This window comes from Pseudoalteromonas sp. AS71 (assembly GCF_038900275.1).
Lineage (GTDB): Bacteria > Pseudomonadota > Gammaproteobacteria > Enterobacterales > Alteromonadaceae > Pseudoalteromonas.
The window spans coordinates 115,343-171,296 of the sequence record NZ_JBBMQZ010000006.1 but is presented as its reverse complement, the minus strand read 5'-3'; the positions used below and the strand labels follow the sequence as shown (position 1 = coordinate 171,296).

Genomic DNA, 55,954 nt, shown 5'->3' with positions numbered 1-55,954 from the left:
CGAGCCTCAGCTAAAACGTCCATACCTAATGCTTCTAGGCGTTGTTGTTTTAAAATCTCTTCTTGCTCTTTTGCAAGTTCCGCTTTTACAGCAACACGTTGCTGTGCAGAAATAATGGCATTTGCCTTAATTCGCTCAGCATCAATTTGCTCTTTAATTTTCAGTTTTTCAGATTCAGCACGTTGCTTAGCAATTGCTTGTTCACCTAAAGCCACTTCAGTTCGTGCTTGTTGCTCAGCTTTTTTAAGATTTTGACGCGCTAGCGCTTCATCTGCAGCTGCTTGCTTTTGCGCCTCAAGGCGAGCGTTTACTTTGCTTTCGTAGTCAATATCAATAATGCTGGCATCAACTACTGTAATACCATAAGCGCCTAAAATAGGTGCATTGCGCAGTGTATTACCTTCATCGTCCATTTTAATATTAATAGTGACGCGCTGCTGTTTACTTAAATTACCTAAATCGTCAGATTTATCGCGCTCACCCGTACTAATAATTTGTTCAGTAACAAAAATACCGTTGGTTAATTGATCAGCAAAATCTTGGCTCAATTGACCATTACCACCAGAGTAATGTTGCTCTACCGACATCATACGCGCCGATGCTTTTACATTTTCAGTGGTAGCACGCATTAATAAATTAGATATTAGCGTTTCTTGTGAGCCAAACTCTTCGTGTATTTTAAGTAAACCACGTAAAGCACCCGATTCTGCTGCTGGTACATTGCCTGGCAATCTAAAACGAGAAACACCGCGTGCGCCACCCGTTGTCGTATCTAAAAATCGAATGGGTATTAGCGGTACAATTGCGCTTGCTGTTGCGCCTGCGTCACCCGTAAAATTAATCGAAATTACTTTTTTATAAGCCGATGTAGTACCAAACGCTTTTAAATAAGGGCCGGCTTGATTTATTACGGTTAAGTTACCTGTAAAAGCCGATTGATGGACTAAACGCTCATCAGCTTCATTCCATGAAACAACTTGCGATGTCAGCGTTGCAATTACCGCTAATACAACAACAATTGATGAAACAACAATTACATTACGACGACCAAATCGACTCATAAATGAGCCACTTTTTACTGCTGGGACTGCTTTTTCGCTATCCATTTTTACTACTCTCCATGTTTAATTTCTTTTTAACAAAGTAAATAATTTCCTGTTCACTCAAATGTGCGCAAAAGCTACCAGAGCGATGTAACTCAACAAATGTTGCAAGGATTTCTTCTTTACCTTTTGCTGTTTTATCTTGGTTTTCTTGTGTTTGATTTTTTTCTGTTAGTTGAGTGATTAAATCATCCACTATCGTGTCTTTATCAAACAGTACGTTGTATTCCTTGGATTTTCTTACCCGGCTTTTATGTACGTTGCTGTAAATTACATAAAGTGCAACGCATAAAATAATAACCAGTAAACTTAACCCAATAATATAAAAAATCATAAGCTCTACTTAAATTAGTTTAAATACTTAACGAGCAATAACAATTGTAAGCACTGCTTAACAAATGTTAACCCAGTAATTTTACAGTAAACCCGAGTAAAAAACAGATTAAAAATAAAGTTCAGCAGGTATATAATAAAACTGCACGTAAAAGTAAGCTTTTTTGAACAAAAAAATGCATGTCAGTTATTAACTGACAGGCATTAAACTAATATTTATTAAAGTGCTTTTTAAATTATTCGCATTGCACCCAATCAACACCATTTTCACCGCACTCATGCAGCATTGTTCCATCTTCTTGGCGGGTATCTCTAAACCATTTCCCTTCAATTGTTTTCGTAATACGTACGTTATCTGTGGTTTTGTATTTACGCCAAAAGCTAGCATCAATAGATGTTTCGTCATCAAACTTATAGGGCATAGCAGCGAGTACAGTAACTAAATCTTGAGTTTCTAAATCAGCAGCTTTGTCTTTAACATTTACCCAATTAGATAATGTTTGAAAATCGGCATTTTCTTCTCTAAAGGCAAAGTCAGTTTGATAAAACGATCCTGACTCAGTATAGCTAATGCTAAAACCTCGCTCGAACGGTGTATCTAAATTAGCACTAACGCATTCATCTGCTGTAGGAAAGTTAACCGATGGGCTTGTATTATCAACGCCATAAAGCACATTGCTTTGCTCAAAACTAACGTTCTCAATGCTAGAGCATCGGTAAGTACGATCGGCGTTAATGTAAACATCGTCCCTAACTGTTAATTTTCCATTTAATGATTCTTCGCCCCAAGGCGTATCTGTTGAATCCAATCGAGACAAAATAACGTCAATTTTGTCGAGTTCGTCTGTATTTTGAAGCTTTACTTGCTCATAAATAAGCTCAGCGCCTCCAAAAATAACTTTGTCGCGGTACCATGCATTTTCAAACCCATACTCTGCATCTTTTGCTGTGTCTTGGTAAATCACTGCTCTTACTTCTTCTGCATCAGGAAACTGAGCATCTAGCTCTTGCTTGAATTTATAGGCAGCTTTTAGTCCTTTAACAATCGCCTGTGCTCTGTCGTAAGCATCACTGTCACTATTGGCAATAAAATCTGAGTACATTTGTTCAGTCGACAAATTATAATGCGCTACCAAGTTTTGCATAACATTTGTTATTTCGCTTTGAAGATTTGCAAGTAACTCAGTATTTTCTTTGAGTGCATCACAACTTAAATTATTGCTACCAACTTTTTGTAATTGAAGGCTCAATTGCTCCCAAATAACGGTTGTTAAAGGTGATATATTTCGAATGTCTTCATCAGTTAAAGCCTCAATTGAGGGCGGAAATGACATTTGATACGCTTGTGTTACCTCTCCTAAATCCTCGTCAATTGCGCCAACAGGTACATCAACATACATAGTTGAATACGGCACACACAGCGCCTGCTCTTCTGTAAAATTAAAACTATAATTACCCGATTCTTCAGAGACTACAGAAGGTTCTGATTGCTCGTCAAAAGTACCATCGCCATCAATATCCAGCCATACTATTGCACCAGATACATAACCATCAATAACCTTTCCTGTAAGAGAGATAGTGTTAACTTCTACGTGATCTACTTTTATAGGATCTGGCTTAGCTACAACTGGCTCTACAACGGCCGCTTTATCACCGCCACCACATCCAACAAGGCCTAGCGTAAACGCTAATGAAATAGCTAACTGACTTTTTTTAAAAAACATACAAAGACTTCCTTTTTTGCACTTTAATTATTATTAAAAATCATATTGTTATAAATTACTTTAATACAAAATAAGTAATGCCAATCTGCTTATATATGGGATCTAGTTAACGTTAAGAAAATTATGCTAGAACGAGGCAAAAATTTTTGTATCTAGTTGTTCTAAATAAAATTTTAACGACGTTATAGTGCAATTTAATTTGTTAAATTACTCAAAGATTTATGCAGGTTGGTATAAATTTAAACAACAGAAATTTATTGAATTTTTATGGGGGGATGGCAATAAGTTAACATGCCCTGTACCTATATAGTGACACAGCATGTTATATTTAGCTCTTACATTTGTTAATTAAATATAACAAATGCCAGCTATTATTAACCAATATGGACTACAGGCACCCAATCTAAAGGGCTTGAGTGATAGGCAGTATTTTGTAAATGAATGTGTATTATACATGGGTTGGTTTAGAGCCCTTCGAAAACTCTAAACCAATTATATAAGCAAACCATTAGCATTTTTGATTTGCTCTTAAAATTGAAAAGCCATCTAACTAAGGTGGCTTATGTTTATTGCATTATGTTTTTTAAAGTGCCTGAGTATCGTTTTCTTCGCGTTTATAAATATATGTTTGTTGGGTTTTAAAGCCAAAACCAATTGGTTCAGCGCCATTTACTAGCTTAACTTTTCCACCTTCAACATTTAAATTTGGCCCAAGTATTTCAATAGCTTTTATCGGCTTATCAGAACCTTTAACCCCAGGGCCTATTAAATAAAACTGACTAACTTGCGTTACATCCGTTGCATCATCCCAATCGCACTTACCATCCGTATCATTATCTGCACACGACGGGCCTTCCCCAAAAAATAGTTTCGGTGTATCTGGTACATCATTACTTGTTGCAAATTTCACATCGTCATAAACCTTCGTTCCATAATGCAAATGAAAGGCATAAAGCGAACCACCGCCACCCGTTAACGAACATTGGTTTTGCGTTGATGATGAAGATGCAGGCGTAAAGGAAGTAAAGTACGCAACCCCACCAACGACTGTTGCTGCAGCAAGAGACTTTTCACCCGTCCCTAATTCGTATCGCCACCCTTTAAATTCGGCTAACTTAACTTCAAGATTAACAAATTTATCAACGTCATCAAGTGCGTTACCAAATGGGTCTTCATTCATTTTCATTAAATCATCTGGCACTATTGGGGCTGGAAATTCAGTAAATATTTTTGTTAGGGTGTTTTCATCACGGATCATATACAACTGATCTTGCTCATTAGTAGCAAGTGGGTTTGAACGATTTCCGCTACCTATAACTATTGCGTCGTACGGGGTATCTAAACGGGTGGTGATCATTTCACCACCATAATTGGTTTTAGTAACTTTACTAAACAGCGTTCTAGCAACTAATGGTTTGTAAAAAAAACGTCTGTCTTGCGACGCTAATGTACTGCCAAGCTCTGCAAGTTTAAAATGAGTAATATCACCTTCATCTTCACTAGGAATATCTACTCGCCAAATATTACCGCCAGTATCTGTTGCATAAATTCGGTCGATATACCCGTCGTAATCTGAGTCAAGCGTAGTTACATCCGCTGCAATACTGTGCTCTCCGGTAAAACCATGTTCATCTGGAGTCAGCGCCCATACCTTTTCGCCAGTTTTAGCATTAACAATGTAGATACCTAGTCCGGTTTCATCTGTTGTTCTAATCGCATTATCTTTGTTTGTATCGTAGCCTGCGCCAAATATTAGCAATGGATCCTCACCAAAGGCTTTAATGTATGCAATTTGAGGCTTAGACCATGTTTGCGCTAAATATTTAAATTCTTCTGAGCCACCAACAATAGGCTTATTCCATAATTTTTTAGGTTCGTTAGGATCACTTATATCAAGCGCGTAGTAATTTTGACCGCCTCTGCGCATACCTGCAAATGCCCACACTTCATCACCATCACTTGCTCTAATAACACCATCGTTTAACCCTTCGCTATTTGAGCCTTTATTATTAAAGAACACACTTATAGGCCCATCCATGCCATACACTTTTGTATTTGCAAGATTACTACGCAAAGCAGGAATGTTTTTTAATAAGGCTGCAGGTGTAAAAGCCCACTTTTCTTCAACAGTATCACCTTTGTCTTCAAACATATGTAAAAAGCCGGCATTAGTACCAACAAGTATGTGAATACTTCCATCGCCGTAATCTATAGATACCGGCTTTGAATGCAAAGGGTCGCCAAAAATATTGATTCGCTGATCTACTGATGAGTTATCACCATCTTCATTGTCAACATCAACCCCTCGTGCCCAGCTAATATCACTCTCCTGTAAAGTTAGCCCGATATTAGGAATCAAATCAGGGGCAAGATCGGTAACTGTACCTGTCGCTAAATTTAAAATGGTTTGTACTTTATCAAAAGTAAAATCAATAATACTGCCCGTTTTATCTATGTAGATTTTACGGCTATCAGGGTCTAAAGTTGATAAAAGTAAATTTACGCCACCCTGGGCTACTAAATTCCCATCTGCAGGCTTATTAGTTGGCAGCCAAAATGTTCGCGCCTTCTCATCAATTAACCCATTTTCATCAAGGGCTATTTGATCAGTTGAATCGACTATATTTGCGCCTGACACTTTTAGCTTTTTTAAATTCCCGCTCCAACGTGCGCCTGTTTCTGGGTAAAACATCGCAAAGTAAATTGACTCTCGGCTACGTGTTTGGTCAACATTATTACTTGCTACCGTAGGTGATGAAAAACTATCGTTAACTTCGCGTATTTTCGATATTGTATTATTAAGCGCTTCAGAAAGTTCAGTTGATGTATCTGCATGTAAGTACTCGCCGCCGCCCAATAAAGCGGTTTTTTCTAATAACTTTTTACCATTTGTACTCATGCCACTACCAAAACCGATAGTAAAAACGCGTCCGGTATCAGCAACCTCTGGCGTAGTATCGTACAAGTCAACTTCAACATCTCTTGTACCATGTATTATCTGAGCTAAAGCGGCTAGATAACTATTACTTGTTTTAGAAGGATTTGAGCCAAAAGTAGATTTGTATAATGATTTGATATCATCGTTTCGGTTAGTATCACTTTGAGGATCACCGTCAGTCATCAAAATTAAATTGATTGAATTATCACAACGTACATCGGCACCAACTGCTTGGGTAAATGGTGATATGTATCGAGAGTTATTGTCGTAATATAGCGAACCAGTTTCAGCAGAAAAATCCCGCTCATTTGAGTTTTGTCCGTAGTACACTTTCTGACCTGTTAGATACAAGTAGGCTTCCCATAGGGTTTCTGTAACTGGGGTACTACCAGCCGCTGGTAAACTGTGAATTTGGCTTAAAATTGTAGAATGGGGAGATCCAAGACCTGCCATAATATAGCCGCCATTATCATTTTTAAAACGCATCAAACCAAAATCGATAGAGCTATTATCAGTAACCAACTGACTCATTGCACTGATGCCGGCATCTACTTTTCTAATACCGTTGGGTAAAAAGTTTTTCATACTTCCAGATGTATCAAAAACAATGATTACACGTGGTTTTTCGTCGGTTTCAACATTATGGTTTACGTATAGCTCTATATCTTCGGCAAATACAGAAAGGCTAATACCCACCCCGAATAACAAGGCAGCTATTTTTTTTAGTTTAAATTGCATTTTTAAATCCCTTTATTTGCGCTTTTTATTTTTATTGCGCAAGTTAATAACTACTCTATTCCCTGTTTAATTTTTAGTAATATTGAGGTGGGACTAAAAATAAAACAAAAGTCATATCTAGCTATTCATCACAAAACAGTGATTAGCATCCACGTGGCGTCAATGCTATAAAATATATATTACTTCGATTTTTAAATAAAAACAGACTAAAGTCAAAGACATTAGGTTTTATTATCATTTAAAAACAACAGTTTAAATAAAACAATCCCGTTTTACTGCACAGTTAAATCATGCTAAAAAACTATATTTTTACCTATGTTTCTATATTTATAGATCTATGTTTTAGGTAACAAGTACTTACCAATATAAATTAGTAACGTAAGGCTCTAAAAATCACCTTTAAAAACACTATTATTCAGTAAAACTGTTTTATTAAAAGAAGTGTGTTTATAGGTAACTACGGTTATTCAAACATACAAAAAAGCCCATATTAGGTGCTACCTAATATGGGCTTTTATACTCTCGCTAAATTATAAGCGCTTTATACAAGCATTCTTATAAAGATAACTCTTTCTTAGCGCGAGTTAAGTTATGTGTTACAAGTGAGTTTTTAGAAATTTGAACCGCTTCATATAAATCAGAAATACCAGCAGTGTCTTTTTGAGCCTTAATACGTGCTACACCACGGTTACTTAATGCAAACGATGTAAGTTCACGTACTTTTAAACGCGGACCATGGCTTTGCTTAAGCAATGCAATAGCTTGTGTACAAATAGCTTCTGCTTCTTCGTAGTTTCTTGCTTCAACATTTAAAGCACAGCTATTAAATGATTTTTCAAATGCGGGTGCTGCAGTTACAGAGTCTTCAATAACCATTAATTTATAATCACCTTGATTAGCCATTGCAGCAGCTGAGCAAGTTAATAATGAGCCAAGAGCGATGGTTTTTAAAAGTGTAAATTTCATGATTATATTCCTAATTAATTAAGTCGTACTTGTTGCCGACAACTAAACTTTAGAGTGTTAGCTCAATTACCACAAACGATAAAAACAAACCTAATAAGTGAATAAATCTAACCTATAGACTTTAGTCTAACACCTGTAAAAATACTTAGTAATTACAATTAGTTAAAAACCATGAAAATCACTAAACAATAAATAGCAAAATACATTTTTTTATTTTTTAATAATACCAATTCGCTTAATTAAGTGATCTATTTTGAGGATGGAAAAACGTGTTGATAGCTAGGCAAAAAATTCGCTATTTGGTTGTTCTAAATGAGAATTTTTTAACGCAGGTAGCGACACGTTTAGCCCCGCAAAATGATTATGTATTATTGCGAATTGGTATAACACAATACAAAGTTAATAAACACAAAAAAGCCGATGTTGGGGTTTAACCCAATATCGGCTTTTTTACTCTCGCTATTTTATATTATGCTTTAGTAAGCACTTTATAAAAAGACCTTATAGAGATAATTCTTCTTTAGCGCGAGATAAGTTGTGCGATACCATTGAGCTGTTAGACAATTTTGATGCTTCGTATAAATCAGCAAGTGCAGCTGTATCGTTATGCGCTTTTAAGCGTGCAACACCACGGTTGCTTAATGCGAATGACGTAAGTTGGCGTACTTTAAATTTAGGGCCATCTGCGTCTTTTAAAAGTGCGATTGCTTTAGTACAAATTGCTTCAGCCTCAGCGTAATTTTTTGACTTAACATTTAGTGCGCAGCTATTAAATGATTGCTCAAGTGGCTGTGGCGCTGTTGCAGTTTCAATAACCATTAATTTGTAATCACTTTGATCAGCCATTGCAGCAGCTGAACATGTTAATAGTGAGCTAAGAGCGATAGTTTTGATAAGTGTAAATTTCATGATTAATTTCCTGTAAGTTAAGTCGTACTTGTTGCCGACAACTGAACTTTAGAGAATTAACACAACTCCGACAAACGATTAAAACAAACCTAATAAGTGAAGAAAATTAACCTATAGACCTTAGTCTAATACGTTTAAACTTTTTCTATATATTTAAACAACTTACGCACCAACAGTCGTGCCTAAAATCGCTACTTTACGTTTTAAAATGTATATAATTATTTATGCTTTTTTTTAGTTGGTTTTATTTTAAACACCTTACTTTGGCATAGCTGAGTAACTATCAAACAAATTTATACATTTAATTACATGCAATACTAAGTCATGTATTTATAATTACAGCTCTGGTAACTTTTCATCATTAATGGGTTAACTTTTTTGAAACACATACTTTCTCTTTTTGTTTTATTAAGCACGCTTTTATCATTTAGCCAAAATGTTAACGCAAGGCTTTTGCTCGGTAATGACATGCCTAACACCGGTATGTTTATAAAATCAGAATTTAATGGCGATAGCAGCATTACATCTGCGGGTGTAGAAATGATGGTCAAACAAAATTACAGTAACTTTGGTGTTGTTTTTACCAGCGCAATTGGCGCGGCAGTAATCGATAATAAACAAGGCGAGCAAGAAGAATTTATAACGTGGGACAATGGCATGAAGCTTGGTTATTTTAATGACTTTTTTATATACGCCGAGCTTGGCTTAGATCTGTTCGAACTCGCCTTTAAAAACGATAGAGGCGATAACACCTACCAAATAGAAAAATCGAACAACGACATAGATGGCTACGCAGGTATAGGTGCGGGTTATCACTTTAAGCCATTTAAAATAGAAGTATTTACCCGTGCGCGCCAAATAGATGGCGACTACTGGGAAGCACAAGAACATATTTACAGCGGTGTGCAGCTCAGCTTTACGTTTTAATTACCCTTTTCTTATAAGAAAAATAAAAAGCGTGTGAAATACAGCTATTTCACACGCTTTTTAAAAAATTATATTTAACGGATAGTTTTGGCTACTTTACCAATACTCAAACCCTGAATTAAAATAGAAAACACCACAACCGCATAAGTAAGAGCCAACAAAATATCGCGCTCGTTCCCATCAGGTAGTTGCAATACCAGTGCAACCGAAATACCACCACGCAAGCCACCCCAGGTTAAAACTTTCCACGCACCAGATGGCAACTCTAATTGCTTATTAAATGTAGTGGTTGTTATACCCACAACAATTAAACGTGCCATTAACGCTATTAAAATTGTTAAGCCACCAGCAATAAACAAATTACTCGAAAATGCAATCATGACGACTTCAAGCCCTATGAGTACAAATAAAATGGCATTTAAAATTTCGTCAATCAGCTCCCAAAATAAATCAACGTAATGGCGTGTTTTGTCGCTCATAGCCATACTGCGACCATGATTACCCACCATTAGCCCCATCATTACCATTGCGAGTGGGCCCGACAAATGCCAATGGCTAGCCAGTGCATAACCACCAATAACGCCCGCTAAAGTAAGTAGTACTTCTTCTTGGTAACTATCAATACTTTTAAGTAAGTAATATAAAATACCACCTAATACCAAACCAAAAACAATACCGCCACCAGCTTCAACCGCCAGCGTGTGCGCTACATAATAAGTTGTAGGAATATCACCACTTGATAAAACACCCAATAAAAGCACAAAAATAACTACGCCAATACCGTCGTTAAACAACGATTCACCCGCAATCACGGTTTCAATACTTTTAGGCGCACCCGCAGATTGTAAAATTCCCATTACCGCAATCGGATCGGTTGGCGAAATTAATGCGCCAAACAGTAAACACCAAATAAACGCTAAATCAAAACCAAGCAAAGGAAGAACTAAATAAAGTGCACCAGCAATAATAACCGTAGATAGCAACGTACCAACACAGGCCAAAATACCTATTGGTAATTTATAGCGCCTTAAATCGCTAACATTTACATGCAGCGCCCCAGCAAACAGCAGCATAGAGAGCATGCCATCGAGCAAAACTTCAGTAAAATCTAACTGATCTAGCAAGCTCACTTCGTAATCTATAAGATCATCAAACCCTAAAAAGCCCAAAAATATAGCGCCGATAGATAAAAGCATCGAAATAACCATAACGCCAATGGTTGTTGGCAAGCCAATAAAGCGATGGTTTACATAGGTGAGTAACGCGGTAATTGATAAAAATATCGCACTTATTTCAAGTACGCTTAGGCTGGTTCCTGGTGCCATGGTTTAAATCTCAATATTTATTTAATGATGCCTTGCTCAAAATAAGCAAAGCAGAAGGGTTATTATTTTTATACGGTTATCTCGCATTATATTCGTGTAGCCTAAACAAGCATACCCAAAATATTAATTATAAATACACACCCTACTCTGTTAACGTATTTAAAGTATTAACTCACGCGTTAAATAAAACAAAAAAACCCATGTTAGGAATTAACCTAACATGGGTTTTTTTACTCTCGCTATTTTATAACATGCTTTTGGTAAGCACTTTATAAAAGCGTTTATAAAGTGCTTATAAAGAAAGCTCTTCTTTAGCGCGAGTTAAGTTGTGCGATACCATTGTACTTGTAGACATTTGGTTTGCTTCGTATAAATCAGCAAGGCCAGCAGTGTCGTTGTTCGCTTTTAAACGTGCAACACCACGGTTGCTTAATGCGAATGACGTAAGTTGGCGTACTTTAAATTTAGGGCCATCTGCGTCTTTTAAAAGCGCAATTGCTTTAGTACAAATTGCTTCAGCCTCAGCGTAATTTTTTGACTTAACATTCAGTGCGCAGCTATTAAATGATTGCTCAAGTGGCTGTGGCGCTGTTGCAGTTTCAATAACCATTAATTTGTAATCACTTTGCTCAGCCATTGCAGCAGCTGAACATGTAAGTAGTGAGCTAAGAGCGATAGTTTTGATAAGAGTAAGTTTCATGGTCGTAGTCCTGTTGGTTAAGCCGTGCTTGTTGCCGACAACTGAACTTTAGAGAATTAACACAAAATCGACAAACGATTAAAACAAACCTAATAAGTGAAGAAAATTAACTTATAGACTTTAGTCTAATGCCAAATTACTAATTTACAAAAGTTTAAGAACCTTATTTTTAGTTGGGTTATCAGTGATGCTGAAAACCATACAAGTACCTTTAATGACATGGACCAAATAGGTTAATGGATTAGTTTACTTAAGAAGTAAACTAATCAGCAATCATAACAGCCCGCTAGTTTTGGGATAGCGTATTTACATTGCATTAACTTCTGTAAATTTTAGGCCTTTTAAATTATGGCTTTTAACCAAGTCATATAAGCCCCCTTCTTCATCCGTACAAAAGGTAAATATTCCAGCTCCTTTCACTTTAAACAACCCACCGTGTTTTATAGCATTTTTGCTTAAAGCGAGTTTTTTAAAGCGCCTGATTCTATTTACACGACCATTCTTCATGTTCAACTCTGTGTGCTCTTGGTTAATTGCGTCTTGTTGCTCTAGAATATTTAACGCGAACCATTCTTCACCATTAAGATTTAGTGGTAAAAATTCACAGCATTCTCTAAGTGTTGGCTCAAACATACCTTTTAAAGGTGCTGGAATTACGAAAGCCATTGCTCCCCAGCCTGCTACATCGGGTTTATTAGTAGGAGTTTCACCTTCGACTATTAACCAATCAACATCTACAACACGCCAGTCATCACCTTTTGAGTTGCCGTTAAAAGTATAAATATCGTTGCTTGTTAACTGTATTGACTGCTCGAACATTGTTTCTTGTAACAGCAAATATTCACCAGCATCAACGCTAACAGCATAAACTTTATTAAATTCTTTCATTTAATTACCTTGGTATCATATTTGATAATTCTTCATGTAGTGGGAAATCACCGCTTTGTAATTCGTCGCCAATATCTCTAAGTAACTCTATTACACCTGTGCGCCCTAAACCTTCAGCTATAGTATCGGTAAGTAAAGCTTATACGTTTAAGAAATATTCGCTTGTGTGGGTTTTTGTATGTGCTTCAGCCTTAGGCATTGCATCCATTGGAGTATGTTTAGCAAATCTAGGAAAAAATACTCCATTTGCTTCATGGTCAATATCGATTCCAAAGCCTGCGAGTCTAAGCCTAGCCTTTGAAGCTCGGGGATCGTCCCAAGCGACTATATGGTGAGCCGCCATATTTTCACCTCTTTCCCTACCTGCTGCAATCATATTTCTACTTAGTTTAATACTGTGCCGCTTATTATGCTCCCACCGTACATGCCTACTAAGTATTAAGTCATCTTTACTTATAAGCCCTTTTTTATAACGTGCTGAATCAATAATTTCGCCTCGATAGTAAATAGCATATTGAGTAGCTTGGTTTTTAGCAATTGAGGGATTACCAGTCACGGTGAGAAGGTCTTGCTCTAACTATTGAACGGTTACGTACTCTTTTGTATTAGAAGGCATGCTAAATTTATTCCTTTAAAATGATTTTAATACTCCTGCTTAAATAGTGTCATTTTGGTAACTAAATGCAATATGGGAACAAAACTCAAGCTTGACGTATTATTCCAAAGTTCCGTGAACATCATTTCTCACCCAAACCTATAAACTCCCTCGCCCATATGCCATAATCTAAATAATTCATTATTTTAGTAACTTGGCGCGTATTTAGGCGCTTTTAAGTTAACTACTCAGGGTTTTCAGCATGGCATATCAAGAGCAAAATCAAGCAACAATCTATTGGCACGACTATGAGATAATGACATCAAGCATCTGATTTAAAACAAATAAAATAAACATTCAAAATATTTTATACACATATATATACACAACTCTTATTCTCCGCTCTAATATGAGATTGCACGATTATGGATCTAATTCTAAAGTTCGCCTTACCCTTAATTTCAACACTTATAGCGATAGTTGCGATCTACTTTACTTGGCAGCAATCAAAGTCAAATAAACGGCACAATGAGCTATCTGTCAGACCTGCAATATGCAGTAATATTAACCTTCATGTAGAAACCTTTACATTTTCAATAACCAACAAAGGTTTAGGTCCAGCAAAAGTAGATGAATTTAAGTTTTTTTATGATGATGAACTCATCGAATACGAAGACTTCGAAACAATAATTAATGAAAAATTTCGGGCGTATTGTGCATACAAAAAACCACCAATTACCTCTACACAAAAACAAAATAGTTATATAGCTCAAGGCGAAACAATAATTATATTGGAATTACAGTTTGATGACAGAACAAGTCAACAAAGTAAAAACGAGATTGAGAGCGAAATAACATCCAAATTGACTCTAGAGTTTGAATACACATCACTCTATGATGAAACAGTCAAAGAAAAATTTAAATTCAGCACTAAAAATTAATTAGCCACAATTGGCTTTAATATACTTTTCAAATCACTTGCTGTTGATTTATGCCCTGTAAATTCTGCTGATGTAATTGGTGGCCCTGCTCCCTGATCTTTATGACCGTGAGTTTCTAAACTTTGATTTATGTCTTTTACCAGGCTTATTAAGTCAAGGAGCACTTTAGCCACGTTTATTGAGCTGTCACCCAACCAAACTGTTTTTCCTTCGACCTTTGCTAGTTCGGTTGCTTTGGCGTGTAGCGTTTTTAGCGTTGTTAGGTTCATGTTTTCGGTGGCTTCAATATCTACCTGCTTTTTACTGCCTAGCAATAACCCTTCAAGTGCAATTATTAAGGCTTTTTCGCCGACCACGGTTTTTAATGCGCCCATGACTTCGTTGATTTGATTGCCATCTATTTTTGCAATGTCGTGGCTGTCTATGCTGCAGGTGCGTTGGTGATAGTTTTGTTCGCTTTTGCGTGCTGCTGTTTTGCTCGTGTCGCTGGTTTGGGTTATGTCGCCGTCGGTTGTGGTGTGCCAGTTCCCGTCGCGGCCTTGTAGTTTGCTGCGGTTGTTTTGCTGCAGTGTTATGTCGCTGCGTTTGTGCTCGGGCACTAAGCTTTGCCATGGTAATAAGTTGGTGATGACGGGATGGCTGTTTAGGCCATCGATGTATTGTATTAAACACTGCATGCCTGGCATAGGTTCGTTCAACAAACCGTGATCGGATGCTTGCCCTGTGCCGAGTGTTACTTGCTCAAATACAGGCACGAGTAATGGCTCATTTGTGAGCGGGTTTAATAGCTGTACGTCGGCCGCTTTTAATGGTCTAAATGAGGTACTAATTGCTGCGCCGTCACTTGGTAGGTCGTATATTTTTTCGATACGTGCAAGTTGCGGCAGGTGTTTACGCTCGTTTAACTCTGGAAAGTAGCGCTGTATTAGGCGTTTAATGGCTTGTTTGACCATCGTATGTGCATCCTGTTATTGATTAAAGTTACTTCGGTAATATGACGCCCGTTTAGCTTTATGCCTGGTCTTAATTTTGGAATGGCGATCAACTCACCGGTTGTTGAGCTTTGGGCTGTTATTGTATGCTCTGGAAAATCGTTTATTGCTGCAAACGGCCAGCGGGAGTCGTGCCAACTGCCGACAAATATTTTGCTATCGGGGCGTTGTTGAAATATAAAATCACTAATGCCCCATGCTTTGCCTATTTGCTTTAGCGCTTCAATACCTGTGCCGCTATGATAAAACGCGGGTATCGTTTTATTTAAATAGCCGGCGTTTTCAGGTGTCACAAATTCAACACCGAGCTTTGCCAATTCATCAAGCACAGCTTTGATTGTTGCATGGCGAACTGCAAGGGGGGCAGTGAAACTTAATGCGCCAAGTAATTCGCGACAAGTTAAATACCAACGGCCGTTTGCTTGGTGTTTTGATTCGATAACGCCGAGAAAGTACGGGACCATATTATCTAGCGTGTAACCTAAATGCAGTTCGACTAATCCGCTGGGCGCTTGCTCTGTCACTATTTCAAACTTTGCGCGACCAGTGCTGGCTATATCAAGTTGTACGCTTTTAGTAACGATGCTCGTTACTGGTTTACCTCCAATTGTTAGCGTATCGGATAGGCGAGTACTCATGGCCCCTCCACCGCTGCAAATTTACTTTGTACATCGTTATTTGAAGTGACCGCTTGCGACTGTGCATTTTGGTTTGCTGTACCATCTAGCTGTTGTTGCTCACGCTCTGATACGGATTGTACTTCAATAAGTTTAAAGGTGATTTGCCATGCGCGCTTTTCTTCAAGCTCTACTGCCTTTACCTCGCCATCAAATTTGGCTTTACGTATTTTATAAGCCTCTGCCAATGCATTATTAATTGTGTAAATAATACGGGCGCCGTTTTCATCAAGTGATTTCGCTTTGCTAATAAGCAATGCTAAAGCCCCCTCTTCATTAAGCGGTATTTTAGTGCTCACAGTTAACATGCCAGGCTTAACACCTTGATCGCTAATGAGCGCAAAACTTCCCATGCCTGACATATCGCCGCCGGCTAATTTAATTCCGGCATTAACCCGCGTTTCATACCCGGGGATATTCCAGCCATCTAACGATATGCTCATAACACCTCTTTAATATGATTAAGCTCGCTTGGTTCACCTACAAACAAACACATCGCCCAATAGTGATGCTCATTGCCTTTGTTAGCAACTGAGTCGGCTAGCTGCTTTGCTGTACCGGCTGTTATTAATTGCATATCGACCCCACTACTTTGGGCAGTAAATTGCGCCTGATTTAATCGCTCGTCGCGTGCTGTTTTTAGCTCAACGGTTTGAGTTAATGCATCGTCAATGGTGTTTATTAATTGCTTGCCACTGTCGTTTACAGTAGCAATTTCGTCCGCTATTTGTTGCTCACGTATTGGCGTTAAGTTTTGCAATGTGTTTATTTGCCATTCGATACTTTGGCCGTCATAGGTTACGAGCTGAGTTTGCTCTAATGCGCTTTGACTTTGGCCGTATTGAGCACAGCTAATAAACTCAGGTATTGGGCAGTATTCGTTTATTGTTTTTAATTTGCTAGCTAATGCTGCTGGGGCGCTTGCGCTCACTGATAGCAGCAAACCATTAAAGCGTGTGGGTTTATCAGTTCGCGACACGTCCTCGATCGCTAATGCAAGTAACTGCGCGCCCGCTTGCATTGAGCAAGGGGCGGCTGTTTGGTGATAACAAAGTACAATGTTATGCATTAGGTGCAACAGGCCATACAGCATCGTGTATATCTTCGAACTGTTGCGGTAAATCTCGTAATGCTTGGCGATACTCTGACCACACAACTTTCTGCTCTTGGGTTAAAGGCGCATCCGGCATTTGTGTCCAGTCATATTTCGAGATAAGTGCATTTCTCTTTTTACGAAGACATAATCTATCAACAGATTTTTGAAGCTCAACCTTCTGAACTTCTGTAATTAAATCTGAGCTTGCTTCAATATTACAGACTTTTTTACCGTTTAACGTTCCGCTTAATAACATAAATGATTACTCCGGTGCATAAGGAATATTAGTAATTGTATTTTGAGCCGTAGGCTCATTGACGAGTTCATTAATGTAATTCACCCCCCATAACGTATTAGCCAGTACTGAGGTTCCATTCAAAGATAAATAACCATTTAATAGCTCAAATTCGACTTCTCTTAGACCAATTTTAGTTGGGAGTAGGTAATTTAAGTCACCACCGAATACCCCTTGCTCTGCACTTTCTAAATCTACAATGACCTTACTTCGTGCAATGATCACAGCCCCGCCACCCCAAAAACTGATGCCTCCATACTTGTCGAACTTTGCATTAATAACTAAAGACTGTTTAAAATAGCCCAGTAACAAGTTCCCATAAAAAAAGACACTTCCACTAAGGAAGATGATTTCAGGTGTCGTCTCGTCAATATCTATGCTTTTAGACAGATCAATATTTTTGCTATCAGGTACGATAATCACCTTACTTGCATAACAATTTATATTGCCATCAACCACATGCTTTTGTGATCTTGATAATTTTATCGTTGCAGACTTCCCAGCAGGAATTATGTTTAAAGCATGCAATAACGTTTGAAATGGCTCCGTACTCGAGCCTGAATTTGCATTACTGCCATTAACATCAACGTAAAAAGTAACATCTCTGTCGCCTGACAAATTGTTTAAAATCGACTGCGACACAGTGCTTACTCTTTCACTTATAGTCGCAGAGTGTTTTTCTACGGCATCGGTTAGTTGTTCACATGCGTCAACAACACGACCTAAATCTGATTCATTCATATGCTATTTTCCTTAAGTACTTGTTTTACATGACGTGTCATGGATTTAACTTGGCTCGTCACAATACTGGCTAAATGTGTGTTAATTGCATCAATTTGTGGGCTGTAATCAAACATCCACGATTGTGCAGGGATGGTGATCCGCGCTAATGCCGCAGCCGCTGCAAACTTCAATACAAACGAGCGGTTGTGTACATTGTTTACGCCCTGGCGCTTGCGTTGTAATGGCAAGTAATCAATCGCTAGCAAAGTACCGTCTTGTGTTACTAATCCAATCCAGTTGTAGTCGAAGTCGCCAACGTCCTGCTCAAGTATGACAGCCCATGCCACGGTATTTGAATCAACATAGCCTGACGTATCAATATTGCGCCTATACACAATTTGCAGTGTGCTAGGCATGCTTTCATTGGGGTTACGCTCTGCGCTTTCATTTAAATTAGGAATGTTTGCTAACACTAATTCTTTAACATCGAGCCCTGAGTTTCGCAGCGCGCGGGTTGTGATGTAACTTTTGCCGGCGTTGGTCATAATGCCGGTGATCGCTTGGGTCATAGTGGCTCCTTGGCGATACTTACACCGCCCTCTTTACTTAAAAATCCATAGTGATGATGTGCGGCAATAACATGCTGTACATCGGTGGTGATTGCTTGGGGATGTGTATTACTTACAAGGTTGTCACACCCTAGAAATTGATATAGCTGCTCGAATGGCAATACGTGTTTTACATCGTGCGTAACTGCATACAGTGGCGCTTCGCTACTTTCATTTTGCAAATCAGTAAAACCATAACTGTATTGTTGCTGCGCTTTATTTTGTGCGGCTAAATGCAGTGGGTGAGCAATGTGACAGCTATCCCACTGTACGTGCGTTAATCCTAAGCTCAGTGATACATCAGCTTTGTTATGCACGGTTAATTCATAGCGCCTACACGTTCGCCCATACAGCTGAATAAGTTCGGGTAATAAATCGTTGTTGCCTGCAAGCGTTGAGTCAGACATATCAATGGCAATAATGTCCCAATCCCGCCCATCAATGCGCTCACGCACATTGAGTACTTCTAACCCTAAGCGGTCGAAAATACTTCTTACGGATGCCATTTCGCCAGCGTCAATAGTATTAACTAATGCATGCTGTACGCGTTTTCTGTATAGCTCGATTGGCTCATCATCTAAGCGGTTTGTTAAGCGCTCCCATGCCAGAAACCCTAATACAGGCTCTTCATTTTTTAACTCGTCTTTTTGGTTCACTGCCCACATAACATAGTCGCGCGATTGCTCCCAGTAACCTGTGGCCGCTTTTACAAGTTTTTCGGCGTAACCTTTATTGAGCCATGTCGCGATTTCATTAGCCATTTGCAACCTCATTAACGGTTAATGATGTAAGTACCGGTAACCAGTTGGCTGCAGTTATGTCGTCAATATCAAACTTGATTGACTGCAGTTCACTAAATTGTTCATGGCACTGTGTTATTAATTGGCTAATGCTGAACACAGTTTGATGCGTTACGCGTGTGGGTGCATACGCTGCATTTTGACGAAATGCGGCTTGTATAAACGTGGTTAAGTCGTCTTGAATAGCGTGGCTGTTGTCATGTAACTTATAGGTTGCGGTGATATCAAACCCGTTGGTTGCCATAGCGTAAACCATAAAGTCATCCCCTAGACCATGGTGACCTGCGGTACGAATATGTTGGTTAATGGCACTCAATAGTGCTGTTGGTACAGGGCCAACATCTAAGTAAATATACGCATCAGCCGTGCCAGGTCCACGTGGTGCATTGGTTAGTATTTCAATGTTATCTATTGGTACAGCAAAGCTAGCAATAATTTGTTTGTATACAGCATTGATATGCCAGCGGGAGGCTGTACCAAATACGTTACGAATGCGTAGGCGATAATGCTCAGTGTCTTCATCATCAGAGCCTGGCTTAATTAACCAATCATCATTGTTGGTTACGGTGATCCCTTCTTGTTGCCCAGTAAAGTATCGGTAAGCCTCTGCGGGTAAGTTATAAGCTGCACCGGTTTCATAGGCTTCAGCCAATGCATACGCAGTGCGTTGCCCTTGTTCAAAATATACATCCTGTAAAAGTATAAGCTTATACACTTTATCGCCTAGCACATCGGTTACCACGGCGGTTCCTGCCACAATGGCGCTTTCGCCCTCGTCGCTTTCGCGTGTAAACGTTAATAATCCTTGTGCTTTTACTCCCGCTTGAATAAACACATTACGCGCAGGGCCATGGCGTTCAATCAGTGCAGCTCGGCTTGCTGTCATAATGAATAAGTCAGGCATTAGCTGCGTTGCTAGCCAATTAAACAGCTGCACAACGGGCTTTGTTAGCAACGCTTCAACGGTTCGCCAAAATGGGCCAAAGGGTGAATTGTTGGCAACTTGTATGTTTTGCTCTTTTAACTGTGCTTGCCACTGCGCTTGCGCTGTTTGCTCATCCATTGGCAAACCTGCATTTTGCATTAGGGTTTTAAAGTCCACTTTGTAGGCTCCCGTATTGGCGCGTTTGCGCGGTGATACTTAATGTGCCGTCGTCATTTCGATACACTTTTATAGTGCCAGGCTTAATCCGATTGTCTTGCTCGGTTAGTAATTCGAGCTCGGTTAAAATGGGCGCTATGCCGTTTTTATTGCGCAGACCAATCAGCTTTATGAGTAAACCGCTTTCTAAAATTCGATGCTTTATATCTTGCGCCACCACATTCGATTTACTTAATGTACTGGGTGTCAGCGAGTCATTAAGTACAAAATCATTATCCTCAATGGCTAAATCTATGTGCAGTGCAATATCAAAGTTCATCAGCTTGCTAGCTCCATCATTTGTTCAAAACTTTGCGCTAAGTCGTCAGATTTAATCGTTAAGTTGTCTATGTGCACACGCTTGCTGTTATCGTTCTCGCTTGAACTGCTCTGGCTGGTGCTGCTCGTTAGGCTTTGTAAAAACGCTGATTTTTGTACTTTGGCTTTATAGTTATTCGTGTGTTGTTGCTCAGTATTTAACTGCTCAACGCTGTACGCGTTCGCTGTGTTAGTAATTGCCTGATCTGTTTTGACCATTGGCAATCGTTGTAGTGGCGCTGCACCTTGATTAAAGCGGGCGAGTTGTTCATATTTTTGACTATAAACAGGTGAATTGGCCGCGTTAGTAAAATGATTAGCTGTGCGTGTATTGCCATTTTCTATCGCTGATTGTGTTATGAACTGTGTTGATTGTGCATTGTGGCCGACATCGCTATTTGTAGCTGGGCTGCTTTGTAATAATGAGTTAGTCGCGCTGTTATTGATGCTGCCCGTTGTTGAATAAGCAGCATCGTTTGCAGCCATGGTTACTGCACTGGTTTGTGCCAAAACTTTATTTGTTTGGTTTGTAGCAATACTATTTTGTAATGCTGGGTTAACTACACTATGCGTTGTTGCGCTAGCAAAAAAAGCAGCATCGTTTGCTGAAACATCGTTATTAATAGCAGTATTTACAGGCGCGATATTGGTTAATCCATTCGCCACAGTTGAACTTACATAGCGGTTATTTAATGTGTTCGTTTGTGCCAACGCGCTATTTGTTTGCTCAATGGCATTACTGCTTTGCAATGTTGAGTTAATAGCATTGTTAGTTTGACCTTTGTCTAACTGCGTTCGATTCAAATACGTAACATCATTCACTGCAGCATAGTGGGTGCTGGCTTTATTACCGGGTACTTGGGCAGCTTTGTTGATCACAGCTTGGCCGTAGTCGCGGCTGAACGCTTGATCTGCATTTTGCATGACTAAATTGCTAGGCTGAGCACGGTTAATGTTTTCGTGTGTTGAGGTCGCTTCTGTTTTTATTTTTGCCTCGGTATCGTCAATCAGACCGAGCTTTTCGAGCACCCATTTTACGCTATCAATCACCCCATTAAAGGCCGCTTTCACACTATCAAACACCGCCATTAATACTTTTCCCCATGCGGTATTTTGAAACGCAGCCACTAAGTCATCCCAGTAATAGATAAGCGCACCAACCGCCGCGATGAGCGCAATAACACCCGCCACTACCCACGTAATTGGGTTTGCCCAAAGCGCTGCATTAAACAACCATGTAGCCGCTTGGCCTGCGAGCATAACTGCTTTAAATGTACCCATGGCAATGGCCGCCGCGCCCATCGTTGCAATGAGTGATAAAAAACCCAATACACGCAACGCAATAAGTGCGCCTTGCCATAATTTAGTTATCACTGTTAAACCCATAGTGAGCGCACCACTTGTTATCAGCGCCATTTTGTAAAGGCCCATCATGAACATGACCACGCCATAAATAGAGATAAGCGCCACAATACCCACTACAAGTGTTGCAATCACACTGGATAAAATCGGAAAGCGCTCAGTTAACGAGACAATACCCGCAAAGCCTGCCGAGAGTAATTCTATAAAGGGTTCCACAACGGGTAGTAAACGACTGCCCATTGCCGTAGCGGCCGCATTAAACGAACCGCCTAATCTATCCCAAGGGCTGGCAATAATATTGGCCATTTCGATTGCTTTGGAGCTGTCTTGCACGTTTTCAAAGACGGTGATGCCGTCTTTTAGTTTATCGACTTTGGTACTCAATACATCAACGGCTTTTGCACCTTGCTTACCAAATATTTGAGTGAGTACATCGCCACGCGCTACAGAACCCAGTGAGGATAAGCGGTTATTAATACGCCCCAGCACTACGTCTATTGCTAGCATGTCGCCGTTATCTGTGGTTAATTTTATGCCTAATGCATCTTGTGCTTTACCAATGCCTTGTAATAATGAGGCCGCTTGCGTGCCAGCCACAGAGCCTGATTTAGCAACCAGTTGTAGTTCACCCACTAACGCGAATTGTTGAGCTGAACTTAAGCCAATGTTTGTCGCGGTCGCCCCAAGGTTTGAAAACGCGGCTTGCATTTCTGCACCGGTGGTTTTGTAAAGCTGTACCGCGGTGGCGGTTTGCCCTGCGATTTGGTTTACCCAATTCGCTTTGCCCATTTTATTGGCGGTCTTTTCGAAGATGCCATACATGGTGCCCATATAGCTGGTAATAGTGGCTGCGTCGGCTTTGGTTGCTACCGCTAGTATGTTTGACGTTTTGGTAAATTCAGATAGCTCAAACCCATTTAAACCGGCAATAGCTGATTGAATATCGTAAGCACTGCGTACGAACTCGGCCGAGTTACCCCCAAATTGAAAACCAAACTTATAGGCTGTTTTAGTTAGTTGTTGCAAGGCGTCGTCGGTAACGCCCAGTGATTGCACCTCGCCCAAAGCAGCAACGTGGTCAATTGCAGGCGCGAGCGATTTAGCGAGGGCGTAACCGCCACCCACGGCCGTGGTTGCTCCGCGCATCATTTGATCTTGTGCAGCGGCGGTTTGCTGACTCAGCTGATTTATTTTAGCCATCACTTTATTAACCGGACCCGTCACCTTATCGATGATCCCGATTGAATAAGTAAGCTTGTCTAATTTGCTGAGTGTTGCCATTAATTACTCGCCGCCTAATGCTGTGCAAATACCGTTATTTACGGCTGTTACAAAGTTTTCTTGCTGTGATGTTTCAAGGTAAAGCGCCTGTGCCAAGCTCTCGTCAGTGACTGGTACATTGCCAAAGTATTTAGCGTGGTATGCCAGTAACTGATCGAGCCTGCTTTTGCCTATTTGCTTGGCTCGGCTTTCGATTTTTTTACCGTAAAATTAAACTCAGGTTGGTATTCTTCAACAATGGCACCCACTAAAAACAACGCGGCACCCGGTTGCTGTACCAGCTCTTTGAGCTTTTTAGCGTCGGCTTCAACCACTGTGTTTAATAAAAAGTTAGTTGCCGGCTGCACTTTGTTATTTGGCTGAGTCGAGTTAATGTATTTGTTGTAGTCGGCGCCATTTACATTAAATGTGATTTCGCCAACGGGTGTTTCTAATGTGATTTTTTTCTCAAACGCCATGATCAATACTCTCTTTTAAATCTGCTTGTTCTAGCAGTGTGTAGGTAAAATAAGGGCCGTACTTGGCTGCTGATTGCTCACACAAAGCAATAAATTCATCAAAGTCATTAGGACTTGCAAACACCTGGCAACCGGCTGACCATTTATCAACTTGGGTTGATGTGGTTTTGCTGTTTGCACGGTGGCAATTAATACCAAAGTAACCTTGTTGTAGCTCTGCTTGGGGTGTGACGTCCGTGTCTAACTCGGTGTCTTTGTTGTTGTCACGTAAAACAACAACCGGTTTATGCTGTACAAGGGCGCGATACTTGCCTTGGTGATAACCCAACGTCCATAAGCTTTTATGCTGCCCTGCAACTAGCACCGCTGTGCCGTCTATGTTCATTGGGTTTTTACGCCAGTAAATACCGGCATCTGTTGTGGCTTTATACTGCTTTAACTGCCATTCGCTGTTTTGCTGATACAACACACAAATTGCATCGTTAAACGTGTTGGCGCGGGTGTTTGTATGGCGAATGCCTATAATGTTTAGGTTTAATTCACCCTCAAATACTTTATGCCCACATGCCTGCAAGGTGCTTAGTAATGTTGTGGCAGTTAGTGTGCGAATGGCTTTAGTCATTACAAATCTCTCACTTCATCGTCAGTTAGGTATGGCACACCATTAATTTTGACAAAATCAGGGCTAGTAATCGGACACTTGATTGATGTGGTGTCTTCTTCGCCACCATCGGCTTTAATGTTTAAAATTTCGTCCAGCTGCGGCAGGCAACCAAATGCTTCAACGTTCTTTTTACCTGCAGCTACTTCTGCATTAAACGCAATATCAAACGGTTCAATACCTTTCCAACTGCCTGCTTTTTCAGCTTGCGCTTGCACAATTAACCAATTTTCATGATCAAGCTTTAGTGTTACTTCGCCTTCAACATCGCCATCAATAAAGCCCTTTGGAATACCGCGCACTTTTTTAACGGTGCGCCCATCCGTAATTTTGCAAGTCGCTTCCATAACATGAACCATCGAATCACCAATGAAGATATCGAAGTCTTTACCGCCTAGTACTTTTTGCATGTTTGCGCTCCTACTCTGCGTTATCTAACATGATCCCAACAATGATGGTGTTGGGTGAATCGATTGGTTTAACTTTAAGTACGACTTGTAATGTGGTCGCATTCATAAACGTTAGGTTGATACTGTCGTCTTTTGGGGCGCGAATTAAACCAGGGAACTTATCGGCACCAATATTGATAGAGCGTGCCATGTCGCGCAGCGGTTTACCCATAATGCGTTTACCAAATTCAATCCCGGTGCTGCTGTTGTTTAAGCGGCGATTTTTAACGTTTTGAATCCCAATAATGCGCACAGCACGTGCAGCCATATCAACAATGCGGCCAATTTCAATTTTTTGAAAATCACCGCCTTCAGCGTCGAGCATGTTTACATCGCCAAAATACGTACCATCAAAATCAGCATAAAACTGTGTACAACTAAAACGCAGCGCATCAAGTGCCGCCGTGGTTGAGTTGGTTAAGGGGTTGCCGGCGGCATCTTCTGGGTGTGGCATCAATGACATTGCACCCGTAAGCACACGCATTGGGCTATCAGCAATAGTGACTGCGCTTTTACATAAACGCCCTGTTACTGCACCTAGTTCGTCACCGAATAAAAGCGGGATAACAGCCACACGATCGCCTACTACGCCATCGGTTAACGGTTGTAATGAAGTCACTAAATCAGGCCAACTTTGCTAAGCCGTTAAGCCAGGTGCTGCGAGTAAAAAGCGAACACGACGAGCAAGGCTCGATAAAATTTCAAGCGCTTTGGCTTGGTAGCTTTCAATGTCGGCTTTGCCTGTAACTGGCGTACAAATAACAATAATTTCAGGGCTAACATCCTGATCCATTGCTTTATCAATAAGGGCCATTACGTTATCGCCTGCGCCATGCGGGATGGCATAACCACTCACTAAGTCATCACCGTTGCGTTGCCATGCTTTTACTTGTGTTTTTAGTGGGGAGTCGGCGGCGCCGAACTCAACATCAAAATCACTTTGTGCATTAATAGATAAAATTTTGCCGTTGTTCTCACTCGCTTGACCGATAAACAACACACTGCGTTCAATCTGTTTCGTAGCGCCACTGCCTGTTTGTATGGCGGCAACGGTTACTTTACCTTGTGCCATGATCGTTCCTTTTGCTTTGCGCTACGCAACGTGCATAGCCTGGTTTAAAATAAAATTCATTTGCTGTTTTTCTTCGCCCTGCGTTTGCCCTAAAAATGAGCGGGCCGGCAAGTCAATTTGCCATGTACTCTTACTTGAGCTGCCCTTTAAATCGCGAAGTAAAAATCCTGCTTGGTTAATGCTTAAATTCTCTGTTATCCATTTAATGCTTGGGCGTTTACTGCCCTTACCTTTACGACGCGGTATTTTGTAACCCTCGGCTATTAATGCCCTGGCTAAATTTCGCGTGGCTGGCCTTTCTTTATTTTGAGCCGCTTTACCTTTTGGCTTGCCTGCATCTAGGCTTATGCCCTCTTGGTGGGCACGGGCAATTTTTCCGCTGTTGCCCCCTAAAAAATAAACACTGGCGTCGTTTGCACTGTGGCGAACCTTCATAAACTTTTTAAGCTTGGTGAGCATTTTCTTTCTTTTACCATTTGCTCTGCCTTGCCATGTTTTACCTGCTAAATCCGTTTGCTTGGTGATCCGCTCTTTACTGCTTTTATTTGTTGTTCGAATAACACGACGTAATATATTGCGCCGCTTATTAGGCTTAAGTTGTAAAAACGCTAATTGGTCTTTGCTGCGCCCTTCGTCAAATTTAACGTTAAGCACGGCTTACAGTGCCTTGCAGTAAAAATGATTCAGCAACCCATAGGCTTTGCTCGCCAAAGTCGTAACGGTTACCGTTTAACTCAAAAGGGCCGTTGTCTGTTTGTATTAGCTCTATGTCTTCACACAGCTGGTTAATAGTCAGCTCTACTTCATTGCTGTTGTCGTCGTTTACATCGGCACTAAATTCAATATCGGTGCTGTCATAACGCCCGCCATTGTTTTGCAACCAAAACGATGCAAAGGCACAAATTAACGCAGCCGGCGCAAAGCATGGATTAATGCTGATCACACCTGAGTAATAAAACCGCGCTGCCAATAACCCGTTACCATTCATTGTTTTACTACTTGGCTCTATGCGCCCGCCTTCTATCCAGCTATCAAACTGGGTATTGAGCGCCAACTTATGGCCTTGGTACTCAACACTCACTAAATGCTGTTTAAGCTTTTCAATTTTGCTTTTGCTCATAACAGCTCTACCGATAAATTAGGGCTTAGTGCTTGCAGTAAGCGCATGGCGTTTATGCTTTCGCGTTGCCAGTGTTCAAAGTTATCAATGGCTGATTGCGACTGTGCTGTTGCGTTTTCACGGTGTGTACTGCCAAGCTTGGATACCAATAAATTAGCTTTGGCTTTGCTATACACTGCATCGTTATAAAAAATTATTTGTTGTGCGTTTAATGGTGTGCCGTTAGTAAGCACAGCGCTTACTAGTTCTTGGTTTACCTCGGTCTGTGCGCGCTTTAGCTTTTCAACAAGCAGCTCACTTTTGCTGGCGTATTCTTGGGCAACGGCGTAGTGCTCTATAAAATAAGCCGTGCTTAATGTCGGGTAATAGCCATTGCCTGGCACATCAACATTAATGCTTTGTAAATCTGCTTGTGGCATACCGCTTAAATTCATATTGCACCTGTAAAAACACACATTAAATTGGGTGTGGGCGCCACTTAGTCACAGGGCGTCAAACAACGAATGCTGACGAAGTGCTAAGTTGCCCACCGGCGTTGGAGCTGTTACTCGTTAACCGTTGCTTTTAATTGCTTTGTTAACTTATCGACTAAACCTTTAACCCCAGCTTTGTCGTTAATGGCTTGTGCGTGCTCTGCAAATAACAGTGCATTACCATAATTGTGTAATGCGGCATCAACCTTTGCCGCAATGGCGTACAACTTGCCGCCTACCACTTCAAGCCCGTTCCAATCTTGGTTTTTAACGGTATTAATTAAGCCACGCAGTACATAGCTAATATCAAATAAGCCTTGCTGCTTTGATTCTGATAGGTAGTAATTTGCATCGTCATAGAGTTGGTCGATAACGAACGCAGGCCAATGCTTGGTATTAAATACCGTGGGTAGCGGTTGCTTTTGCTCAATCATAAACGGCAGGAGTTCTAGCGCCGCATCCCAGCGTTTTAAGTCAACCAACCAAATAAACACCCATGCTAAAACCGTGTTCGGGTGGCACTGGCCGCTTAGTCGATATTGATTGATATACCCTAAATAATCTTGGCGTTCTAACGCTTCAGATTTGTATGTTGCTTTATCAGCTATATCAGTAAATGTTTTTAATTGAGCTAAGTCAGATTCGATGGCTGCTGCATAAAGCTGGTACTCGGTTTGCGTAGTGATAGTGGTTGGCGCATGGGTATTCGTGGCTGTTGCCGCGACCGTTGGCGCTTTTTTGTCAGTGCTTGTTGGTACGCTGCCTGCTGCTTTGGCTAATGATTCTTTGACTAAGCTCATTTAAAAACACTCTTTAATGTGGTTAAAAAGACCGGCTCGAAAATTGGATTAAACAAGCCGGCCAAATGGGAATTTACCGAATATTTAAATCCAGGCGCTACCGTCTGAATTTGGTAACTTGATACTGGTTGATTCGAAGTACATGACTTTTTCAAGGTCTTCTACGTAGTAGCAATCGTTTCGTGATAGGTAGTCTTCAACGCGTTTTTTCTTAGCGTTGTTTTCTACACTGGTACGCGTTGATCCCGTTTGTACGTAGTGACTTAAGTTGTCAAAGCTAGTGACTAAAATGCCACGAGCGGGGAAAAACGGAATTTTGTATGTCATTAAACCGCCATAGGTATCAATCACCTGTTGCAGCTCAATCTTGGTTTTTTCACTTGGGGTATGTGCTTGCTTGGCGTACAGCTTGTTTTTGTCTTGCGCTAAAAGCTCGTCGCCAATAATAGCCACCATGTTTGCACGTTTGTGCTCTGGAATACCTTGCAATGCATCGTGCACCGCTTGGTCTAGGTTTTCGTAATCGCCGCCAGCACCAATACGAATTTCGCCAGCGGTTGCGCCTTCACTAATTGCGCGCTCGGGTGCATCGCGGCGAATTAGTTGTAGCCAGCCAATGTTTACATCGTTCATCATTGGATAGGCTGTAATATCTGTGGTATCAGCTACGTGCGTACCATTCCAACCAATTTTAATAATGTCGAGCGCAATAGCCTGGCGTACGTGATTACGATAACGATTATGAAAATCAGGGAACTTAGACCACTGATCCATTTTTACCCATGTGATATGAATGTCGCATTCTGTTGGATAACAACGGTATTCACGTTTATCGAGCTTTGATACATCACGGGTTTTACGCTCTTTGGTGTCGTCAGTTTCAACGCCTGCACGACCTGTAACGCCACCGTCTACACTCATGATCACTGACTGACCAACTAAGTCGTCTACCGGTACGGTGTTGATCATCTGTAAAAATTCAGCCGATTCATAAACAGCATCATATAAGCGCTGCTCGGTTGTAGGCTCAACGTTGAACTGCTCACTCATTGATGTAACGCCGTAATTAACGGCCATGCCTGCCATAATGGCGACAAATAATTCTCTAGTTCTGGTTTTCATATTCTTTCCTGCGTTTAGCTAAGTTAAGTTGGTGATGTAATTACAAGCAGTTGCTGTATTTACCCTCATCGCCTTCGGGTTCTTCGTCGGCGTCAGTGGTATCACCCGCAGGTGTTTTCAACGCTTTGGTAAACTTGTCGTTAAGTTCACCTAATGCTGTTTTTGTTTTTGATAGCTCTTCTTTTACTTGAGCTAATTCAGTGTTTTCATCATCAGCTGACGGCGTTTCTTCACCTTCCACTTTTGTGGTTGAAAACGAATCAAGCTTTGTGGCTAAGCCGTCTAGTTTTTTACCAAACTCACTAAGCGGTGTGCCCAGCGCATCTTTTAATGCAGTGGCTAATTGTGTTTCGTTCATGTCGGGTTCTTCCTTTGCGAATAGTCGTTTAAAAAATGGTTTTTTAGGTGCGGCGTCGATAGGCTCACATGATCCTAAATCAACTTTTAATAAAGAGACGTCCGTGTCATCTGGCTTACTCTTACTACTGAAATGGATACGGTCGGTATAGCAACTGGCTGGGTAGTCGGTCACTGCTAAACCGGTTAGGTAGGTTTTGCCTGTGCCCATAAAATCGCGGCTAATTTCGATACTAAAATAAACAGCTTGATCTGCTTTGTTCAGCTCTACAAACCCTTGATTGGGCGCAAGCACTGCGTATAAGCACACAACGCCCTCTTCGTTTTCATAGGCTGCAACGCTTTCTACATCGCCCAACATGCCGGGAATATCTACGTTATGAAGATTTTTAGCGGCCCAACCCGACCAGTTAAATTCGTGATCAACATTAATGCGTGCACCGTATTTACGCGGGTTATAGGTTTCTACAATGTCGGCTACGTCTTGCTCTGATATTTCGCGGCCGTCAACGGTCATACCTACAGCGGCAATCGATAACGGTTTAGTACGTAGTTGACCTGGCATAAACAACCCTTTTTAAATATGTGCAAATTAAGCGTATTGCTTTAAAGTGATTGCAGTTTGCACCCTCTTTTTATTCCTTTCCAACGGTTTAACTTTTTGAAATTCCTATATTTAACTTTTAGGAATGGACAGGTTTTTGACTGACAGATTAAGCGTTTTATAACGAATACACTGCCGCTATGGATTAATAAAAGCGGCGCAATAGATGGCGAACTACGGACCAGAGATACGCAAAAAAGCACAAGATTTGTATGTTGTTGAGGGCTACACGGTGGACGAAATAGCCGAGCTTGACGACATGCCCAGTGCGCGTAGCATTCGCCGTTGGTCGGAGGCTGGCAAGTGGGAGGACATGTGCCCAAGTTATAATGCCGAAATGGCCTTTAGCAAACGCATTAATGTACTGGCCGATAAAGACGATAAAACCGATGCTGACTATAAAGAGCTCGACTTTTGCACGCGCCAGTTGTGCGCACTTAATAAAAGTAAATTAGCCCCAACCCCAAAACAGCGCGCAAGTAATGACGACCCCGCCAACAATAACAGCGGCAACAGTCATAACGGCAATGACAAAAAATCAAAGAAGAAAAAGAAAAACGATTGCTCTGGCATTACCCTTGAAATGCTCAACGAGCTTAAAGACACATTACTTTATCCTCACCAAAAACATTGGTTTGATAACCAAGACCATCGCACCCGCTTTATATTAAAACCACGCCAAATTGGCGCTACATTTTATTTTGCATTCGAAGCGTTTTACGATGCAGTGGTAAATGGCCGTAATAAAATATTTATATCGGCGAGCCGTGATCAGGCCGAAGTATTTAAAGCCAATATTGTGGCGTTGGTGCGTGAGCATTTTAATGTTGAATTAAGTGGCTCACCCATGGTGCTTAATTTAGCCGGCGGTAAAACCGTTAAACTAATTTTTAAATCAACTAATGCCCGTACTGCGCAATCTGAGTCCGGCGATTTATATATTGATGAAGTGTTTTGGATACCTAAATATAAGTCGCTGCGCGGTTTAGCGCAGGCTATGGCAACGCATAAACATTTACGAATAACCTATTTTAGTACGCCATCGGTTACCAGCCACGAAGCCTACGACCATTGGAACGGTAAATGGTACCGTAAAACAAAGGCGTGTAACGATCCTGAATTTGCTATTGATGTAAGCCATAAAAACTTAAAAAACGGTCAGTTGTGTGACGACGGTATTTGGCGACAAATGCTTACAGTTTACGATGTAGTAACCAGTGGCTTTGACCGTATTGATATTGGCGTACTTGAAAACGAATACAGCGTAGATGAGTTTAATAACTTGTTTATGTGTAAGTTTATTGATGATGCGCACAGTGCGTTTAACCTTAAACAATTGATGAACTGCGTGGGCGACTCGACTAAGTGGAGCGACTTTGATTTAGCCTACGAGCGCCCGTTCGGACTGCGCCCTGTTGTAATTGGTTTTGACCCTGCCCGCTTTGGCGATAAAGCAAGTGTTGCCATTTTAAGTGCACCCATGAAGCCAGGCGAAAAGTTTTTACTGCTAGAAGCACTTGATTTAAGCGGCAACGACTTTGAAGCCATGGCAAACGAGATAAAACACCTCACCGAAAAATACAACGTTGTGCATATTGGCGTAGACACCACCGGCATTGGCTATGGTGTGTGGGAGCTTATTACTAAGTTTTACCCTAATGCGGAGCCGATTCATTACAACCCTATTATTAAAAACCGCATGGTAATTAAAGCCATTAACGTTATTCAAAACCGCCGCTTTGAGTTTGACCAGGACGCGGTAAATATTGCCAGCTCGTTCATTAATATTCGCCGTAAAGTGGTGGGCGACCAAATCACCTATGCCACAAACCGCACAGCCACAACAGGCCATGCCGATATTGCGTGGGCAATTATGCACGCTATGTTATTTGAACCACTCGACGGTAACGCCCATAGCCGTCAAACATCAGTAGGAATTGCAGCTTAATGAGTAAACCAAGATTACAAGTAAGTAACGGCCAAGCGCCAAACTACAACCAACGCACAGCGGTAACCGATACGTTTAGCTTTGGCGATCCGGAGCCCTGTTTAGACAACCGGCTAACTGATTACGTTGGGGTTTTTAGTGACAGTAACGGCATTTATGCACCGCCCATTAATTTGCAAGGCTTGGTTAAACTGCTGCGTGTAAATGCCCAGCATGGGCCAATACTCTACTTTAAACGCAACATGATTTTAAAGTGGTATAAGCCTAACCCACTTTTAAGCCATCAAGCCCTTAGCAAATTTGCGTTTGATTTGCTGTGGAGCGGTAACGCCTATTTGCAAATTATTAAAAATTCGTTTGGGCAGATTATTAAGCTGTGCCATTTGCCTGCACTCACTATGCGTTATACCGATAAGCGCGGGGTGTACGCGCAATTAAGTAATCGCAGTCATGAGCCTATTTACTTTAATGAAGGCGAAATAATACACGTAAAGGAATACGACCCCGGGCAAGGCATTTATGGCATACCGCAATATTACGGCGGTATTCAGTCGGCGTTGCTTAATGAAGATGCCACGTTATTTCGTCGCCGTTATTACAAGAACGGTGCGCACATGGGCTTTATATTCTCAATGGCTGACCCTAACTTAAGCGCCGATGATGAAACCGCCCTTAAAAATGCCATACGTGACAGCAAAGGCGTGGGTAACTTTAGAAGTTTGTTTTTTAATTTTCGCAGTAATAAAGCCGATGCTGAAAAAGCGATAAACATTACACCGGTGGGCGACATATCAACAAAAGACGAATTTGAGCGCATTAAAAAAATTACGCTTAACGACATGCTCAGCATGCACCGTGCGCAAGAAGCACTGAGCGGCCAATCATCTGGCGACAGCCCAGGCTTTGGCGACTTAGACAAAATTACCCGTGCCTATTACAACAACGAAGTTGTGCCCCTGCAGCAAGACGTATTAGGCATTAATAATTACCTACCCGCCGCGCAGCATATTGAATTTAAAGAGCCTGAGTATTCAGACTTAAACCCAACGACCAAGGAAGCCGCATGAGCTGGATAGATGTAACAGAGTTTGTTAAACAATGGGGGCGTTTATTTATGCTGAGCTTTTTAGCAGCCGCTATTCAAATGTATTTAAGCAAAAAGCAATTTACGTTCTTTCATTACTGTATGAACGTGCTCGTTGCTATTTTTGCAGCGTACTTAGCCGCCATGTTTTGCGAGTGGCGCGGCTTTGACGAAAGCCTAAAAACGGGCGTGATTGGCGTAACAGCATATGCAGCACCACACATTTTAGAAGGGTTCGACAAGCTAATTAAATCGTTTAGCAAAGACCCTAAAAGCTTTCTTAAATTTATACGAGGGATTAAATAATGGGATGGATTAAATCAGTATTATCATTTATCACAGACCCAATAGCCGATTTAACCGGCGGCTATGTTGAGCGTAAACGCATCGCGGCAGAAATGGCCGCTGATGTAGCACGCGCTGAGAACAACTTTAAAATTGCGCAGTTTAACGCCAAAGCAAAGCGCTGCATGCAAGCCGAGCAAAACGACGCGGACTATGACTTGCTTGTGCTGAAGAACCGCGACAAAACCATTATGGATGAAGTGATCATTCTATTCTTTCTGGGGTTGTTTGTGTGCCATTTTATACCAGCCATGCAACCGTATATGCATAAAGGCTGGCAAGCAATGGGCTATAAAGGCGCGCCCTGGTACTTTGAATTTGTGATTGTAGGTATTGCGGTTTCAACGCTTGGGTTAATGCGATTGTTTAGAGCGTTTTGGGGTGGTAAGGGCAAAGGTAATAAAAGCGCTAGTAAATGACTAGCGCATTAAACTTTAATGCTGTGAGTTATCGATTTTAGAAATTAATGTATCAAGCACCATTAAATCATTAGCCTTTTCCATATATTCATCGCTATCTTCATCAAGCTGTTTAAGCTCTACTGTTTCTTTTTCAACCCTACTTTTAAGAGTACTTTTAATTAATCTAAGTTCTAATTGTGAAAACATAATTATCCTACATCTTGATTTGGTACACCGATAAAACAAGGAATAGCCATCGAATCTAATTGATTTAACTTATCTAAATACAGAGTTACGGGCATATCGTATAGAGGGCGAATAGTAAAATGATTTTTACCTAGCGATCCCCCATCATCTAGTGAAACATGCAGGCCTTGCGGCATTTTAGACTTAGCTGGTAACTTCCACCACAGCGTACCAAACTTCGGGTTTCTATAATTAAATAGTGATAAGCCACCCGATTTACTGTCTACAAAGTCAATATCATTCTTTTTATAAACTCTCACATCCCAAGTCTGTTCTTCCTCTCTTGGTGGTGTAGTACGAATATAGTCAAACTTAGCTTTTGTTTTACGGCCAAGTCGAAAAAGGTCAAATGGCAAGGTGACATAAAATTGAATTGGGGTATGCATAATCAAGTTCCTTATGATTTTATTTAAATAGTCGATAGTAAATTACATCAAATTAACGAGAATATCTAGGCAATAGTGTTCACCCAATTTACCTAATCACCTCAAATGCTATTGTTTACCAATCTAGCTCTTTAATCTTTTCAACTTTACTAGCAACAACTTCAAGACGCTTAAGTGCCCTTGTAAAATTTGGCCCAGGCACACCATTAAGTGTTGCTGCATTGGTTTTGCTAATACCGCGAACTAAGTAATCACTGAGTGCTGCTTTTATATCTTCACTGGTGCTTTTACCAAACGACAATAGTGCATCTAACCGCTCTTGGCTTTGTGAGCCTTTGTATAAATAATTCACAATTTATTTATCACTTAACTGATAATAAATTAATGATATTTCAATGTCAGGTAAATCACCACCTATTTGATCTTTTTGTTGTCACTTTATGTCAAACATTGTCACAGCTTTGACATCCAGATCTTTTTAAAACCGCTCACAGATCCTTTCATTGCGCTGGCCGGCGATTAATGGTGTGTCACTGGGGTTGTCAATTTGACGCGTTTTTTGCACGAAAGCGGAAGGCGAGGAGGAGTGAATTTTTCGGCTTTTTGGTTCTCAGCTCACACTTTGCCGCAGGCCTTGGCGACCCGACTAAATACGATGCCATGTATTTTAAAAACGAAACTAAACCGCTTATTAAATTAATGAGTGATGAAGTGGCAAGGGATCCTGAAATTGGCAGTGAATTACAGCTAAATTTTGATTTAGAGCCCAGCGCGTAAAGCATAAAAAAAAGCGCTAACTGGTGTTAGCGCTTGCTCTAAATAATGTGTTTGATAGAATTTTCTGTGTAGATACGAATTACTTACATGATTAAAAAGGAAAGATCCTTAATTATTTTACGTCTTCGTCCTTGTGAATTTATAATGTAGCCAGCACATTCTAGCCTTAATAAATCTTCTTTTAATTTATCTTTATATAAATCAGGGTGATTAGATAGTTGCCTCACCCCCGGCAGTTCAGAGTTAACCTGATGATTTTTAATAATTAATTCAACAAGATTTCTAAATTTCTCATCATCTTTTAGCCTGCTTTTCAGTATTGCCTCGCCAACATCAAGAGGTTGATCTGATAATGACCTAAGTAAAGTAGATGGTTTACGCTCTTTAATTTCCAAATAGCCGAAACTTTCAAGAACAATCAGTGCTTCTCTAGTTTGTTGAAGAGGATGCCCCAAAATATCTTTCAATTCGAGTTCGCCAGGTATCCGTTCTCCAGCGTTAAACGTAACTTGCAGGTAGCTAATTAGATTTTGAACAGCATTTTTTTTCTTGAATAAATTATTAAACCTAGTTTTTTCATTTTCCATAACGGTAATTTCTCCAATAACAATTTTCATCTTGTTTTATTTTTGATTTTATATCTTAAGTTTTTAATCCCCATAATTAAATGCTTATTTGTTATGCATAAAATCACTGTATATAATGACAGTGTATTTTATTAACTATTGGTGGTTATTATGGCGCGGGTTACTTGTCCAAATTGCGAAGCTAAAGCAACAATTACGTCACGCGAAAAGCAAAGCGCCCATGTGGTTAATTTATATTGCTCATGCACAAATACAAAAGAATGCGGGGCTACGTTCCGCATTACCCAATCGTTTGATCACTTCTTAAATCCGCCTGTAAAAAGCACCCAAGAACTTGCTGCGGCGCTTATTAAAAAACTACCTAAGGAACAGCAGCTAAGTCTGCTAGGTATTTAATAACCGAGTAATTTCTTTCTCAACATCATTTTACTTAATCGAACTCCAACGTAGGCACAAGCTAAAAATAAAGCATGAGCCATTATAAAAGGGACTGCCCTAAATATATCTTCAATAGGCCTATTATTTCCCGATTGTGCAGCTTCAAGAAAGTTTTTAATGCTGAACCCATAAAAGCCAAAAAGGATTAACACAATTACTACTGACGCAATAAGCATTGCGACATCGTCATTAGTTTTATCAAAAAGATAGAGCATGCCAAAATAAATTACTACAAAGATTGCAGCCCCTATAAAAAAACCTGAAAACGCACCACTAAGAATTAATGAAATCCATTCACCTACCATAATACCTCCTAGAAAATAACCGACAAACATAGCGGCTTTATTTATGTAACTTAATTCAGCTGACTAGTTTGTGCAAGTTTAACATTTTCATTTTTAAATAATTTAGAGTTATTGGAGTTATAAATAGTTGACTCTGTTTATTGCTGGGGTTATAGTAACCCCACGTTGAGAAATAAAGCGAGGTACAGTGAATAGCAAGGATTTAATCAAACAGCTAGAAGAGGCGGGTTGGCAAGAAGTTAGAGTGAAAGGCAGTCATCATCACTTTAGGCATCCAAACCATACCAATCTCATTACCGTTCCCCACCCTAAGAAAGATTTAGGCAAAGGATTGGTAGCAAAAATACTGAAAGATGCGGGGCTTTAAGCCCCTATTTCCTTAACACTATCACTGTTGTAAACACTCATTAGGAGAATAGCGATGTTATATCCAATCGCAATTGAAAAAGGCACAGAAACTGAAGCATTTGGCGTGGTGTTTCCTGATGTGCAAGGCTGTTATAGTGCCGGTGACTCATTCGAGCAAGCACTATTAAACGCTAAAGACGCACTAGAAACTCATTTAGAGTTATTAGCCGAAGACGGTATTTTACCGCCGCAATCAAGTAATATTAACGCTCACGTAAATAATCCTGAGTTTTCAGGCTGGGTATGGGCATTGGTTGATATTGATCTTGAACCCTACTTAGGCAAAGCAGGTAAAATTAACGTAACTTTGCCTAACTTATTAACTAAGCAAATTGATGATTTAGTTAAAGCACATCCGCAATACAAAAGCCGTTCAAACTTTTTACAGTTAGCGGCACAGCATGAAATACAAGGTATTTCAGCACGCTAAACTAAGGGCGCATTTAGCGCCCTTTTTACTGCCTGCCTATTAATGATTCACAAAACGTTGAATACTGCTTAGTTTGTTGCCTTGGGTTTCGACTATGTGAAGCAGTGATCGTAGTTCTTGCTCTAGGCCTGTTACGTCTTTAACGGTTATTGGTGTGTTGCTGCGTTGGCACTGGCGCAATATGGTGAATAACTGGTTCATACGTAAACGCCAGCCGCAATCAAACATATCTCTAAACGGAATAAACATACTTAAGCGCATTTCAGGAAAGTCTAATATTGGTAATTCGCTTAGGGTTGGCAACGTGGCAAGCTCTGGTTCGTTACGTTTGCTGTGTAAAAATACGCGGTTTACTTCTAATTGAAATTTTGGGCTGATCCAGCCTGCGTAAGAAATGGCTAATAGTTCGTGGGCGAATGTTCCGCCTCCACCGTTACCGCCTCTTTGCTTGTTGATTACATTTTGACCTAAGCAAGAATCCTTGCTTAGCTCGTTAACAAGCTCATTTGCTGATTTAGTTGTAAGCCATATTGACGGGCGCTTGCTGTTTTCTTTCCCACTGGCTTTATGCAGTGCGTTTAAGTTTACGCGGTTGTAGTGATCAACAGGGATTAGGGTATTTGAAATAATAAGTTGGTTTGTCATGATTATGACTCCTTTGTGATTAATCTAATCACCACACAAAGAGACCAAGCAATGGGTGATGAACTGAACAAGGTTGGTCTACCGACACAAAGGAAACGGCGCTCCGAAGAGCCCTCGCCCAGCTCACCATAATTTGGGTGTGCTAAAGCTACACATTAAAAAACCAGCTAAAAAGCTGGCGACAATGCGCCTTTGTAGTATCGAGAGACCAATCTCGGCAACTGGATTTTGCCATTGCCTTTTTACTATAGCCCCGCACAAGGCGAATTGTCAATTAGGTTAGTTTTACCTCCTTCAATCGTTTTCTATTTTTTATTTTTATCTGTACCTACGGATTAGTTAATTCGTGGGTACACTTAAACGTAACTGTACCCGTCAATTAAGTAACTTACGGGTACATTTAGGCCATTAAGTCGGTTGACCACCAATCGTTACTGCTGATTGCTGACGCACTGCCTTGTTTAACTAAAGTAACTAAGTCCCAATCACCAATTGTCACTAGGCCGTTTTCGTTTGTAGTTGTATTAAGCGCTTGGCGCCCTTCTAGCTCTGCATATTGATAAACAAGGTCTACGAGTTCGCGGGCTTGTTTCCAATGATCCTCTGTTACGTGCCAGCTACCCGATTTTTGGGCAAATGCTTTTGCTCGGTATTCAATATCGAGTTGCTTATTTTGTTTTAATTGGGCGTTTTCATCTAAAACTTGAAGTTGGCCGTCTCTTACTTGGTAAATATGGCCGTTTCTCACGATCCTTTTACCTGCAATCAGATCCTTTTTAACCTCTTCAATGTCCTTTTTGTCACACCCGATCATATCTAGTATTAACTCGGCGCTAGAGCCCACGGCTATAGGCGTACAGTTATTACCACTAGACCAAGATAGGCCTCCTGCGTCGGCGTTGGTGCTAGCCTTAGCTGCAATTTTCTCTGCTGTACCTTTGAGTTGCCTGGTCCATTCGATTAAACGGGTTTTTAAGCTAGTATCTGTAATTACGTTATGCACGTTATAAAACAAGCGTGTAAGCGTTGCTTTGTAATCAGTATTAGTAATAACGCCTTTTATACGGCGTACTACTTCGGCGTAGTCGTTACCCATTGGGGTGGCTTCATACATTGATTTAAAGTTAGCGGCGCGGCCAATACACATACCGCCCTGTAGTTTTACGTAGTCTTTCCAGTTAGCGTTATCTGCAGCGTAGCGAATAGGCTCTATTACTTCGTCTTTTACAGCGGTGCGCATACGGCGAAGCTCGCGGTAAACCGTAACGCTTGGTGACCCCTGAAACTGAAACTGGCGAATGTTCCATGTGCTAGCCCAAGCTAAAACAGGGTTGGCTTGCTCTTGCAAGTTTTCGCCTGTGTCAGCGTCAACATGGTCGCTAAGCATATAACCATCAATGTTTTTACTGATGTATTTAGCGATATAGCTGGCTGCACTGCCCTTGCTTTTATCTAACTTTACAGCGTCAAAGCGTGGGCTAAATGTGCGGTAAAATTTGGTAGGCGCTTTGTGGTTTTTAGCCTTAAATTTTTTAGGCTCTCTGTTCTCTGCTTTGGCTTTTTCGGCATCTTCTTTATTGCGCTGCATAGCTACTTCGTTAGCCTTCTTTTTAGCAAAGCCGTACTCACTGCGCTTTTTTTTGTACAGTTTAAATAAGTGGGTTTTCTCGGTGTGCGCACGGTACTTAACACACGCCTCAACCGTTTTTATGTGTGTGCCGTGAGTGTTTATATCTACAAATTTGTTGAATACTTTTGCTCGAGTAAGCTCAGGGCCGTAACGATCGTAAAGCTCGGTTTTATCCTCTTGGATAAAGTACCAACGCAAAATAGCGTTGATTTCTTGAAGCTTATTTTTTGGCATGAATAACATCATGTGCCAATGCGGGCAACCGTCAGCATGGGGTTCTACCACACGTACACCAAAATATTTAAGGTCGCGGCGGTTTAATTTGGAACGTGCACGTGCCCACGTAGTAGTTAAATAATTTTGGGCATCTTTAGGTGTTGAACCATCCCACGTACTTGCATTGGCATGAAAACGCGCAGGGCAAGTAATAGTATAAAACATAGCAACATAGCCCATTTCATCGGCCAGTTCTTCGGTTTCACGTATTCGTAGCATCAATTCATTACGGCGGTTAGCGGGGTTTGCCATGCCGCTTTTTACGGCTTCAATTAGATCAATTACATCGCCGTCACTGCTTTGCAGTTCCATCATTTCTAAAAACTGGCGGCCACTTGCTTGGGCAAAGCTAAATTCGCGTTGTGCTTGTTTTGATGAATACGGGCTAATACCACGACGTTTAGGCTTTTTGCTTTTTTTGTCGTAGTATAAATCTCGCCCTACTTGGCCCGTGGCAATTTCTAGCAATTCTAAAAACTGTTTTCGCAGGGTTTTTAGTTGGCGAGCCCACCACTTATCGCACTGCATTTTAAGCAACGCAATTTCAAAGCATTCTTGCGGTAAGTCATCTTCACGCATGCTATAAAATGGCACGTTCACACCAAAAGACTTTGCATAATCGCTTACAGCTTCGTAAGTATGGCGCACTTGTTTTTCGTAGTTTAGCCGCTGGTGTTCTTCGCTTACATCAAGGGTAATTTGCACACACTCCATAGCGAGTGTGCCTGCGTGCTTTTTGGTTTTTTCAATACTGCTTAAAATATGCCATGGCAATGGCATATTTTGAGTAATACTAAACAGCACACCAAAGCGCGGTTTTAACCTGGCAATAGTGCGGCGCAGCCATGTATTAGCGCGGTATTGGCTACCCACCTTTTTTTGGTTGTAGCGGTCTATGTACTTACGGGCCATACGACTTTGTAAAGGCACTGGCACACTCTGCAAACCACGTGCTAAAAAGTTGTGGTCGTCTATATCGCTTATAGACGAAATTAAACCCTTAGCTATACCAGATAGTCTAAGGGTTTCAAGGTCGAGCGGGATTGGGTTAGCCATTACAGTTTAAGCGCCTGCTTTATATCGCTAACCGCTTTGGCTTTTAACTTCACAATGTCTGTTGCATGTATAGCGGGCCAATTAGGTTCTTGGGTATAGCCGATTAAATTAAATAAAGTTTGTATATCATTAACTTTGTCAGCACACCAAAAGCGGCCTGTTCTATGTTCTGGGTTTTTACCCATGTAATCTAAAATCAGTTGGTGCAGTAAACCGCAATCTGAAAAGTCATTACCTGCTGACCACATAACACGGTCTGCCATTACTTCAATTTGGCTCAACCAATCAATAAACTCATACAAGGCAAAGTTAATATCTGTGCCTAAGCCTTCATCATCAGGGTAATTGGTACGTAAGTAATGTCCCCACTGTGAGTTAAACGCGGCTGTTGCAGTGCCTAATCGGTCTTGCTTTTCTGGCGATATAACATCGTGAAATTCAGCGCCAATTACACCTGTTTTTGGGTCAAAAAATACCGCCGCAATTTCAACGATCATGGCGCTCGGACGATTATCTAAACGAGTTAAATGCACCATCACATTGTTCATGCTGCACCACCTTCTAACTCGATCAGCTCAGGTTCGCCATGTATCTGTGCCGCATCAAGTACCATAGCCATTTGGTCGTAAACTGGCGCGTATACATCATGTACATCAACAATCATTCTCACTATTGGCAAAAAGTCAGTTAGGCAGTTTTCACACTCCATAAGCATTGCAACTGTTGGGCGTTTGTTTAAATTGCGAATAGTAAAATTGGCTTGGTCGATAGCGTGTTCAATGATATTCCTTACTAAGTTCTGTTTTTTAAATAGATCTTGGTCTTTGATAGTGTTCATTTTTAGTCGTCCTTTGGGGTTAAATTATTGGTGTAGATTTACTGAGAATGTGTTGCTGTGTGCGTAGTTTCATTACTTCACTACTCCAAGCGCTGAGAATATTGCGCGGAACTTGTTTGGCCTATCACCAAGGTAAGTAATAAAACAGCCTTTGGGTGCGCCTTTTTTTACATTGCCTTGTGCATCATTAAAGTGCGTACGACCATCAATAAAACAGCTTAAACCTGCGTTTAATAACTTTTGGCACCATGCCTCTGAGCTATTAACAAAGGTAATGTTCATTGCTTCTTTAAAATTACCTTGTGCATATTGGTCTAAGTAATAGTCAATCCAATCGCCGTTGCTGGCTATGTCTTCGGTAATGCAATGGCCACGGTACTTGCTGTAAGCAGGGTCGTTACATATTTTTTTAACGCACTTTGGCTTACATGCTATTTCACCTTTATTGAATGGGTGATTTAACCAAACAGTATTAGCTATCCAATTGCGTGTTAATGCATCGTCTTCTTTAGTTAAGTAACACATTGCTTTTACTGACTTGTTAGCCACTGAACAACTTGCAGGGTCTAAATCAATAACTGGAAACATTTGGTGCACATACTTCAACACTTTAGCGGGCGTATAAAACTCAACATTGCCACTGTCTTGGTTGATTAGTTGATCAGGTGTCATGGCTAATCCCTAATGTGCTTGTTCTGTTTTTTGAGTATTTTTAGCAATGCTAAAATCTCGCTTTTGTAAAAAACGGCTTGGTGTCATGGCATTAGCATCAACAAAAGCAGTTACTATTTCTTGAAGCTGCAAAATAGCTTGATGTATTTTAAGTCGCTTTTCACGGTCAAATTGGTGATAGCTCCTTTCTAAATCACTTTTAGATAGTCCTGCCGAATAACACACAATTACTTGCTGCGGTTTACTCAAGTGCGTATACACATATTCAGCGGTATGACGATCGATGTTAAATAGCCCTCTAATTTCAGTAAGTCCTTTTGGTGTTGGTTTTACATTAACAACTTTTAACTGGGTTTTTTCAGGCTGTTTATTTACGCCTGTAATATCGCGTTTTTTTGCAATTTCTAATGCTGCATTTGCCATAACTTATTAACCTCACTCTAATTTATGTAAAAACCCTCTTTGTTCTGGTATGTTGCAAGTGCGAAATATTCACAAACCGAAACAAAGAGGAAAACCTTATGTTTAATCACCAATCTGATTCATTAATTGATAATGTCGAATTTAATAAAGCCGCAATTTATGTGCTTACAAACTTACGTGGAGCATTTCCTGAAGCTGTTTTATTCAAACAGCCGGATAAAGCAGTAATTGGCACGTTAGCTTTTTTAACCTTTGAAAAATACGTAGCGCTTGCGGCTGATAACGAACACTATGTAATTACTCAAAACGGCGTTGAATTTTTAAAAGAACTAGAATTAGATACTTCAATTCAAACTACCGTTGGCCTTACAAACTAAATAGCCGACTCAACATCAAGCAGCCCTTTTATAAAACGATTTAATTTGGCTGCTTTCTCTTCGTTGCCTTCTAATGCTTTTGAATATGTGATGGCATTCACAATAGCTACGGCTTGTTCCGTCACTGGTAAATCAACAAATTTACTAAGTGGTTTCGGTTGTTTTTTAATAACGTTAAAATAAGCAGCAATAGCTAACCCTAATGCTCGACCAGAAAACCCCTCTTCGTAAGGTAATAAGCCTTCAAAGATTACTTCTAATTTTTTAATTCTTAGTTGAGAAACAGCCATTACTTGAAGTTCTTCTAATCGTGTATTCAAACACTCGATTTGCTCATTATCACCAGCGGCATTTTTAATTCGCTTTTCTACGGATTCAATATCTTTCACTATGAAATCTGGCATTTCATAATCATCGCTCAACACAACGTTCAATAATCGATCTTTTTCAGTCGTCATCTCACTACTCCTAGTTATCTTGGCTTTGCTGATGTTGCGTTCTAAATTTAATTAGCTCGTTTAAGCGGTAATGATTGGTTTTGCCAAACTGAATTGATTTAGGAAAATCAGGCAACTTCGACAAAATCCAAAACTTTTTACGCGCACATCCCAATACCTCGCATGCCTCAACGGTGCTAACTAGACGGTCTTTTTGCTCTTCAAGCTCAGTGCGTAGTTGGTTGTTTTCTTGTAGTAGTGCAAACAGCACAGCTTTAGCATCTGGATGAATATCTAATAAAATAATTTGTTGTTCAGTGCTCATGCTGCATCTTCCTTTTTGCTTTTTTGATGATCGGCTAATAAATCGTTTACCGATATTTCACCGTTAGTTAGTTCTGAAATACGTGGAATGTATTTCGCTGGGGCTTGGCAATGACGGTTAATCCAGTACCAAATGATGTTTTGTTTTGTACTTAACAACCTGGCGGCTTTTGTTTGCCCACCAATTATTTCTATTGCTTTCGCTACGGCACTCATATTTCCTCCAAGCAGTATTTATCAATTAAACCGATAATAGATATCAATTTAACTGATTAGACAAAATAAAATAAAAAGGCAATAATCAGTAAATATCACTTTAAGCGATTTTAATATTAGGAATTTAAAAAATGGATTTAGGAAAAAGAGTAGAAAAAAGACGTGTTCAGTTGGGAATGACTCAAGCACAGCTAGGCTTAATTGCGGGTTTAGCACAAAACTCTATTCATAATATTGAATCAGGCGAAACTAAACGCCCTCGTAAGATTGATGCTCTCGCCCAAGCACTCAATTGCACTCCAGAATATTTACTATTTGGAATTGGCGAAATCCAGAGTGATGCAAAAAATATAAATAACAACGTTGTGCCAGGACCAGCAATTAAAGCCACAGCCCCACTTATCAGCTGGGTGCAAGCCGGTGCTTGGTCAGAAATAAGTGAGATTAAAGCCTACGACGCAGAACGTTTTATGTGCCCTGTTAATTGCAGTGACCTAACCTTTGTTTTAAAAGTGCAAGGTATTAGCATGGAGCCAAAGTTTGATGAAGGTGATTTAATTTTTGTAGACCCTGAAGCTGAATGCATCCACGGCTCATACGTAGTAGCCCGCCTAGACGACGACAACCAAGCCACTTTTAAACAGCTAATTATCGAAAATGGTCACAAGTTCCTAAAAGCCGCCAACCCCAACTGGCCAGAGCAATTAATCCCAATTAATGGTAATTGCACACTAGTAGGTAAGGTCATATTTACAGGTAAGTCGTTATAAACAAGGAATTGTTATGAATAGTTTTTTTAAACGGTATTGGAAAATATTATGTCTATCTGCGGGTGTTTATCTTCTGTGGGTACTAGGGTGGCTCATTTACACTAGAACTCTTTGCCCTTCGATAATGAACCATATTAATGGAATCCAATGGAAACCATCTAATTTTTCTATTTCTTATGCTGCATCAGCTTTAGATAGCCTAATTTTCTTTACCGTAGTGGGTTTAGCCATCACTATCATTTCAATTAAGAGGCCAGAAGAAGAGAAATTGGCAACTAAAATAGAGTACATTTTTCCTGATGCTGACGCGGACTCAACTTTAGGAAGGTTTCTGGCGAGTAAGGTTTCGGCTTTAGCGTGTATTAGCCCTGTTACTAGCCGAATTATTACTATTAAAGAGATTTCTGAAGAAAATGAAACTGTTAAGGTGATGTCGAGAACTAACTGTATTATAAAAAATATCCATAACAACCATCATTATGCAACTGATTCAATGTCATTTGGTGTTAAATCTGACCCAGTAAAAGTAGATGGAGACTTAATAGGTGAAGTGAACGATATATCGATCTTATCTAATCTTGAAGATCCTAGTAAAAACCAACATATTCTTAGTGGTGCTTATCCTATAACAACATCGAGCCCTGAATTTTCGGAAACATTTTCATTAAAATTATCACCTGGTGAAGTTGTAAGTTATCAAACGTCAGCATGGCTTTGGCAACCTATTAAAGAATCTTTAAGGTTTACACCACCACGTTATACCGAAAGCCAAGATGTGACGCTTCACAATGAAACACAATACGCTATAGATTTCCGGGTGGGCATACCTAATGATGCTGATGTATCTTTTCAAATTCAACCTGGCCGCTCACATAATTTTAAAGTAGGCTCTTGCACCCCGGGTGAAAAAATTATTGTCCATTTTGAAAGCTGGAAACTACCTGATTAGTATTTAATTAGTATTTAATTAGTATTTAATTAATATTGATAGTTATGATCTGTTGTCATATACTCAATACAAGCCTTATTTGGTGCGACATTAGTGCGACACCGTTAAATCTTTGGAGGTTGTTATGAAATCAAGTGAGTTTACAGGGCCATAGCCCAACAGTTTAGATATTTAAAAGCCCGCTAATGCGGGCTTTTTGTTGTTTGGCTTCTTATTAATATCATTGCTGTAAAAATACACAGTACCACTAAGTTTATAATTTACCTTATATTAAACTAACATTAATATTTAGATGGATTTAACTATGCTTGATAAACACGGACAACCAACCGCAACTAACTTTAACCTCGCTCAAAATGTAGCTAAATCACTTCTTTCTTTGCAAGGCATTTTAAAAGGCTTAATAGCTGATAAGCAGCTAAATGAACTTGAATTAATATTTTTAAGCACTTGGATAAAGTCACATAGACAATTAGAACGTGACGGGGATGTGTTGGATTTACTTGATAATATTGATGATATTGTTGCTGATGGAATAATTACGGCTGATGAATTGGCTGACCTTCAAGCACAAATTGAAGATATTATTGAATACGGGGTGCTTGCTCCTCAATGCGTTGAAGACTTAACTAATGAGTTACTTGGTTTTGTATCTGGTATTAGTGCTGACAATATAGTGACCCTTGATGAAATGACTAGCCTTGTAAATTGGCTTAATGATAACCCTAAGGCTGTTGAATGTTGGCCGGGCAATGTGCTTCATAAAAAGCTTACTGATATTTTAGCGGATAATATTGTTGATGCAGAGGAATTGGCTGATTTAACCCAAACTTGCAAAATGATTGCTGGTCAGCAGTTTTTAGAAACTGGCGCCGCTGCTGGTATGTCTACTGAGTTTTGTGCCCAGCCTTTAGATTGCTTGCCTGCTAACATAGAAACAATTTGTTTTACTGGTAAGTTTTTAATTGGAAGCCGTGCAACCTTGCAAAAACAAGCTAAAGACTTAGGGATCAAACCAATAAAGGATGTAACTCAATATTTAGATTTGTTGGTAATTGGCAGTTTGGCTAGCCCGGATTGGCGCTTTAGCAGTCACGGTCGTAAGATTGAACAAGCCTTAATGAACCAGCAAAAAGGCTGCACTACGTTAATAATTACTGAAGAAAACTGGTCTTCTTTAACTCACTGAAAATAAGGAATAACGAATGAATGGAAAAATACCGCGCTCAAACTTAAAGTATAATTATACCTGGAAGAGAGATAATGGTGATGGTGAATACACTGGAGTTCAAGATCGTATAAGAATTGATAAAGACGAAGGCTATGAAGTTCTCTATTTCATAGAGCGGTTTTTTAAAACTCAATTTGCTGAAAGTTTTCAGCCTACACTAGCTGATGTTCGTCGAGTTGAAGATATTCTCCATTTACCCGAACTAAGTAGTGTTGTGATGCGTGATCAACTAGTGGTAGAGGTAGCTGATAGATTTAGATAAATTACAATCACTAAAAAGCCCGCTAAGTGCGGGCTAATTGATTGCTAATGTTTATGCCTTCTCATTAGGGTTTTTGACTTCCCTTTAAGTGATCTAGCATTACTTTTGACTTTATCACCTGCTTTTTTGTAATTTAATGTGTGCAGAGAGTCAAATAAACTTCTATATTCGTTTTCTTCAAAATTTACAGATGGAAAATAAAGTTCTATTATCATCTGCATCTTAACAATTGCATTATCTATTGTTTCACCGTACTGCATTATACCTTCATGCTCATAACGATGAGCATAATATGAATGAATCAATCTATTACCAGCAATCTCATATTCAATAATTAAAGAATGAAACTCTTCTATTTTTTTTATATATATTTCTTTTCTTGCTCGTTTTGTTAAAAAGTACTGATTTAGTAAAACGACCACTATCGCCATTGCGGCAGTAATAACGATTGTTATTAATTGTGCTTGTTGAGCTTTTTCCACAAAAATTGAACAGAGCCATTCGAACATAATTGAACCTTATTACACATTAAAACATTGCATTTAATCTAGCTCACCCTGAAGGTCGCTATTATTGATTGAGCGGGGTGGTAACAATAAAAAGATTATTAAATCACTTATTTTGAAGCTTAGATATTATTGCATCATCAATCAGCTGGCAATATAACTCGTAGGCTTCGGCCTGTTCTTTTATCCAATCATGTTTGTTGTATACAGCCATTACACCCCGCATTGTGTGACCTAGCATTTTTTCGGTTACGTGCGGCGCTATACCGTTTTCACTTAACAATGTAGATATTGAGCGACGTGCATCGTGCGGTAGAAACTTGGGTATTTTATACTTAGTAAACAAGTGATCCCACATTCTACAGCAATAGCGATTAATGCTGTGGGTGGTCATTGGTTTATGTGGATTACCGCCAGGTATTAAATAGCCATTTCGGCCGTATATCATTGCAAGCGTATTTAATATGCTTTTCATCTTGGTTGAAATAGGCCTGCGGATGGCTTTATTTGTTTTTGAGTTTTCGGGCGGTACCGTCCAAATGTTGTTTTCAAAGTCGAAATGCTCCCATTTGGCTAAACGAACCTCTGATTGCCTAGCCCCTGTTATATAAATTAGCTGAAGGCATGCTTTAGTTGCGGGTGTAGCTTTTGAGCTTTCTATTTGTATCCAAAGCTTTGCAATTTCATCAAAGCGCATAACTCGCTGGCCAACTGATGCTTGTTCACCGATATCATTTATATTTAATGTAAGTACGGGATTAAATGGCTTAACTTCGCCGCGTTTTTCAGCCCAGCCAATAATCGATTTAATACGCACTAAGATAGTGCCGGCTGTTTTAGCGCTACCTAATTTTTTTACGTCATCAAAGTAGGTTATCCAATCTTTAATGGTCATTAAATCAAGTGGCATATTTTTATCATTAAGTATTGGTACAATCCATTTACTGACTTGGTTTGTGTATAAAATTTGTGTTTTTTCTTTTAGGTCGGGTACTTTTTTATCTAGCCACGTTGCAGCAACTTCTGCCATTGTAGGCAAGCCCTTGGCATTGTTACGCATAAGCTTAAGTTCTAGGCGTGGGTCTTTACCCTGGCTCAACCAATTTTGAAAAAGCGGTATATAGTCTTGTGCTTCTTTAATGCTTAGCCCAGGATAACGCCCTAGCGTAATAATTACCTGCTTAGTATCAACACGACAACGGTATTGCCAAGTGATGGTCCCCTTAGCTGATACCCTTACACTTAAACTATCTCTATGCGATAATACGCACGGTGTTTGATTTTTACCTAGCAGCTTTCTTAATTTGGTGTCACTGATCGCCATTTAATTTTTTATACACAGTTAGCAAAAAATTTATACACAATACTATACACACAATGCGCCAATTACAAGAAACTCGAAAATACAAAAAGAAACTGAGTAGCGCTAATAACCCGTAAATATAAAGGGCTAAGACATAGAATGAATAATGAAAGCTATCAAGAGAATCAAGCAACAATCTATTGGCACGACTACGAGACTTGGGGGGCGAGCCCTCAAAAGGATAAGCCGAGCCAATTTGCGGGTATTCGTACCGATCTTGATTTAAATATAATTGGCGAGCCGCTTATTGAATATTGTAAGCCGCAAGCGGATTACTTGCCTCACCCTGAGGCATGTTTAATTACGGGTATTACGCCACAAGTAGCGATGAAAAAAGGCTTAGTTGAAGCTGAGTTTATAGCAAAAATTCATGCCGAATTTAGTGTACCAAACACCTGTGTTGCCGGTTATAACAGTATTCGGTTTGATGACGAAGTAAGCCGTTATAGCTTTTACCGTAACTTTTACGACCCATACGAGCGTGAATACAAAAATAACAATAGCCGATGGGATATTATAGATTTAGTACGTGCTTGTTATGCGCTGCGTCCTGAAGGTATTGAATGGCCGTTAAAAGAAGACGGCAGCCCAAGCTTTAAGCTAGAACATTTAACCGTAGCCAATGGTATTGAACACGCCGCAGCGCATGATGCACTAAGCGATGTAACCGCCACTATTGCACTGGCTAAGCTAATAAAAGAAAAACAGCCAAAGCTATATAACTTCTTTTTTGGGCTGCGTAATAAAAAAGCCCTTGCTGAATTGGTTGATGTATTTAACATGACGCCGCTGGTGCATACCACGTCGCGCATACCTGCAACACAAGGCTGTACAAGCTGGGTTGCACCAATGAGCTTTCATCCGGTAAATAAAAACGCGGTTATTTGTTTTGATTTAACCCAAAACCCGCAAGTACTCATTGATTTAAACGTAGAAGAGTTACGCAAACGCTTATACACCAAACGTGTTGATTTAGCCGAGGGTGAATTACCTGTTGGCTTAAAACTGGTGCATTTAAACAAGTGCCCTATTTTAGCCCCAGCTAAAACATTATTGCCTGAAAACGCCGCCCGCCTTGGGATTGACCGCGAGCAATGCTTAGCTAACTTAGCTATTTTAAAAGCCAATACCGACCTTCGTGATAAAGTAACCGAAGTGTTTAACGAGCAAGGCGATTACAGCGCAACCACTAACGTTGACTACTTACTTTACGATGGTTTTACAAGCCATGCCGATAAAGCTAAATTTGCGATTATTCGTGATGCAAAACCAGATGAGTTAGCTGGGTTGAAGTTAGACTTTGAAGATAAAAAGTTTAATACATTGTTGTTTAGATACCGCGCCCGTAACTGGCCTGAAACGCTAAAGCAGCAAGAACTTGATCAATGGCGCCAGTATTGCCAAAACAAGCTAATGCACGGGGAAGATCAACCGTCGATTAATGCGCAAGATTTTATGATCACCCTTGAAAACCTAGCGCATGAACATGACGATAGCGAAAAAAATCTTACAATTTTAAAGGCGCTGTATAACTACGCACAAAGCATGTAATTTGTGTAGACACGCTTATACAACGCATATAAAAGCGCGACGCTATAGTAATTTAAGCGTCGCGTTTATTGTTTGAATTTTTATGGGCTTTGCCCATCACGCCAGCAAGCTTAGCGTCTACAAAACAGGCGTAAATTTATACTCCGGCGGTAGACGTAGAGCTTGCTCACGTGAAAAGCACAGCTTTTAATTACTTAAATAAAACTCTATTCACAAAGAGAAGCGAATGAGGAGTAAATGAGAAGACATAAAAACAATAATTTTTTAGATCTATCACTGCCTCTAAAAGCGCAGCGCCTCATAACCTCTTTGTGAATAAATCACTTTACGGGCTTTGCTCGTCACGCAAGCAAGCTTGCAGTCTACATCGACATACTCAACGTAAACGTTATTTTTTATGCAGTGCTTCAATACGTGCTAGTAAGCTTGAGGTATCGTATCTGCCGCCGCCGAGAGCTTGTACGTCGGCGTAGTATTGATCGACCGTTGCAGTCATTGGTAAAGTAGCGCCGTTGTTTTTAGCTTCATCGAGTGCAATGCCTAAATCTTTACGCATCCAATCTACGGCAAAGCCAAACTCATATTCCCCTCCCCACATAGTTTTGTAGCGGTTTTCCATTTGCCACGAACCGGCAGCGCCTTTAGATATTGTTTCTATTACTTTTTCACCATCAAGCCCAGCTTGCTTGGCAAAATGTAAGCCTTCGGCTAAACCTTGCACTGCGCCAGCAATACAAATTTGATTGACCATTTTACAAAGTTGTCCCGACCCAACGCCGCCTAGTAATTGGCTAAAACGACTAAATGCCGCCATAACTGGCTGCACTTTAGCAAATACAGCTTCACTACCACCCGCCATAACTGTTAATACGCCGTTTTCGGCGCCAGCTTGCCCGCCCGATACAGGCGCATCTATAAAGTCGATATTTTGCAGAGCCGCTTTTGCAGCCACTTCGCGGGCTACTTCGGCAGAGGTTGTGGTGTGATCAACCAAAACAGTGTGCGGCAGCATGCCCGCTAACACGCCATCGTCGCCATACACTACTGAGCGTAAATCATCATCGTTACCAACACACATAAATACGATGTCGGCATTGCTGGCAGCTTCGCGCGGGGTTGATGCAAAGCTTCCTGAATGTTCTGCAGTCCACGCTTGTGCTTTAGCTTGAGTGCGGTTATAAACGCATACGCTGTGCCCTGCTTTTGCTAAATGCCCCGCCATTGGGTAACCCATTACGCCTAAACCTATAAATGCGACTTTCATTGACATAAAAATGACCTATTAAACTGATAACTTAGAAACTAGACCTCGATTATGTCAATCGGTCGATAAAAAAGCGAATGAAAGTCTTTATAAAATTTCCTTAGCGGGAAAGGTAAGTAGGTAACCTATGGACAGTATTTATCAATTTAATGCACCACTTTACAACAGCGAAAATTTTCCCCTTAGCCAGTTACAGGGCAAAACCGTCCTTATTGTTAATACAGCCAGTAAGTGTAATTTTTCGGTGCAATTAAACGCACTCGAAAAGCTCTATCAGCAATACAAAGGCAATGGTTTTACTGTGCTTGCGTTTCCGTGTAACCAGTTTGGCCAAAATGAGCCGCTTGATAATTTAGCCATAAAAGACTTTTACCAAGATCAATTTAATATCTCGTTTGAGGTATTTGGCAAGGTAATGGTAAATGGGCCAGAAACACATCCGTTGTTTAATTATTTAAAATCGCATACGCGGGGTATTTCGCAAAATCGTGCTATTAAGTGGAATTTCACTAAGTTTTTAATTAACTCACAAGGGCAACTTGTTGCACGCTATGCACCGCGAACTAAGCCCGAAACACTTATACAAGTAATAGAAAGCAACCTACTGCAAGCCGCAAAGTTAAGCGCTGCAAGAGGTGGTAAAAAGGTAGCATCAAAAATACCTTTGTTTACGCCAGCTAAGGCTTAATTTAAATCAATAAAATGCGTGTTACTAAAGCACAGGTTTATAAAGTAGTTTATTGTATTAGTAATAAATAATACTCCTTAAGCGTCGAGGCTATTACCATGAACATTGCTTTTTTTAGTACTCAAAAGTACGAACTGCCTTTTTTTGAACAAAGTACACGCGATTACAGCGCTATAAAAATAACGTATTTTGAGCAAGCCCTGAGCGAACAAACGGCTATTTTAGCAAGCGGGTTTGATGCCATATGTGTTTTTGTTAACGATACCGTAAATACCGCCGTTATTGAGCAACTGGCAAGCCAAGGCATTAATACTATTTTGCTGCGTTGTGCAGGGTTTAATAACGTTGACTTACCTGCAGCAAAAGCACATAAAATTAAAGTATTACGCGTACCGGCTTACAGCCCAGAAGCCGTAGCTGAGCACTGTATAGCGCTTATGCTAACACTTAGCCGCAAAACGCATAAAGCGTATAACCGTGTACGCGAAGACAACTTTGATTTAAACGGATTGCTAGGTTTTAACTTGCACAACAAAACCGTGGGTATTGTAGGTTGCGGTAAAATTGGCCTTGCGCTGTGCAGCATTTTAAATGGCTTTGGCGCTAAAGTATTAGTGTGCGATCCATACGCGCAACCTGGCAATCATACAATTACCGATATAGACACCTTACTTAGTCAAAGCGATGTGATTTCTTTGCATTGCCCACTGAACGAGCAAACTCATCATTTAATAAATGATGAGGCATTTAGTAAAATGAAAACTGGCGTTATGCTCATTAACACTTCTCGCGGTGCATTGCTTGATAGTAACGCGTGTATTAGCGCACTTAAAACTAAAAAGCTAGGTTACCTGGGGCTCGACGTTTACGAGCAAGAGTCAGAGCTATTTTTTAAAAACCACAGCGACGAAATAAATCAAGACGATATATTCTCGCGCTTAGTGAGCTTTAAAAACGTATTAGTAACGGGGCATCAGGGCTTTTTTACTCAAGAAGCACTCACCGAAATAGCAAACACAACCCTATTTAACGCACTTGAAGTAAGTGAAGGTAGGCCTCTAACTAATGAGGTTTTATAAAGACCTAAGCTATACCTAGATAACAGGCACAAAAAAAGCGAATAAGGTGAGCCCTATTCGCTTTTTTTGTTTAAAAATTCACTTTAAATAGAGCTTAACCAAACGCAACATTTGCAAATACCAAGGTCATTAATATTGGGCAAACAAAACGAATATACTGAGCAAACCAGTAATGTACGCCGGTTGTTGCTTGGTGTAATGTATTACCACGCTGCCACATCCACCCTACTGTAATAAAGTAAAACAAGCCCATAAGCGGCAATTGGTATTGAGTAAATAGCATAATAACTAAGCCAAATAACCAATCAAAATTTAGTATAATCGCGCTTGCACACACAAGTACAACGGCGCTTACCGCCCACGTTGCTTTGGTGCGGCTAACGTTGTGGTTTTCGACTAAAAACGCCACCGGAATCTCAGTTGTCGATATAGTTGACGTAACCGATGCGATAGACATTAATACAAAAAACAGTAAACCCACTAATAAACCAATTTCGCCCATGGTGCTAAATAGCGCAGGTAAAATAGCAAAAATAAGTTGCCCTTCGCCAATCAGTTTACCGCCACTAAATACCTCTACACCGTTATGCTGCGCCACATAAATAGCAGGAATAATAAGTAACCCCGCTAAAAAAGCAACGCTGGTATCGAGTAAGGCAACACCGGCTGTGAGCTTTGGTAAATTAGCATCTGGCTGTAAATACGATCCGTAAATCATCATACAACCCACACCTAACGAGAGCGAAAAGAACGCTTGCCCCATTGCGGCAATAATCAAATTAGGGTCGAGTATTTGGCTAAAATCAGGAATTAAATACGCGGCAAAGCCTTCACTTGCGCCATCGAGTGTTGCAATGTAGGCAATTAAACCAACAAGCAATACGAGTAGCAGTGGCATTAAACGGCGCGACCAGGTTTCGATTCCCGATTTAACACCTTTTAAAATAATACTGGCAGTTAAAATAAGCATAAGCGGCGTAAATACAAAATTACGAAGCACTGAGTCGCTATGTAAAAATTCGCTTGCGCCTGTGAAACCTAAAAAGGTTGTTATGGGTTCAATAGCGTATGAGAGCATCCACCCTGCTACTATTGAGTAAAAACTTAGCATAACAACCGCGCCCGCAAGACCAATATAACCTGCTGTTGCGCCTACTTTGCGGTTAGTGCTTTGCCATGCATCGCCCAATGCTTTTACCGGATTAGCTTGTGCTTTGTGGCCTAAATAAAGTTCGGTATACAGCGCAGGGAGCGCAAGTAAAAATATAACAATAAAGTAAACCAGTAAAAATGCACCGCCGCCATGGTTGGCCGCTTGCGTAGGAAAACCCCAAATATTACCTAAACCCACTGCTGCGCCAGCAGCGGCTAAAACAAAACCAAGTCGGCTTTGAAACCCATCACGCACTTGTGCCATACATCTACAAATCTGTTATTATTTTGATTATTGTGAATTAAACCATATTTCATGCCAGCTGAGTAATAAAATTGTACCCAGCCTTTATTAGGGGCGTTAACCGCTCACAATATCAGCGACTTCTTTTGC

66 protein-coding genes and 1 pseudogene (1 of these 67 only partly in view) are annotated in these 55,954 nt (G+C 40.3%); 18 read left to right on the top strand and 49 right to left on the bottom strand.

Going from position 1 to position 55,954, the window contains the following annotated elements:
- The 6 genes from WNY98_RS06610 to WNY98_RS06585 all read right to left on the bottom strand — a co-directional run.
- Positions 1-1,106: the 5' portion of an SPFH domain-containing protein gene (locus WNY98_RS06610; RefSeq protein ID WP_076925962.1), read on the bottom strand. 235 nt of this gene lie to the left of the window's left edge; only the first 1,106 of its 1,341 coding nucleotides appear in the window; the start codon lies at positions 1,104-1,106; its stop codon lies beyond the left edge, outside the window.
- The gene (locus tag WNY98_RS06605) at positions 1,099-1,437 is read right to left on the bottom strand and encodes a hypothetical protein (RefSeq protein WP_024600640.1); all 339 of its coding nucleotides are present in this window, start codon (positions 1,435-1,437) and stop codon (positions 1,099-1,101) included. The genes WNY98_RS06610 and WNY98_RS06605 overlap by 8 nt, the downstream gene beginning before the upstream one ends.
- Before the next feature lie 235 nt (positions 1,438-1,672).
- Positions 1,673-3,160, bottom strand: coding sequence for a hypothetical protein (locus WNY98_RS06600; protein ID WP_342877446.1), 1,488 nt, complete (start codon positions 3,158-3,160; stop codon positions 1,673-1,675).
- 583 nt (positions 3,161-3,743) lie between these two features.
- On the bottom strand, positions 3,744-6,836 hold the full coding sequence (locus WNY98_RS06595; protein ID WP_342877445.1) for a PilC/PilY family type IV pilus protein: 3,093 nt from the start codon (positions 6,834-6,836) through the stop codon (positions 3,744-3,746).
- A 555-nt stretch (positions 6,837-7,391) separates the two neighbouring features.
- Entirely contained in the window at positions 7,392-7,802 is a 411-nt protein-coding gene (locus WNY98_RS06590) for a hypothetical protein (RefSeq protein WP_004336087.1), read from the bottom strand.
- Between the two features lie 501 nt (positions 7,803-8,303).
- Entirely contained in the window at positions 8,304-8,711 is a 408-nt protein-coding gene (locus WNY98_RS06585) for a hypothetical protein (RefSeq protein WP_024609350.1), read from the bottom strand.
- A gap of 468 nt (positions 8,712-9,179) precedes the next feature.
- On the opposite strand from WNY98_RS06585, the gene WNY98_RS06580 reads away from it, so the two are divergent.
- On the top strand, positions 9,180-9,638 hold the full coding sequence (locus tag WNY98_RS06580; RefSeq protein WP_231616293.1) for a hypothetical protein: 459 nt from the start codon (positions 9,180-9,182) through the stop codon (positions 9,636-9,638).
- A gap of 74 nt (positions 9,639-9,712) precedes the next feature.
- Here WNY98_RS06580 and WNY98_RS06575 read toward each other — a convergent pair whose 3' ends face one another.
- The 4 genes from WNY98_RS06575 to WNY98_RS06560 all read right to left on the bottom strand — a co-directional run bounded on the left by WNY98_RS06575 (position 9,713) and on the right by WNY98_RS06560 (position 13,107).
- The gene (locus tag WNY98_RS06575) at positions 9,713-10,963 is read right to left on the bottom strand and encodes a sodium:proton antiporter (protein ID WP_002963249.1); all 1,251 of its coding nucleotides are present in this window, start codon (positions 10,961-10,963) and stop codon (positions 9,713-9,715) included.
- 292 nt (positions 10,964-11,255) lie between these two features.
- Positions 11,256-11,663, bottom strand: coding sequence for a hypothetical protein (locus WNY98_RS06570; protein WP_101162764.1), 408 nt, complete (start codon positions 11,661-11,663; stop codon positions 11,256-11,258).
- Positions 11,664-11,969: 306 nt separating this feature from the next.
- Positions 11,970-12,551 (bottom strand): hypothetical protein, encoded by a 582-nt coding sequence (locus tag WNY98_RS06565; RefSeq protein WP_342877444.1) that lies wholly within the window; start codon positions 12,549-12,551, stop codon positions 11,970-11,972.
- A gap of 139 nt (positions 12,552-12,690) precedes the next feature.
- On the bottom strand, positions 12,691-13,107 hold the full coding sequence (locus WNY98_RS06560) for an AHH domain-containing protein (RefSeq protein ID WP_342877443.1): 417 nt from the start codon (positions 13,105-13,107) through the stop codon (positions 12,691-12,693).
- Between the two features lie 464 nt (positions 13,108-13,571).
- Between WNY98_RS06560 and WNY98_RS06555 the strand changes: the two genes are divergently transcribed.
- Complete coding sequence (locus WNY98_RS06555) at positions 13,572-14,087, top strand: hypothetical protein (protein WP_165739759.1); 516 nt, start codon at positions 13,572-13,574, stop codon at positions 14,085-14,087.
- Here the strand turns inward: WNY98_RS06555 and WNY98_RS06550 are convergent.
- The 21 genes and pseudogenes from WNY98_RS06550 to WNY98_RS06450 all read right to left on the bottom strand — a co-directional run bounded on the left by WNY98_RS06550 (position 14,084) and on the right by WNY98_RS06450 (position 30,457).
- Positions 14,084-15,040, bottom strand: coding sequence for a hypothetical protein (locus tag WNY98_RS06550; protein ID WP_342877442.1), 957 nt, complete (start codon positions 15,038-15,040; stop codon positions 14,084-14,086). The two genes, WNY98_RS06555 and WNY98_RS06550, sit on opposite strands and share 4 nt — an antisense overlap.
- On the bottom strand, positions 15,013-15,717 hold the full coding sequence (locus WNY98_RS06545) for a hypothetical protein (protein ID WP_342877441.1): 705 nt from the start codon (positions 15,715-15,717) through the stop codon (positions 15,013-15,015). The genes WNY98_RS06550 and WNY98_RS06545 overlap by 28 nt, the downstream gene beginning before the upstream one ends.
- A complete protein-coding gene (locus tag WNY98_RS06540) occupies positions 15,714-16,199 on the bottom strand; it encodes a hypothetical protein (protein WP_342877440.1) in 486 nt (161 codons plus the stop codon). Before WNY98_RS06540 ends, WNY98_RS06545 begins: the two co-directional genes overlap by 4 nt.
- Positions 16,196-16,825 (bottom strand): hypothetical protein, encoded by a 630-nt coding sequence (locus tag WNY98_RS06535; protein ID WP_342877439.1) that lies wholly within the window; start codon positions 16,823-16,825, stop codon positions 16,196-16,198. Before WNY98_RS06535 ends, WNY98_RS06540 begins: the two co-directional genes overlap by 4 nt.
- The gene (locus WNY98_RS06530) at positions 16,818-17,108 is read right to left on the bottom strand and encodes a tail fiber assembly protein (protein ID WP_165739767.1); all 291 of its coding nucleotides are present in this window, start codon (positions 17,106-17,108) and stop codon (positions 16,818-16,820) included. The genes WNY98_RS06535 and WNY98_RS06530 overlap by 8 nt, the downstream gene beginning before the upstream one ends.
- 6 nt (positions 17,109-17,114) lie before the next feature.
- Positions 17,115-17,888 carry a hypothetical protein gene (locus tag WNY98_RS06525; RefSeq protein WP_342877438.1) on the bottom strand — a complete coding sequence of 258 codons (774 nt, stop codon included), beginning with the start codon at positions 17,886-17,888 and terminating at the stop codon, positions 17,115-17,117.
- A complete protein-coding gene (locus tag WNY98_RS06520) occupies positions 17,885-18,439 on the bottom strand; it encodes a phage tail protein (RefSeq protein WP_342877437.1) in 555 nt (184 codons plus the stop codon). The genes WNY98_RS06525 and WNY98_RS06520 overlap by 4 nt, the downstream gene beginning before the upstream one ends.
- Positions 18,436-19,239 carry a hypothetical protein gene (locus WNY98_RS06515; RefSeq protein ID WP_342877436.1) on the bottom strand — a complete coding sequence of 268 codons (804 nt, stop codon included), beginning with the start codon at positions 19,237-19,239 and terminating at the stop codon, positions 18,436-18,438. Before WNY98_RS06515 ends, WNY98_RS06520 begins: the two co-directional genes overlap by 4 nt.
- Positions 19,232-20,380 carry a baseplate J/gp47 family protein gene (locus WNY98_RS06510; protein WP_342875097.1) on the bottom strand — a complete coding sequence of 383 codons (1,149 nt, stop codon included), beginning with the start codon at positions 20,378-20,380 and terminating at the stop codon, positions 19,232-19,234. The genes WNY98_RS06515 and WNY98_RS06510 overlap by 8 nt, the downstream gene beginning before the upstream one ends.
- Positions 20,370-20,699 carry a DUF2590 family protein gene (locus tag WNY98_RS06505; protein WP_342877435.1) on the bottom strand — a complete coding sequence of 110 codons (330 nt, stop codon included), beginning with the start codon at positions 20,697-20,699 and terminating at the stop codon, positions 20,370-20,372. Before WNY98_RS06505 ends, WNY98_RS06510 begins: the two co-directional genes overlap by 11 nt.
- Complete coding sequence (locus WNY98_RS06500; protein ID WP_342877434.1) at positions 20,699-23,380, bottom strand: phage tail tape measure protein; 2,682 nt, start codon at positions 23,378-23,380, stop codon at positions 20,699-20,701. The genes WNY98_RS06505 and WNY98_RS06500 overlap by 1 nt, the downstream gene beginning before the upstream one ends.
- Before the next feature lie 170 nt (positions 23,381-23,550).
- Positions 23,551-23,838, bottom strand: coding sequence for a putative phage tail assembly chaperone (locus tag WNY98_RS06495; protein ID WP_007378140.1), 288 nt, complete (start codon positions 23,836-23,838; stop codon positions 23,551-23,553).
- Positions 23,828-24,460, bottom strand: a complete 633-nt coding sequence (locus tag WNY98_RS06490) for a hypothetical protein (RefSeq protein WP_342877433.1) — start codon at positions 24,458-24,460, stop codon at positions 23,828-23,830. Before WNY98_RS06490 ends, WNY98_RS06495 begins: the two co-directional genes overlap by 11 nt.
- Positions 24,460-24,909, bottom strand: coding sequence for a phage protein (locus tag WNY98_RS06485; RefSeq protein WP_007378142.1), 450 nt, complete (start codon positions 24,907-24,909; stop codon positions 24,460-24,462). The genes WNY98_RS06490 and WNY98_RS06485 overlap by 1 nt, the downstream gene beginning before the upstream one ends.
- A 10-nt stretch (positions 24,910-24,919) precedes the next feature.
- Positions 24,920-26,020 (bottom strand): annotated as a pseudogene (locus WNY98_RS06480) (DUF2586 domain-containing protein).
- Between the two features lie 21 nt (positions 26,021-26,041).
- Complete coding sequence (locus WNY98_RS06475; protein ID WP_342877432.1) at positions 26,042-26,674, bottom strand: phage virion morphogenesis protein; 633 nt, start codon at positions 26,672-26,674, stop codon at positions 26,042-26,044.
- Positions 26,667-27,140: a phage tail protein gene (locus WNY98_RS06470; RefSeq protein ID WP_024609305.1), complete on the bottom strand. Its 474-nt coding sequence runs from the start codon at positions 27,138-27,140 to the stop codon at positions 26,667-26,669. The genes WNY98_RS06475 and WNY98_RS06470 overlap by 8 nt, the downstream gene beginning before the upstream one ends.
- Positions 27,137-27,574, bottom strand: a complete 438-nt coding sequence (locus WNY98_RS06465; protein WP_007378146.1) for a head completion/stabilization protein — start codon at positions 27,572-27,574, stop codon at positions 27,137-27,139. Before WNY98_RS06465 ends, WNY98_RS06470 begins: the two co-directional genes overlap by 4 nt.
- A gap of 110 nt (positions 27,575-27,684) precedes the next feature.
- Entirely contained in the window at positions 27,685-28,413 is a 729-nt protein-coding gene (gpM, locus tag WNY98_RS06460; RefSeq protein WP_342877431.1) for a phage terminase small subunit, read from the bottom strand.
- An 84-nt stretch (positions 28,414-28,497) separates the two neighbouring features.
- Positions 28,498-29,535, bottom strand: a complete 1,038-nt coding sequence (locus tag WNY98_RS06455) for a phage major capsid protein, P2 family (RefSeq protein WP_182755111.1) — start codon at positions 29,533-29,535, stop codon at positions 28,498-28,500.
- A gap of 40 nt (positions 29,536-29,575) precedes the next feature.
- Positions 29,576-30,457 (bottom strand): GPO family capsid scaffolding protein, encoded by an 882-nt coding sequence (locus tag WNY98_RS06450; protein WP_342877430.1) that lies wholly within the window; start codon positions 30,455-30,457, stop codon positions 29,576-29,578.
- 205 nt (positions 30,458-30,662) lie between these two features.
- On the opposite strand from WNY98_RS06450, the gene WNY98_RS06445 reads away from it, so the two are divergent.
- The 4 genes from WNY98_RS06445 to WNY98_RS06430 are packed head-to-tail and all read left to right on the top strand — an operon-like array spanning position 30,663 to position 34,292.
- Entirely contained in the window at positions 30,663-32,444 is a 1,782-nt protein-coding gene (locus WNY98_RS06445; protein ID WP_342877429.1) for a terminase family protein, read from the top strand.
- The gene (locus tag WNY98_RS06440; RefSeq protein WP_342877428.1) at positions 32,444-33,511 is read left to right on the top strand and encodes a phage portal protein; all 1,068 of its coding nucleotides are present in this window, start codon (positions 32,444-32,446) and stop codon (positions 33,509-33,511) included. Before WNY98_RS06445 ends, WNY98_RS06440 begins: the two co-directional genes overlap by 1 nt.
- Positions 33,508-33,834 carry a phage holin family protein gene (locus tag WNY98_RS06435; protein ID WP_342877427.1) on the top strand — a complete coding sequence of 109 codons (327 nt, stop codon included), beginning with the start codon at positions 33,508-33,510 and terminating at the stop codon, positions 33,832-33,834. Before WNY98_RS06440 ends, WNY98_RS06435 begins: the two co-directional genes overlap by 4 nt.
- Positions 33,834-34,292: a hypothetical protein gene (locus tag WNY98_RS06430; RefSeq protein WP_337120201.1), complete on the top strand. Its 459-nt coding sequence runs from the start codon at positions 33,834-33,836 to the stop codon at positions 34,290-34,292. Before WNY98_RS06435 ends, WNY98_RS06430 begins: the two co-directional genes overlap by 1 nt.
- A gap of 15 nt (positions 34,293-34,307) precedes the next feature.
- On the opposite strand, the gene WNY98_RS06425 is transcribed toward WNY98_RS06430, so the two are convergent.
- The 3 genes from WNY98_RS06425 to WNY98_RS06415 all read right to left on the bottom strand — a co-directional run bounded on the left by WNY98_RS06425 (position 34,308) and on the right by WNY98_RS06415 (position 35,258).
- A complete protein-coding gene (locus WNY98_RS06425) occupies positions 34,308-34,481 on the bottom strand; it encodes a hypothetical protein (protein WP_337120200.1) in 174 nt (57 codons plus the stop codon).
- 2 nt (positions 34,482-34,483) lie between these two features.
- Positions 34,484-34,906, bottom strand: a complete 423-nt coding sequence (locus tag WNY98_RS06420) for a hypothetical protein (protein WP_337120199.1) — start codon at positions 34,904-34,906, stop codon at positions 34,484-34,486.
- A gap of 115 nt (positions 34,907-35,021) precedes the next feature.
- Positions 35,022-35,258, bottom strand: a complete 237-nt coding sequence (locus tag WNY98_RS06415) for a hypothetical protein (RefSeq protein ID WP_337120198.1) — start codon at positions 35,256-35,258, stop codon at positions 35,022-35,024.
- 251 nt (positions 35,259-35,509) lie between these two features.
- Here WNY98_RS06415 and WNY98_RS06410 point away from each other — a divergent pair, with 251 nt between their 5' ends.
- Positions 35,510-35,683, top strand: coding sequence for a hypothetical protein (locus tag WNY98_RS06410; RefSeq protein ID WP_342877426.1), 174 nt, complete (start codon positions 35,510-35,512; stop codon positions 35,681-35,683).
- 83 nt (positions 35,684-35,766) lie between these two features.
- On the opposite strand, the gene WNY98_RS06405 is transcribed toward WNY98_RS06410, so the two are convergent.
- Positions 35,767-36,300, bottom strand: coding sequence for a hypothetical protein (locus WNY98_RS06405; RefSeq protein ID WP_342877425.1), 534 nt, complete (start codon positions 36,298-36,300; stop codon positions 35,767-35,769).
- A 120-nt stretch (positions 36,301-36,420) separates the two neighbouring features.
- Here WNY98_RS06405 and WNY98_RS06400 point away from each other — a divergent pair, with 120 nt between their 5' ends.
- The gene (locus WNY98_RS06400) at positions 36,421-36,666 is read left to right on the top strand and encodes an ogr/Delta-like zinc finger family protein (protein ID WP_007378157.1); all 246 of its coding nucleotides are present in this window, start codon (positions 36,421-36,423) and stop codon (positions 36,664-36,666) included.
- Here WNY98_RS06400 and WNY98_RS06395 read toward each other — a convergent pair.
- Positions 36,663-37,013, bottom strand: a complete 351-nt coding sequence (locus tag WNY98_RS06395; RefSeq protein ID WP_007378158.1) for a hypothetical protein — start codon at positions 37,011-37,013, stop codon at positions 36,663-36,665. The two genes, WNY98_RS06400 and WNY98_RS06395, sit on opposite strands and share 4 nt — an antisense overlap.
- Positions 37,014-37,200: 187 nt before the next feature.
- On the opposite strand from WNY98_RS06395, the gene WNY98_RS06390 reads away from it, so the two are divergent.
- Together WNY98_RS06390 and WNY98_RS06385 are read left to right on the top strand one after the other, a co-directional pair.
- The gene (locus tag WNY98_RS06390) at positions 37,201-37,380 is read left to right on the top strand and encodes a type II toxin-antitoxin system HicA family toxin (protein WP_007378159.1); all 180 of its coding nucleotides are present in this window, start codon (positions 37,201-37,203) and stop codon (positions 37,378-37,380) included.
- A gap of 54 nt (positions 37,381-37,434) precedes the next feature.
- Entirely contained in the window at positions 37,435-37,851 is a 417-nt protein-coding gene (locus WNY98_RS06385) for a type II toxin-antitoxin system HicB family antitoxin (protein ID WP_007378160.1), read from the top strand.
- Positions 37,852-37,890: 39 nt separating this feature from the next.
- Here the strand turns inward: WNY98_RS06385 and WNY98_RS06380 are convergent, their stop codons facing one another.
- The 6 genes from WNY98_RS06380 to WNY98_RS06355 form a co-directional block, all read right to left on the bottom strand.
- On the bottom strand, positions 37,891-38,496 hold the full coding sequence (locus tag WNY98_RS06380) for a KilA-N domain-containing protein (protein ID WP_149614065.1): 606 nt from the start codon (positions 38,494-38,496) through the stop codon (positions 37,891-37,893).
- Positions 38,497-38,896: 400 nt separating this feature from the next.
- Complete coding sequence (locus WNY98_RS06375; protein WP_342877424.1) at positions 38,897-41,458, bottom strand: replication endonuclease; 2,562 nt, start codon at positions 41,456-41,458, stop codon at positions 38,897-38,899.
- Positions 41,458-42,006, bottom strand: a complete 549-nt coding sequence (locus tag WNY98_RS06370; RefSeq protein WP_342877423.1) for a 3'-5' exoribonuclease — start codon at positions 42,004-42,006, stop codon at positions 41,458-41,460. The genes WNY98_RS06375 and WNY98_RS06370 overlap by 1 nt, the downstream gene beginning before the upstream one ends.
- Entirely contained in the window at positions 42,003-42,296 is a 294-nt protein-coding gene (locus tag WNY98_RS06365; RefSeq protein ID WP_342877422.1) for a hypothetical protein, read from the bottom strand. The genes WNY98_RS06370 and WNY98_RS06365 overlap by 4 nt, the downstream gene beginning before the upstream one ends.
- Positions 42,297-42,368: 72 nt before the next feature.
- Positions 42,369-42,968 carry a DNA N-6-adenine-methyltransferase gene (locus WNY98_RS06360; protein WP_342877421.1) on the bottom strand — a complete coding sequence of 200 codons (600 nt, stop codon included), beginning with the start codon at positions 42,966-42,968 and terminating at the stop codon, positions 42,369-42,371.
- 9 nt (positions 42,969-42,977) lie between these two features.
- Positions 42,978-43,391, bottom strand: coding sequence for a hypothetical protein (locus WNY98_RS06355; RefSeq protein WP_342877420.1), 414 nt, complete (start codon positions 43,389-43,391; stop codon positions 42,978-42,980).
- 98 nt (positions 43,392-43,489) lie between these two features.
- On the opposite strand from WNY98_RS06355, the gene WNY98_RS06350 reads away from it, so the two are divergent.
- Positions 43,490-43,768, top strand: coding sequence for a hypothetical protein (locus tag WNY98_RS06350; RefSeq protein ID WP_342877419.1), 279 nt, complete (start codon positions 43,490-43,492; stop codon positions 43,766-43,768).
- Here the strand turns inward: WNY98_RS06350 and WNY98_RS06345 are convergent.
- Genes WNY98_RS06345 through WNY98_RS06335 form a run of 3 tightly spaced genes read right to left on the bottom strand, consistent with a single transcriptional unit; the run spans position 43,765 to position 44,745 of the window.
- Complete coding sequence (locus WNY98_RS06345; protein ID WP_342877418.1) at positions 43,765-44,226, bottom strand: hypothetical protein; 462 nt, start codon at positions 44,224-44,226, stop codon at positions 43,765-43,767. The genes WNY98_RS06350 and WNY98_RS06345 overlap by 4 nt on opposite strands.
- A 10-nt stretch (positions 44,227-44,236) precedes the next feature.
- A complete protein-coding gene (locus tag WNY98_RS06340; protein ID WP_342877417.1) occupies positions 44,237-44,530 on the bottom strand; it encodes a hypothetical protein in 294 nt (97 codons plus the stop codon).
- Entirely contained in the window at positions 44,527-44,745 is a 219-nt protein-coding gene (locus WNY98_RS06335; protein WP_010553446.1) for a YdaS family helix-turn-helix protein, read from the bottom strand. Before WNY98_RS06335 ends, WNY98_RS06340 begins: the two co-directional genes overlap by 4 nt.
- Before the next feature lie 131 nt (positions 44,746-44,876).
- Between WNY98_RS06335 and WNY98_RS06330 the strand changes: the two genes are divergently transcribed.
- The 4 genes from WNY98_RS06330 to WNY98_RS06315 all read left to right on the top strand — a co-directional run bounded on the left by WNY98_RS06330 (position 44,877) and on the right by WNY98_RS06315 (position 47,957).
- The gene (locus WNY98_RS06330; RefSeq protein ID WP_337120181.1) at positions 44,877-45,515 is read left to right on the top strand and encodes a S24 family peptidase; all 639 of its coding nucleotides are present in this window, start codon (positions 44,877-44,879) and stop codon (positions 45,513-45,515) included.
- A 13-nt stretch (positions 45,516-45,528) separates the two neighbouring features.
- Complete coding sequence (locus tag WNY98_RS06325) at positions 45,529-46,464, top strand: hypothetical protein (RefSeq protein WP_157823349.1); 936 nt, start codon at positions 45,529-45,531, stop codon at positions 46,462-46,464.
- 304 nt (positions 46,465-46,768) lie between these two features.
- Positions 46,769-47,653 carry an NAD-dependent DNA ligase gene (locus WNY98_RS06320; protein ID WP_342877416.1) on the top strand — a complete coding sequence of 295 codons (885 nt, stop codon included), beginning with the start codon at positions 46,769-46,771 and terminating at the stop codon, positions 47,651-47,653.
- A 16-nt stretch (positions 47,654-47,669) separates the two neighbouring features.
- Positions 47,670-47,957 carry a hypothetical protein gene (locus tag WNY98_RS06315; RefSeq protein ID WP_342877415.1) on the top strand — a complete coding sequence of 96 codons (288 nt, stop codon included), beginning with the start codon at positions 47,670-47,672 and terminating at the stop codon, positions 47,955-47,957.
- Positions 47,958-48,001: 44 nt separating this feature from the next.
- On the opposite strand, the gene WNY98_RS06310 is transcribed toward WNY98_RS06315, so the two are convergent.
- Both WNY98_RS06310 and WNY98_RS06305 read right to left on the bottom strand, forming a co-directional pair.
- Positions 48,002-48,466, bottom strand: a complete 465-nt coding sequence (locus WNY98_RS06310; RefSeq protein WP_342877414.1) for a hypothetical protein — start codon at positions 48,464-48,466, stop codon at positions 48,002-48,004.
- A gap of 103 nt (positions 48,467-48,569) precedes the next feature.
- Positions 48,570-49,787: a tyrosine-type recombinase/integrase gene (locus WNY98_RS06305; protein WP_337120177.1), complete on the bottom strand. Its 1,218-nt coding sequence runs from the start codon at positions 49,785-49,787 to the stop codon at positions 48,570-48,572.
- Between the two features lie 138 nt (positions 49,788-49,925).
- Here WNY98_RS06305 and sbcB point away from each other — a divergent pair, with 138 nt between their 5' ends.
- The gene (sbcB, locus tag WNY98_RS06300; protein ID WP_342877413.1) at positions 49,926-51,377 is read left to right on the top strand and encodes an exodeoxyribonuclease I; all 1,452 of its coding nucleotides are present in this window, start codon (positions 49,926-49,928) and stop codon (positions 51,375-51,377) included.
- 388 nt (positions 51,378-51,765) lie between these two features.
- Here the strand turns inward: sbcB and WNY98_RS06295 are convergent, their stop codons facing one another.
- Entirely contained in the window at positions 51,766-52,647 is an 882-nt protein-coding gene (locus WNY98_RS06295) for an NAD(P)-dependent oxidoreductase (protein WP_342877412.1), read from the bottom strand.
- 121 nt (positions 52,648-52,768) lie between these two features.
- Here WNY98_RS06295 and WNY98_RS06290 point away from each other — a divergent pair, with 121 nt between their 5' ends.
- On the top strand, positions 52,769-53,329 hold the full coding sequence (locus tag WNY98_RS06290) for a glutathione peroxidase (protein WP_342877411.1): 561 nt from the start codon (positions 52,769-52,771) through the stop codon (positions 53,327-53,329).
- A 98-nt stretch (positions 53,330-53,427) separates the two neighbouring features.
- The gene (locus WNY98_RS06285; protein ID WP_342877410.1) at positions 53,428-54,408 is read left to right on the top strand and encodes a 2-hydroxyacid dehydrogenase; all 981 of its coding nucleotides are present in this window, start codon (positions 53,428-53,430) and stop codon (positions 54,406-54,408) included.
- Between the two features lie 94 nt (positions 54,409-54,502).
- Here WNY98_RS06285 and WNY98_RS06280 read toward each other — a convergent pair whose 3' ends face one another.
- A complete protein-coding gene (locus WNY98_RS06280) occupies positions 54,503-55,825 on the bottom strand; it encodes a sodium-dependent transporter (RefSeq protein ID WP_342877409.1) in 1,323 nt (440 codons plus the stop codon).
- Positions 55,826-55,954: the final 129 nt, after the last annotated feature.

Coding starts and splice junctions, on each gene's coding strand:
- WNY98_RS06605 (WP_024600640.1), bottom strand. CDS start 1,437: ATGATTTTTTATATTATTGGGTTAAGTTTACTGGTTATTATTTTATGC.
- WNY98_RS06600 (WP_342877446.1), bottom strand. CDS start 3,160: ATGTTTTTTAAAAAAAGTCAGTTAGCTATTTCATTAGCGTTTACGCTA.
- WNY98_RS06595 (WP_342877445.1), bottom strand. CDS start 6,836: ATGCAATTTAAACTAAAAAAAATAGCTGCCTTGTTATTCGGGGTGGGT.
- WNY98_RS06590 (WP_004336087.1), bottom strand. CDS start 7,802: ATGAAATTTACACTTTTAAAAACCATCGCTCTTGGCTCATTATTAACT.
- WNY98_RS06585 (WP_024609350.1), bottom strand. CDS start 8,711: ATGAAATTTACACTTATCAAAACTATCGCTCTTAGCTCACTATTAACA.
- WNY98_RS06580 (WP_231616293.1), top strand. CDS start 9,180: ATGCCTAACACCGGTATGTTTATAAAATCAGAATTTAATGGCGATAGC.
- WNY98_RS06575 (WP_002963249.1), bottom strand. CDS start 10,963: ATGGCACCAGGAACCAGCCTAAGCGTACTTGAAATAAGTGCGATATTT.
- WNY98_RS06570 (WP_101162764.1), bottom strand. CDS start 11,663: ATGAAACTTACTCTTATCAAAACTATCGCTCTTAGCTCACTACTTACA.
- WNY98_RS06565 (WP_342877444.1), bottom strand. CDS start 12,551: ATGAAAGAATTTAATAAAGTTTATGCTGTTAGCGTTGATGCTGGTGAA.
- WNY98_RS06555 (WP_165739759.1), top strand. CDS start 13,572: ATGGATCTAATTCTAAAGTTCGCCTTACCCTTAATTTCAACACTTATA.
- WNY98_RS06550 (WP_342877442.1), bottom strand. CDS start 15,040: ATGGTCAAACAAGCCATTAAACGCCTAATACAGCGCTACTTTCCAGAG.
- WNY98_RS06545 (WP_342877441.1), bottom strand. CDS start 15,717: ATGAGTACTCGCCTATCCGATACGCTAACAATTGGAGGTAAACCAGTA.
- WNY98_RS06540 (WP_342877440.1), bottom strand. CDS start 16,199: ATGAGCATATCGTTAGATGGCTGGAATATCCCCGGGTATGAAACGCGG.
- WNY98_RS06535 (WP_342877439.1), bottom strand. CDS start 16,825: ATGCATAACATTGTACTTTGTTATCACCAAACAGCCGCCCCTTGCTCA.
- WNY98_RS06530 (WP_165739767.1), bottom strand. CDS start 17,108: ATGTTATTAAGCGGAACGTTAAACGGTAAAAAAGTCTGTAATATTGAA.
- WNY98_RS06525 (WP_342877438.1), bottom strand. CDS start 17,888: ATGAATGAATCAGATTTAGGTCGTGTTGTTGACGCATGTGAACAACTA.
- WNY98_RS06520 (WP_342877437.1), bottom strand. CDS start 18,439: ATGACCCAAGCGATCACCGGCATTATGACCAACGCCGGCAAAAGTTAC.
- WNY98_RS06515 (WP_342877436.1), bottom strand. CDS start 19,239: ATGGCTAATGAAATCGCGACATGGCTCAATAAAGGTTACGCCGAAAAA.
- WNY98_RS06505 (WP_342877435.1), bottom strand. CDS start 20,699: ATGAACTTTGATATTGCACTGCACATAGATTTAGCCATTGAGGATAAT.
- WNY98_RS06500 (WP_342877434.1), bottom strand. CDS start 23,380: ATGGCAACACTCAGCAAATTAGACAAGCTTACTTATTCAATCGGGATC.
- WNY98_RS06495 (WP_007378140.1), bottom strand. CDS start 23,838: ATGGCGTTTGAGAAAAAAATCACATTAGAAACACCCGTTGGCGAAATC.
- WNY98_RS06490 (WP_342877433.1), bottom strand. CDS start 24,460: ATGACTAAAGCCATTCGCACACTAACTGCCACAACATTACTAAGCACC.
- WNY98_RS06485 (WP_007378142.1), bottom strand. CDS start 24,909: ATGCAAAAAGTACTAGGCGGTAAAGACTTCGATATCTTCATTGGTGAT.
- WNY98_RS06470 (WP_024609305.1), bottom strand. CDS start 27,140: ATGAGCAAAAGCAAAATTGAAAAGCTTAAACAGCATTTAGTGAGTGTT.
- WNY98_RS06465 (WP_007378146.1), bottom strand. CDS start 27,574: ATGAATTTAAGCGGTATGCCACAAGCAGATTTACAAAGCATTAATGTT.
- gpM (WP_342877431.1), bottom strand. CDS start 28,413: ATGAGCTTAGTCAAAGAATCATTAGCCAAAGCAGCAGGCAGCGTACCA.
- WNY98_RS06455 (WP_182755111.1), bottom strand. CDS start 29,535: ATGAAAACCAGAACTAGAGAATTATTTGTCGCCATTATGGCAGGCATG.
- WNY98_RS06450 (WP_342877430.1), bottom strand. CDS start 30,457: ATGCCAGGTCAACTACGTACTAAACCGTTATCGATTGCCGCTGTAGGT.
- WNY98_RS06445 (WP_342877429.1), top strand. CDS start 30,663: ATGGCGAACTACGGACCAGAGATACGCAAAAAAGCACAAGATTTGTAT.
- WNY98_RS06440 (WP_342877428.1), top strand. CDS start 32,444: ATGAGTAAACCAAGATTACAAGTAAGTAACGGCCAAGCGCCAAACTAC.
- WNY98_RS06435 (WP_342877427.1), top strand. CDS start 33,508: ATGAGCTGGATAGATGTAACAGAGTTTGTTAAACAATGGGGGCGTTTA.
- WNY98_RS06430 (WP_337120201.1), top strand. CDS start 33,834: ATGGGATGGATTAAATCAGTATTATCATTTATCACAGACCCAATAGCC.
- WNY98_RS06425 (WP_337120200.1), bottom strand. CDS start 34,481: ATGTTTTCACAATTAGAACTTAGATTAATTAAAAGTACTCTTAAAAGT.
- WNY98_RS06420 (WP_337120199.1), bottom strand. CDS start 34,906: ATGCATACCCCAATTCAATTTTATGTCACCTTGCCATTTGACCTTTTT.
- WNY98_RS06405 (WP_342877425.1), bottom strand. CDS start 36,300: ATGAAAATTGTTATTGGAGAAATTACCGTTATGGAAAATGAAAAAACT.
- WNY98_RS06400 (WP_007378157.1), top strand. CDS start 36,421: ATGGCGCGGGTTACTTGTCCAAATTGCGAAGCTAAAGCAACAATTACG.
- WNY98_RS06395 (WP_007378158.1), bottom strand. CDS start 37,013: ATGGTAGGTGAATGGATTTCATTAATTCTTAGTGGTGCGTTTTCAGGT.
- WNY98_RS06385 (WP_007378160.1), top strand. CDS start 37,435: ATGTTATATCCAATCGCAATTGAAAAAGGCACAGAAACTGAAGCATTT.
- WNY98_RS06380 (WP_149614065.1), bottom strand. CDS start 38,496: ATGACAAACCAACTTATTATTTCAAATACCCTAATCCCTGTTGATCAC.
- WNY98_RS06375 (WP_342877424.1), bottom strand. CDS start 41,458: ATGGCTAACCCAATCCCGCTCGACCTTGAAACCCTTAGACTATCTGGT.
- WNY98_RS06370 (WP_342877423.1), bottom strand. CDS start 42,006: ATGAACAATGTGATGGTGCATTTAACTCGTTTAGATAATCGTCCGAGC.
- WNY98_RS06365 (WP_342877422.1), bottom strand. CDS start 42,296: ATGAACACTATCAAAGACCAAGATCTATTTAAAAAACAGAACTTAGTA.
- WNY98_RS06360 (WP_342877421.1), bottom strand. CDS start 42,968: ATGACACCTGATCAACTAATCAACCAAGACAGTGGCAATGTTGAGTTT.
- WNY98_RS06355 (WP_342877420.1), bottom strand. CDS start 43,391: ATGGCAAATGCAGCATTAGAAATTGCAAAAAAACGCGATATTACAGGC.
- WNY98_RS06350 (WP_342877419.1), top strand. CDS start 43,490: ATGTTTAATCACCAATCTGATTCATTAATTGATAATGTCGAATTTAAT.
- WNY98_RS06345 (WP_342877418.1), bottom strand. CDS start 44,226: ATGACGACTGAAAAAGATCGATTATTGAACGTTGTGTTGAGCGATGAT.
- WNY98_RS06340 (WP_342877417.1), bottom strand. CDS start 44,530: ATGAGCACTGAACAACAAATTATTTTATTAGATATTCATCCAGATGCT.
- WNY98_RS06335 (WP_010553446.1), bottom strand. CDS start 44,745: ATGAGTGCCGTAGCGAAAGCAATAGAAATAATTGGTGGGCAAACAAAA.
- WNY98_RS06330 (WP_337120181.1), top strand. CDS start 44,877: ATGGATTTAGGAAAAAGAGTAGAAAAAAGACGTGTTCAGTTGGGAATG.
- WNY98_RS06325 (WP_157823349.1), top strand. CDS start 45,529: ATGAATAGTTTTTTTAAACGGTATTGGAAAATATTATGTCTATCTGCG.
- WNY98_RS06320 (WP_342877416.1), top strand. CDS start 46,769: ATGCTTGATAAACACGGACAACCAACCGCAACTAACTTTAACCTCGCT.
- WNY98_RS06315 (WP_342877415.1), top strand. CDS start 47,670: ATGAATGGAAAAATACCGCGCTCAAACTTAAAGTATAATTATACCTGG.
- WNY98_RS06310 (WP_342877414.1), bottom strand. CDS start 48,466: ATGTTCGAATGGCTCTGTTCAATTTTTGTGGAAAAAGCTCAACAAGCA.
- WNY98_RS06305 (WP_337120177.1), bottom strand. CDS start 49,787: ATGGCGATCAGTGACACCAAATTAAGAAAGCTGCTAGGTAAAAATCAA.
- sbcB (WP_342877413.1), top strand. CDS start 49,926: ATGAATAATGAAAGCTATCAAGAGAATCAAGCAACAATCTATTGGCAC.
- WNY98_RS06295 (WP_342877412.1), bottom strand. CDS start 52,647: ATGTCAATGAAAGTCGCATTTATAGGTTTAGGCGTAATGGGTTACCCA.
- WNY98_RS06290 (WP_342877411.1), top strand. CDS start 52,769: ATGGACAGTATTTATCAATTTAATGCACCACTTTACAACAGCGAAAAT.
- WNY98_RS06285 (WP_342877410.1), top strand. CDS start 53,428: ATGAACATTGCTTTTTTTAGTACTCAAAAGTACGAACTGCCTTTTTTT.
- WNY98_RS06280 (WP_342877409.1), bottom strand. CDS start 55,825: ATGGCACAAGTGCGTGATGGGTTTCAAAGCCGACTTGGTTTTGTTTTA.